Source organism: Gordonia sp. NPDC003585 (assembly GCF_040610755.1).
Lineage (GTDB): Bacteria > Actinomycetota > Actinomycetes > Mycobacteriales > Mycobacteriaceae > Gordonia.
The window spans coordinates 1-44835 of the sequence record NZ_JBEXMX010000044.1 but is presented as its reverse complement, the minus strand read 5'-3'; the positions used below and the strand labels follow the sequence as shown (position 1 = coordinate 44835).

General features: G+C 66.4%; 45 protein-coding genes and 2 tRNA genes. 18 read left to right on the top strand and 29 right to left on the bottom strand.

Annotated features, from left to right (window positions below; all coding sequences use genetic code 11):
• On the top strand, window positions 1–579 hold a 579-nt coding region (locus ABZW74_RS13985), incomplete at its 5' end, for an enoyl-CoA hydratase-related protein (protein ID WP_355276874.1).
• A gap of 6 nt (window positions 580–585) precedes the next feature.
• Here the strand turns inward: ABZW74_RS13985 and ABZW74_RS13980 are convergent.
• From ABZW74_RS13980 to ABZW74_RS13970, 3 genes are all read right to left on the bottom strand, one after another.
• Window positions 586–1275, bottom strand: a complete 690-nt coding sequence (locus ABZW74_RS13980) for a uracil-DNA glycosylase (RefSeq protein ID WP_355276872.1) — start codon at window positions 1273–1275, stop codon at window positions 586–588.
• A complete protein-coding gene (locus ABZW74_RS13975; RefSeq protein WP_240857550.1) occupies window positions 1275–1796 on the bottom strand; it encodes a gamma carbonic anhydrase family protein in 522 nt (173 codons plus the stop codon). The genes ABZW74_RS13980 and ABZW74_RS13975 overlap by 1 nt, the downstream gene beginning before the upstream one ends.
• 79 nt (window positions 1797–1875) lie before the next feature.
• Window positions 1876–2949 (bottom strand): thiamine-phosphate kinase, encoded by a 1074-nt coding sequence (locus ABZW74_RS13970; protein WP_355276870.1) that lies wholly within the window; start codon window positions 2947–2949, stop codon window positions 1876–1878.
• Between the two features lie 153 nt (window positions 2950–3102).
• Here ABZW74_RS13970 and ABZW74_RS13965 point away from each other — a divergent pair, with 153 nt between their 5' ends.
• On the top strand, window positions 3103–3348 hold the full coding sequence (locus ABZW74_RS13965; RefSeq protein WP_240857548.1) for an Lrp/AsnC ligand binding domain-containing protein: 246 nt from the start codon (window positions 3103–3105) through the stop codon (window positions 3346–3348).
• Window positions 3349–3370: 22 nt separating this feature from the next.
• A complete protein-coding gene (locus ABZW74_RS13960; protein WP_240857547.1) occupies window positions 3371–4084 on the top strand; it encodes a DUF3515 domain-containing protein in 714 nt (237 codons plus the stop codon).
• Between the two features lie 19 nt (window positions 4085–4103).
• Here the strand turns inward: ABZW74_RS13960 and ABZW74_RS13955 are convergent, their stop codons facing one another.
• A complete protein-coding gene (locus ABZW74_RS13955) occupies window positions 4104–5111 on the bottom strand; it encodes an NAD(P)H-dependent glycerol-3-phosphate dehydrogenase (RefSeq protein ID WP_240857546.1) in 1008 nt (335 codons plus the stop codon).
• A gap of 105 nt (window positions 5112–5216) precedes the next feature.
• Between ABZW74_RS13955 and cofC the strand changes: the two genes are divergently transcribed.
• From cofC to ABZW74_RS13940, 3 genes are all read left to right on the top strand, one after another.
• On the top strand, window positions 5217–5972 hold the full coding sequence (gene cofC, locus ABZW74_RS13950) for a 2-phospho-L-lactate guanylyltransferase (RefSeq protein ID WP_355276878.1): 756 nt from the start codon (window positions 5217–5219) through the stop codon (window positions 5970–5972).
• Between the two features lie 151 nt (window positions 5973–6123).
• A complete protein-coding gene (locus tag ABZW74_RS13945; RefSeq protein ID WP_240857610.1) occupies window positions 6124–8295 on the top strand; it encodes an RNA degradosome polyphosphate kinase in 2172 nt (723 codons plus the stop codon).
• 45 nt (window positions 8296–8340) lie between these two features.
• The gene (locus tag ABZW74_RS13940; protein WP_240857545.1) at window positions 8341–9243 is read left to right on the top strand and encodes an NUDIX hydrolase; all 903 of its coding nucleotides are present in this window, start codon (window positions 8341–8343) and stop codon (window positions 9241–9243) included.
• A gap of 94 nt (window positions 9244–9337) precedes the next feature.
• Here ABZW74_RS13940 and ABZW74_RS13935 read toward each other — a convergent pair whose 3' ends face one another.
• From ABZW74_RS13935 to leuC, 3 genes are all read right to left on the bottom strand, one after another.
• Window positions 9338–9928 (bottom strand): HU family DNA-binding protein, encoded by a 591-nt coding sequence (locus ABZW74_RS13935; RefSeq protein ID WP_240857544.1) that lies wholly within the window; start codon window positions 9926–9928, stop codon window positions 9338–9340.
• Between the two features lie 177 nt (window positions 9929–10105).
• A complete protein-coding gene (gene leuD, locus ABZW74_RS13930; RefSeq protein WP_355276866.1) occupies window positions 10106–10699 on the bottom strand; it encodes a 3-isopropylmalate dehydratase small subunit in 594 nt (197 codons plus the stop codon).
• 41 nt (window positions 10700–10740) lie between these two features.
• The gene (gene leuC, locus ABZW74_RS13925) at window positions 10741–12177 is read right to left on the bottom strand and encodes a 3-isopropylmalate dehydratase large subunit (protein ID WP_240857542.1); all 1437 of its coding nucleotides are present in this window, start codon (window positions 12175–12177) and stop codon (window positions 10741–10743) included.
• Window positions 12178–12295: 118 nt separating this feature from the next.
• On the opposite strand from leuC, the gene ABZW74_RS13920 reads away from it, so the two are divergent.
• Both ABZW74_RS13920 and ABZW74_RS13915 read left to right on the top strand, forming a co-directional pair.
• Window positions 12296–13030, top strand: coding sequence for an IclR family transcriptional regulator (locus tag ABZW74_RS13920; protein ID WP_355276864.1), 735 nt, complete (start codon window positions 12296–12298; stop codon window positions 13028–13030).
• A 39-nt stretch (window positions 13031–13069) separates the two neighbouring features.
• Entirely contained in the window at window positions 13070–13567 is a 498-nt protein-coding gene (locus tag ABZW74_RS13915; protein WP_240857540.1) for a PPOX class F420-dependent oxidoreductase, read from the top strand.
• 56 nt (window positions 13568–13623) lie between these two features.
• Here ABZW74_RS13915 and ABZW74_RS13910 read toward each other — a convergent pair.
• The 5 genes from ABZW74_RS13910 to ABZW74_RS13890 form a co-directional block, all read right to left on the bottom strand.
• A tRNA-Glu gene (locus ABZW74_RS13910) sits at window positions 13624–13696 on the bottom strand.
• Between the two features lie 68 nt (window positions 13697–13764).
• Window positions 13765–13836 (bottom strand) — tRNA-Gln (locus ABZW74_RS13905).
• Between the two features lie 85 nt (window positions 13837–13921).
• Window positions 13922–15397, bottom strand: a complete 1476-nt coding sequence (gene gltX, locus ABZW74_RS13900; protein WP_240857539.1) for a glutamate--tRNA ligase — start codon at window positions 15395–15397, stop codon at window positions 13922–13924.
• A gap of 36 nt (window positions 15398–15433) precedes the next feature.
• Complete coding sequence (locus ABZW74_RS13895) at window positions 15434–16246, bottom strand: alpha/beta hydrolase (protein ID WP_240857538.1); 813 nt, start codon at window positions 16244–16246, stop codon at window positions 15434–15436.
• Entirely contained in the window at window positions 16243–17031 is a 789-nt protein-coding gene (locus ABZW74_RS13890) for a fumarylacetoacetate hydrolase family protein (RefSeq protein ID WP_240857537.1), read from the bottom strand. Before ABZW74_RS13890 ends, ABZW74_RS13895 begins: the two co-directional genes overlap by 4 nt.
• A 114-nt stretch (window positions 17032–17145) precedes the next feature.
• Between ABZW74_RS13890 and ABZW74_RS13885 the strand changes: the two genes are divergently transcribed.
• Window positions 17146–18369 carry an MFS transporter gene (locus ABZW74_RS13885; protein ID WP_355276876.1) on the top strand — a complete coding sequence of 408 codons (1224 nt, stop codon included), beginning with the start codon at window positions 17146–17148 and terminating at the stop codon, window positions 18367–18369.
• A gap of 92 nt (window positions 18370–18461) precedes the next feature.
• Here the strand turns inward: ABZW74_RS13885 and ABZW74_RS13880 are convergent, their stop codons facing one another.
• Both ABZW74_RS13880 and serA read right to left on the bottom strand, forming a co-directional pair.
• A complete protein-coding gene (locus ABZW74_RS13880) occupies window positions 18462–19475 on the bottom strand; it encodes a 3-isopropylmalate dehydrogenase (RefSeq protein ID WP_240857536.1) in 1014 nt (337 codons plus the stop codon).
• A complete protein-coding gene (gene serA, locus ABZW74_RS13875; RefSeq protein WP_240857535.1) occupies window positions 19472–21067 on the bottom strand; it encodes a phosphoglycerate dehydrogenase in 1596 nt (531 codons plus the stop codon). The genes ABZW74_RS13880 and serA overlap by 4 nt, the downstream gene beginning before the upstream one ends.
• 307 nt (window positions 21068–21374) lie before the next feature.
• Between serA and ABZW74_RS13870 the strand changes: the two genes are divergently transcribed.
• Window positions 21375–22040, top strand: coding sequence for a S1 family peptidase (locus tag ABZW74_RS13870; protein WP_240857534.1), 666 nt, complete (start codon window positions 21375–21377; stop codon window positions 22038–22040).
• A gap of 72 nt (window positions 22041–22112) precedes the next feature.
• Here the strand turns inward: ABZW74_RS13870 and ilvC are convergent, their stop codons facing one another.
• The 3 genes from ilvC to ABZW74_RS13855 form a co-directional block, all read right to left on the bottom strand.
• Window positions 22113–23126, bottom strand: coding sequence for a ketol-acid reductoisomerase (gene ilvC, locus ABZW74_RS13865; protein WP_355276859.1), 1014 nt, complete (start codon window positions 23124–23126; stop codon window positions 22113–22115).
• A gap of 78 nt (window positions 23127–23204) precedes the next feature.
• A complete protein-coding gene (gene ilvN, locus ABZW74_RS13860) occupies window positions 23205–23708 on the bottom strand; it encodes an acetolactate synthase small subunit (RefSeq protein ID WP_240857532.1) in 504 nt (167 codons plus the stop codon).
• A complete protein-coding gene (locus tag ABZW74_RS13855) occupies window positions 23705–25651 on the bottom strand; it encodes an acetolactate synthase large subunit (RefSeq protein WP_240857531.1) in 1947 nt (648 codons plus the stop codon). The genes ilvN and ABZW74_RS13855 overlap by 4 nt, the downstream gene beginning before the upstream one ends.
• A gap of 296 nt (window positions 25652–25947) precedes the next feature.
• Here ABZW74_RS13855 and ABZW74_RS13850 point away from each other — a divergent pair, with 296 nt between their 5' ends.
• Together ABZW74_RS13850 and ilvD are read left to right on the top strand one after the other, a co-directional pair.
• Window positions 25948–26421 carry a PH domain-containing protein gene (locus tag ABZW74_RS13850; protein ID WP_240857530.1) on the top strand — a complete coding sequence of 158 codons (474 nt, stop codon included), beginning with the start codon at window positions 25948–25950 and terminating at the stop codon, window positions 26419–26421.
• Window positions 26422–26636: 215 nt separating this feature from the next.
• Window positions 26637–28481, top strand: coding sequence for a dihydroxy-acid dehydratase (gene ilvD, locus ABZW74_RS13845; protein ID WP_355276856.1), 1845 nt, complete (start codon window positions 26637–26639; stop codon window positions 28479–28481).
• A gap of 144 nt (window positions 28482–28625) precedes the next feature.
• On the opposite strand, the gene ABZW74_RS13840 is transcribed toward ilvD, so the two are convergent.
• Window positions 28626–29912 carry a DoxX family membrane protein gene (locus tag ABZW74_RS13840; protein ID WP_355276854.1) on the bottom strand — a complete coding sequence of 429 codons (1287 nt, stop codon included), beginning with the start codon at window positions 29910–29912 and terminating at the stop codon, window positions 28626–28628.
• A gap of 104 nt (window positions 29913–30016) precedes the next feature.
• Between ABZW74_RS13840 and ABZW74_RS13835 the strand changes: the two genes are divergently transcribed.
• The gene (locus ABZW74_RS13835; protein WP_240857527.1) at window positions 30017–31183 is read left to right on the top strand and encodes a PQQ-dependent sugar dehydrogenase; all 1167 of its coding nucleotides are present in this window, start codon (window positions 30017–30019) and stop codon (window positions 31181–31183) included.
• Window positions 31184–31303: 120 nt separating this feature from the next.
• Here the strand turns inward: ABZW74_RS13835 and gatB are convergent, their stop codons facing one another.
• Entirely contained in the window at window positions 31304–32809 is a 1506-nt protein-coding gene (gene gatB / locus ABZW74_RS13830) for an Asp-tRNA(Asn)/Glu-tRNA(Gln) amidotransferase subunit GatB (RefSeq protein WP_240857526.1), read from the bottom strand.
• A 122-nt stretch (window positions 32810–32931) separates the two neighbouring features.
• Between gatB and ABZW74_RS13825 the strand changes: the two genes are divergently transcribed.
• The gene (locus ABZW74_RS13825) at window positions 32932–33225 is read left to right on the top strand and encodes a PspC domain-containing protein (protein ID WP_240857525.1); all 294 of its coding nucleotides are present in this window, start codon (window positions 32932–32934) and stop codon (window positions 33223–33225) included.
• A 3-nt stretch (window positions 33226–33228) separates the two neighbouring features.
• On the opposite strand, the gene ABZW74_RS13820 is transcribed toward ABZW74_RS13825, so the two are convergent.
• From ABZW74_RS13820 to ABZW74_RS13800, 5 genes are all read right to left on the bottom strand, one after another.
• Window positions 33229–34263, bottom strand: coding sequence for a 6-phosphofructokinase (locus ABZW74_RS13820; RefSeq protein WP_240857524.1), 1035 nt, complete (start codon window positions 34261–34263; stop codon window positions 33229–33231).
• A gap of 126 nt (window positions 34264–34389) precedes the next feature.
• On the bottom strand, window positions 34390–35880 hold the full coding sequence (gene gatA / locus ABZW74_RS13815) for an Asp-tRNA(Asn)/Glu-tRNA(Gln) amidotransferase subunit GatA (RefSeq protein WP_355276851.1): 1491 nt from the start codon (window positions 35878–35880) through the stop codon (window positions 34390–34392).
• On the bottom strand, window positions 35877–36188 hold the full coding sequence (gene gatC, locus ABZW74_RS13810; RefSeq protein WP_240857522.1) for an Asp-tRNA(Asn)/Glu-tRNA(Gln) amidotransferase subunit GatC: 312 nt from the start codon (window positions 36186–36188) through the stop codon (window positions 35877–35879). The genes gatA and gatC overlap by 4 nt, the downstream gene beginning before the upstream one ends.
• A gap of 87 nt (window positions 36189–36275) precedes the next feature.
• The gene (locus ABZW74_RS13805; RefSeq protein WP_240857521.1) at window positions 36276–36863 is read right to left on the bottom strand and encodes an antibiotic biosynthesis monooxygenase; all 588 of its coding nucleotides are present in this window, start codon (window positions 36861–36863) and stop codon (window positions 36276–36278) included.
• Between the two features lie 64 nt (window positions 36864–36927).
• Window positions 36928–37329 (bottom strand): VOC family protein, encoded by a 402-nt coding sequence (locus ABZW74_RS13800; RefSeq protein ID WP_355276848.1) that lies wholly within the window; start codon window positions 37327–37329, stop codon window positions 36928–36930.
• Between the two features lie 72 nt (window positions 37330–37401).
• Here ABZW74_RS13800 and ABZW74_RS13795 point away from each other — a divergent pair, with 72 nt between their 5' ends.
• Entirely contained in the window at window positions 37402–38073 is a 672-nt protein-coding gene (locus tag ABZW74_RS13795; RefSeq protein WP_355276846.1) for an amino acid-binding protein, read from the top strand.
• Window positions 38074–38085: 12 nt separating this feature from the next.
• Here the strand turns inward: ABZW74_RS13795 and ABZW74_RS13790 are convergent, their stop codons facing one another.
• A complete protein-coding gene (locus ABZW74_RS13790) occupies window positions 38086–38409 on the bottom strand; it encodes a nuclear transport factor 2 family protein (RefSeq protein ID WP_240857518.1) in 324 nt (107 codons plus the stop codon).
• Between the two features lie 30 nt (window positions 38410–38439).
• A complete protein-coding gene (locus ABZW74_RS13785) occupies window positions 38440–39228 on the bottom strand; it encodes an SDR family oxidoreductase (protein WP_240857517.1) in 789 nt (262 codons plus the stop codon).
• A 103-nt stretch (window positions 39229–39331) separates the two neighbouring features.
• On the opposite strand from ABZW74_RS13785, the gene ABZW74_RS13780 reads away from it, so the two are divergent.
• Together ABZW74_RS13780 and ABZW74_RS13775 are read left to right on the top strand one after the other, a co-directional pair.
• Window positions 39332–40240: a LysR family transcriptional regulator gene (locus ABZW74_RS13780; RefSeq protein WP_240857516.1), complete on the top strand. Its 909-nt coding sequence runs from the start codon at window positions 39332–39334 to the stop codon at window positions 40238–40240.
• Window positions 40237–40746, top strand: coding sequence for an O-acetyl-ADP-ribose deacetylase (locus tag ABZW74_RS13775; protein ID WP_240857515.1), 510 nt, complete (start codon window positions 40237–40239; stop codon window positions 40744–40746). The genes ABZW74_RS13780 and ABZW74_RS13775 overlap by 4 nt, the downstream gene beginning before the upstream one ends.
• Before the next feature lie 90 nt (window positions 40747–40836).
• Here ABZW74_RS13775 and ligA read toward each other — a convergent pair whose 3' ends face one another.
• Window positions 40837–42912: an NAD-dependent DNA ligase LigA gene (gene ligA / locus ABZW74_RS13770; protein WP_240857514.1), complete on the bottom strand. Its 2076-nt coding sequence runs from the start codon at window positions 42910–42912 to the stop codon at window positions 40837–40839.
• Between the two features lie 58 nt (window positions 42913–42970).
• Here ligA and ABZW74_RS13765 point away from each other — a divergent pair, with 58 nt between their 5' ends.
• A complete protein-coding gene (locus ABZW74_RS13765; protein ID WP_240857513.1) occupies window positions 42971–43357 on the top strand; it encodes an MmcQ/YjbR family DNA-binding protein in 387 nt (128 codons plus the stop codon).
• A gap of 105 nt (window positions 43358–43462) precedes the next feature.
• On the opposite strand, the gene ABZW74_RS13760 is transcribed toward ABZW74_RS13765, so the two are convergent.
• Both ABZW74_RS13760 and ABZW74_RS13755 read right to left on the bottom strand, forming a co-directional pair.
• Window positions 43463–44494 carry a vitamin-B12 independent methionine synthase gene (locus ABZW74_RS13760; protein WP_355276843.1) on the bottom strand — a complete coding sequence of 344 codons (1032 nt, stop codon included), beginning with the start codon at window positions 44492–44494 and terminating at the stop codon, window positions 43463–43465.
• On the bottom strand, window positions 44491–44835 hold a 345-nt coding region (locus ABZW74_RS13755), incomplete at its 5' end, for an aminomethyltransferase beta-barrel domain-containing protein (protein ID WP_355276841.1). The genes ABZW74_RS13755 and ABZW74_RS13760, both read right to left, overlap by 4 nt.

Sequence of the window (44835 nt, the reverse complement as noted above, 5' to 3'; positions counted from 1 at the left end):
GCCGCGGCCGAGGACCGGCCCACCTACCTGCGTGGCCTCGCCGACAACTTCCACGCGATGGTCGCCGCGCTGTACGAGGCCGACCGGCCCGTGGTAGCCGCTGTCAAGGGCTGGGCAGCCGGCGCCGGGATGTCGCTGGTACTGCACGCCGACCTCGCGATCGGCGGCGAATCCACCCGCATGCGTCCCGCCTACCGCGGCATCGGCCTGACCCCCGACGGCGGGATGACCTGGACGTTGCCGCGCGCAGTCGGGGCCGCCCGAGCCCGCAACATCATCCTCACCGATCGGGTGATCTCGGCGTCGGAGGCCGCCGACTGGGGTCTGCTGTCCGAGATCGTCGCCGACGACGATGTCGACGCGCTCGCCCGGGCCGCAGCCGAGAAGATCGCTGCCGGGCCATGGCAGGCCGATCAGGGTGCCCGCCGACTGCTGTCCGCGGCCCCCGATCACAGCCTGGTCGAGCATCTGGCGCTGGAGGCGCAATCCATCGCGCTGCGGTCGGGCGCGCCGGAGGGACGCGAGGGCGTCGACGCCTTCATCGGCAAGCGCAAGCCCGACTGGGCAGCCTCCCGTTAGAGCCCGTCAGGGCAAACGCCAATCGACCGGGTCGGCGCCGAGATCGGCGAGTTCGGAGTTCGCGCGACTGAAGGGCCGCGAACCGAAGAACCCCCGCGACGCCGACAGCGGCGACGGGTGCGGCGACACGATGACCGGGACATCCGGCATCCACTTCTGCAATTCGGCCGCGTGTTTGCCCCACAGAATCGCGACGAGTGGTTCGTCGCGATTGGCGAGCGCCTTGATCGCGCACTCGGTGACCTGCTCCCAGCCCTTGTTGCGATGCGACGCGGGCTCACCCGGCGAGACCGTGAGCACACGATTCAGCAGCAGCACGCCGGCGTCGGCCCAGGGACTCAGATCGCCGTTCGACGGCATCGGGTAGCCGAGGTCGGCGCAGTACTCGGTGTAGATGTTGGCCAGTGACCGCGGAATCGGCGAGACGTCGGGCGCCACCGAGAAGCTCAGTCCCACCGCATGCCCCGGCGTCGGATACGGATCCTGTCCGACGATGAGTACCCGCACATCGTCGAAGGGCCGCGTAAACGCCCGCAGCACGTGCTGGCCGGCCGGGAAATAGCCGCGGCCCTCGGCGATCTCGGCGCGCAGGAACTGCCCCATCTCGGCGACCGCCGACTCGACCGGCGCCAACGCCTCCGCCCACCCGGGATCGACCAACTCCGACAGGGGTTTCGGATTCGGGGGTTTCGCCATCAGTCGAGCCTCCGCAGTGCGGAGCGGTAGTACTGGGCGTTGCGGAAGTACATCTCGCAGTTGAGATCGACGTGGCCGTCAGTCACCTCGAAACCCTCGCGGATCTTCGCCGGGACACCCAACGCCATTCGGCGGGCGGGTACGGCGAACTTGAACGGCACCACAGCGCCGGCGCCGACGATCGCACCGTCACCGACCGTCGAACCGTTGAGCACCACCGACCCGGACGCGATCAGGCAGTTGTCCCCGATCGTCGCACCCTCAATGTGCGCGTTGTGCCCGACCACGCAGCCCGCCCCGATCACCGTCGGATCGACAGGGGTGCAATGGATCACGGTGCCGTCCTGGATGTTGCTGCGCGCGCCGATGCTGATGGTCCCGTAGTCGCCGCGCAGCACCGCGCCAGGCCACACCGACACCCCGTCGCCGAGGGTGACCGCCCCGATGACGACCGCGTCGGGATGGACATAGGTGTCCGCGCCCAGTATCGGCGCGCGGTCGTCGAGTGCATATATCGCCATGCCCCGATCTAATCACCCGCTTACCGATGGTCGCCGCGCGACCGGAGGATCGACGAACCCAGCCGTCAACTGTCCAGTCTCAGGCCGAGAAGGACTCCCAGCCACGCAATCGCGGACCGTCAGCGGCATGGATCGACCTGCCGTCGACCAGGACATCAGCGGGGACGCGCTCCACTCCCGGCGCCGAACTCACGCGGCCCGCTCGCTCCGCTCCCGGCGCCGACACCTCTCCGATCACCGTCCAGCCGGCCGGTACCGCGTCCGCGTCGAAGGCGGCCAGCAATTCGTGGTCTTCGCCGCCGGCGAGTACCCAGTCGACGACATCGGTGCCCAGCTCTTCCGCGAGCGCGGTCACCCTCTCATGTCGGGGCACGCTGCCTGAGCGCACCGACAGCCGAGTGCCCGACGCCTGCGCCATGGTGATCAATTCTTCGACGAGACCGTCCGAGATGTCGGTCATCGCATGTGCCCCGGCAGCCGCAGCAATCGGACCCTGGGTCAGGTCCGGCGATGGAATCCGATACGCGGCAACAAGATCCTGCCACTGCGCGATCAGGTCGTCATCCCCCGACGACAGCACCGCCAGGCCTGCGGCGCAGGCTCCCACCGGGCCGCTCACCGCGAGCACGTCTCCTGGGTTCGCGCCGCCGAGCACCACCGGCTCGGTGCCGTCCATCGCCCCGACTGCGGTGACACTGACCACTACTTGCTGCGCCGCCACGAGATCCCCACCGAGTACCCGCGCCCCGAGGCGATGCGCGGCGTCGACCATCCCCATGTTCAGGTCGAGCAGCGTCCCGACGAGAGTCGACGGCGGAGCCGCGATCGACACCACCACGCCCGTGGTTCGTCCGCCCATCGCGGCGATGTCCGCGGCACTCTGCACGATGGCGCGCGCACCCACGTCCTGGGCCGATGACCAGTCGAATCGGAAGTGCCTGCCCTCGACCGCGGTGTCGGTGCTGATCACCGTGACGCCCCGGGTGTCGATCACCGCGGCGTCGTCGCCCGATCCGATCACGATGTCGTGGTGTGCCGCCGAACCGCGTGCCTGTGCGGTGAACGCGGCGATCATGGCCCGCTCACCGATCTCGCCGACGGTCGCCGTACGCACACCATCGGACTCGGGCTTTCCGGCACCGGCGGCCGTCATTTCTGTTCACCCGGTCTCTCTGAGTCGCGCGTGGAAGGGTTTGTCGGTGACAATGTGTGCCACAGTGTATTGGCTCGGCGGGCGGTTCCCGCCGAGCGCGACATTGCCGCCGGCGTCGACAGCCCGATCCGGCGATGTGGATAAACGGAGAGGATGGCCGTGGTTCAGGCATACATACTGATCCAGACCGAGGTCGGACGGGCCGCGCTGGCCGCGGCGACCATCGCGGAGATCTCGGGGGTCGCCTCGTCCGAGGAGGTCAGCGGTCCTTACGACGTGATCGTCCGGGTCGATGCCGCCAACGCTTCTCACCTGACCGACGACGTCGTCCCGCAGATCCAGAAGGTGGACGGGATCACGCGCACCCTCACCTGCCCGGTGGTGAGCAGCACCCGCTGAGGCGGGCACTACCCTGTACCGAGTGAACGCAGCAGGCCCCGACGACAGCGGTTCGGTAGATCCGGACATCGCGGATACGGACGCCACCGGCAAGTCAGGTGGCGGCGACGCGGCGGATGACCGGGCGACAGTCGAGGCCACGACGGACGAGGAACCCACCGACGGTCGTTCGTCCGAGGGCCGCCCGGCCGAGCGCTACGGTTCCGGCCCGCGACTGAGTCCCGCGCTGATCGCAACCCTGGTCACGATTCCGATCATGGTGCTGGTGGGGTTCATCACCTATGCCGCGCTGAATCAGGACGACGACCCGACACCTGTCGACAACTACACCGTCGACACCGCAGTCGCGCCCGCGTGCGAGAAGTTCCTGGCCGCCCTTCCCGAACACTTCGACGGGTTCGGCGCCAAGGAGGTTCGGGGACAGAACGCCACCTGGCCGGCCTCGGGCGACGGTGACGACCTCACGCTGCGGTGCGGTGTGACCCGCCCCGCGGACCTGGCGCCGAGCAGCAAACTCCAGGTCGTCGATGCACCCGGGTCCGAACCAGTTCAGTGGTTCATCGTCGACACCATCGAGGGGCAGGGCCAGTCATATGTCGCCGTCGACCACCGGCCGTATGTTGCGCTGTGGGTGCCCGCCAACGCAGGCAACGGCCCCATCACCGACATCACCGGCGTGATCGCCAAGACGCTGCCGCCCGGGCCCCTCGAGTTTGCGCCCGCACCGTCACGGTGAGCGCGGGTGATTCCCGGCGTCAGTCACGGTAGATCTCGGGCTTGATCTCCCGCCCGAGCAGCGAGCTCACCGCATCTCCGACGGACATTCCCGAGTGGCACACCTTGTGCACCGCAGCTGTCAGGGGCATGTCGACCTGATGCTTCTCGGCCAGCGCCCGCACCGAGGTACACGACTTGACGCCCTCGGCGACCTGGCCGTGGGTCGCCTCCTGCGCCTGTTCCATCGTCAACCCCTCGCCCAGTCGGGCGCCGAAGGTGCGGTTCCTCGACAGCGGCGACGAGCAGGTCGCCACCAGATCACCGATCCCGGCGAGACCCGCGAGAGTTTCGATCTTCGCGCCGACCGCCACCGCGAGCCGGATGGTCTCGGCCAGCCCACGGGTGATGATCGTCGCCAAGGTGTTCTGCCCGAATCCCACACCGCTGGCCATGCCGCAGGCGAGCGCGATGACATTCTTGGCGGCACCACCGATCTCGCAGCCGATCACATCGGTGTTGGTGTACGGCCGGAAGTAACCGGTCGCGAACGCCTTCTGGAGGCGGCCCGCCCGCTCTTCGTCGACGCACGCGATGACGGTGGCCGCGGGCTGTCCCTCTGCGATCTCACGCGCCAGATTGGGTCCGGTCAGGACCGCGATCTGCTCGTCGGGAAAGGCGGTGACCTCGGCGATGACCTCGCTCATCCGCAGCAAGGTACTCGTCTCCACCCCCTTGGCCAGGGACACCAGCGTGGCGTCCTTGCGCAGATGAGGGGTCCACGCAGCGAGGTTGTCGCGCAACGATTGTGACGGCACCGCGCACACCACCACGTCGGCTTCTGCCAGCAGTTCCGGGTAGGAGTTCGACGCCTCGAGGTCGGCGGGCAGGGTGATTCCCGCGAGGTAGTCGGAGTTGGTGTGGGTGGAATTGATCTCGTCGGCCAGTTCGGCCCGACGCGCCCAAATCGACGTCGGAGTCCCGGCGTCGACGAGAACCTTTGCCGTCGCGGTCCCCCAGGAACCCGCACCCATCACCACCGCACGCACTGTCGTCCTCTCGTCGAGCCTGTGTTGGTGATCACCCTAGCCCTCGCCATCGATGCTTCGGCACGGAACCGGCCCGGGAGGACCAGCCGTATCCTGAGGAATGTGATGGAGTCTCGGGCCGCCGGCGCATGCGGCGGCGTCGCCGCCGATGGCACGCGGCGATCGGGACGGGTTTCGGCGGTGCTGGCCGTCAAACACCTGCGCGACGCCAAAACCCGTCTCGCTGCGACGCTCTCTCCCACCGCGTCGGTGACCGACCATCGTTCCCTTGTCCTCGCGATGCTGCTCGACACCATCGGGGCTCTGACGTCGGCCGGTGTGGATCAGATTCTGGTGGTGAGCCCCGACAACGATGTCCTGACGCATGCCCGGGCCGCGGGCGTGCGCGGCGTGCGCGAACCGGCCCGAGGTGACCGGGAGACGCCGGTGGCTGGGCTCAACCGTGCATTCGCCGACGGAGCACACCGCGCGCAGGAGATCTGGCCCGAGTCGGATTGGGTGCTGCTCATCCAGGCGGACCTACCGGCCGCACGCGCGACCAGTCTCATCGAGGTGATCGACGCCGCCGAGCAGGTCGCACGCAATCGTCTCTGCGATGAGGTCCTGCTCGCCGATCGGGACGGTTCGGGCACCGTGCTGTTGCTCCGACGCCCGTCGTGCGTCGATCCGCCCCGTTTCGGTGCGGGTTCGGCGGCCGCGCACCGGGGTGCGGGCGCGCTCGAACTCGATCCTGACCGGCTGCGCTGGTCCGATCTGCGGACCGACGTCGACACGGCCGGCGACCTCGACGCCGCGGCCGCTCTGGGCTTGGGTCCGAAGACATCCGCTGTGTTGAGCGCATGGGGTGAATCCGCCGACTGACGGGTCGCCGCCGACCCGCCTCACGCCGACCCACCGCGTGATGCGCCCACCGGCGTCACAGATTCGGCCGATGAGTCATGATTGACCGGTGAGCCCTGCCGACGCCTTCGACGCCTCCCCCGACTCGGGCACCCAGACACCGGAATCGCATGTGACAGAACCGACGGTCACGACCTCGATACCAGGCGCGCCGCCCGCGGCCACCCTGATCCCCGACGAGTCGGCCGACCTGCCCGAAGACCGGTACCTGAACCGGGAACTGAGTTGGCTCGATTTCAACTCCCGGGTGCTGGCGCTGGCCGAGGACACCTCGATGCCGCTCCTGGAGCGTGCGAAGTTCCTCGCGATCTTCGCGTCGAATCTCGACGAGTTCTTCATGGTGCGCGTCGCAGGTCTCAAACGCCGCGACGAGACCGGGCTGTCGGTACGCTCCGCCGACGGACTCTCGCCCCGAGAGCAGTTGTTGCGCATCGCGGGCCGCACCCAGACCATTGCCGACCGGCACGCCCGCGTGTTCATGGACTCGGTGCGGCCGGCGTTGGCGGAGAACGACATTCACGTGGTCGGCTGGTCGGACCTGACCGACGAGCAGCAGCGCCGAATGGTGGAACACTTCCACGACGAGGTCTTTCCTGTCCTCACCCCGCTCGCCGTCGATCCCGCGCACCCGTTCCCTTACATCAGCGGTCTCTCACTCAATCTCGCGGTGACGGTCCGCGAAGATGCCGAGAGCGGCGAACACTTTGCGCGCGTCAAGGTGCCCGACAACGTGAATCGCTTTGTGCGCGTGGATCAACTCCTGCCGCGGCCGACCGGGGAAGGCAAGGAACAGAAGCGCACCGTGGTGTTCCTGCCCATGGAGAATCTGATCGCGGCGAACCTCGAACACCTCTTCCCTGGCATGGAAATCGTTGAGCACCATGCCTTCCGGATCACCCGCAATGCGGACTTCGAAGTCGAGGAGGATCGCGACGAGGATCTTCTCCAGGCCCTCGAGCGGGAACTCGCGCGCAGGCGCTTCGGCTCCCCGGTGCGCCTCGAGGTCGCCGACGACATGAGCGAGCACATGCTCGAGTTGCTGCTGCGCGAGCTCGACGTCAATCCCGCAGATGTCATCCAGGTACCCGGTCTCCTCGACCTGTCGTCGCTGTTCGAGGTCAACGCACTCGACCGGCCGCATCTCAAGGACCGTCCGTTCGTCCCGGCGACGCATCCCGCCTTCGGGGAGCGCGAAACCCCGAAGAGTGTCTTCTCCACCTTGCGCGAGGGTGACGTGCTGGTGCATCACCCCTACGACTCGTTCTCGACGAGCGTGCAGCGCTTCATCGAACAGGCCGCCGCCGACCCGCAGGTTCTTGCCATCAAACAGACCCTGTACCGCACGTCGGGCGACTCGCCCATCGTCAATGCGCTGATCGACGCGGCCGAGGCCGGTAAGCAGGTCGTGGCGCTCGTGGAGATCAAGGCGAGGTTCGACGAGCAGGCCAACATCAAGTGGGCACGTCAGCTCGAGCAGGCCGGAGTCCACGTGGTCTACGGCCTCGTCGGCCTCAAGACCCACTGCAAGACCTGTCTCGTGGTGCGTCGCGAGGGCTCGTCCATCAAGCGGTATTGCCACATCGGCACCGGCAACTACAACCCGAAAACCGCTCGCCTGTACGAGGATGTGGGTCTGCTGACGGCATCCCCGGACATCGGCGCGGATCTGACCGATCTCTTCAATACCCTCACCGGCTACTCCCGCAAGAAGGAGTACCGCAACATCTTGGTTGCGCCGCACGGGATTCGGGCAGGCATCATCGCCCGCATCAATCGGGAGATCGAACTGCACCGCGAGGGCAACCCGCAGGCGCGGGTGCAGGTGAAGGCCAATGCACTCGTCGATGAGCAAGTGATCGACGCCCTCTATCGGGCATCGCAGAATGGCGTTCCCGTCGAGATCGTGGTGCGCGGAATCTGCGCGCTGCGGCCGGGGATGGAGGGCATCAGCGACAACGTGGTCGTCCGATCCATCTTGGGCCAATTCCTCGAGCACTCGCGAATCCTGTATTTCGGTGCGCAGGACGAGTACTGGATCGGCAGCGCCGACATGATGCATCGCAACCTCGATCGTCGCGTCGAGGTCATGGCGCAGGTGCGTGATCATCGACTCACCGCCGAACTGGGTGAGATGTTCGCCTCCGCACTGGATCCACGCACGCGCTGCTGGATACTCAAGTCCGACGGAAGCTGGGTGGCATCACCCGCCGCCGGCGAAGACGTTCGCGACCATCAGCGAGAGATGATGCGCCGCAATCGCCGACGTCCGGACATCGGGTCATGACGGGCAGCACCTTTTCGTAACCTCGACGCTCTAGGATCGCTCCCGATGTCGAAGACAGTGAAATCCGTGTGGGCCGCCGGCGGCGTCGTGTGGCGCGCGACCTCCGACTCGGTAGAAGTCGCAATCGTGCACCGGCCCCGCTATGACGACTGGACCCTGCCGAAGGGCAAGGCCGAAACCGGCGAAACCCTTGTGGACACCGCGGTCCGGGAGATCGCCGAGGAGACGGGCTTCAACGTTCGACTCGGCCGACACCTCCGCGACGTCAGCTACGACCTCGATCACTCACGCAAACACGTCCGGTATTGGTCGGCACCGGTCATCGACGGCGAGTTCGCCGCCAACGGCGAGGTCGACAAACTGCGCTGGCTCGACGTCGACAAGGCGGAGAATCAACTCAGCTATGCACTCGATCGCAAGATCCTGCGCGAGTTCACCCGACTGCCGGCCGACCTGCACACTCTGCTGCTGGTACGACATGCCAAGGCGGGACGGCGATCGCGCTACCGCGGCGACGACCGGCTGCGTCCTCTCGACTCGGAGGGGCGCAAGCAGGCCGACGCACTGGTCGGATTGCTGAGCGCATTCGGCGCCACTCGGGTGCATGCCGCCGATCGGGTCCGCTGCCGACAAACCGTCGAACCGTTCGCGTCATTCCTCGACACCGCGATCGAAAACGAGCCGACGCTGTCGGAGGAGTCATACCGGTCGGAACCGAAACCCGCGCACCGCCGGATCCGGGAGATCGCCGCCGACCTCGACCATGTGCACGCGGTCTGCAGTCAGGGCAAGGTCATTCCGCCGTTGATGGCATGGTGGGCCGATCGCGACGGCATCCGGCTACCCGCGGCGCGGAACCGCAAGGGAAGCGTGTGGGTCGTGTCGGCGCACGACGGTCGGCTCGTCGCCGCCGACCACATCTCGAGTCCGCTGCCCATGCCGTTGTAGCGATGCCCTGACGGGGCGGTCTTGCTCGGCATACAGTTCAGCCCTCGACGGGGGAAGTACGTCGAGGGCTGAACGGGGTTGGGTGCGAAGCTACTCAGCGACGAGTGCGCTTGGCCGGGGCCTTCTTGGCCGGAGCCTTCTTGGCTGCGGTGGCCTTCTTTGCCGGAGCAGCCTTCTTGGCCGGCGCCTTCTTGGCGGGAGCCTTCTTGGCTGCGGTGGCCTTCTTGGCGGGCGCTGCCTTCTTGGCGGGAGCCTTCTTGGCTGCGGTGGCCTTCTTTGCCGGAGCAGCCTTCTTGGCCGGAGTGGCCTTCTTGGCTGCGGTGGCGCGCTTGGCCGGTGCGGCCTTCTTGGCCGGAGCGGTTGCGCCGCTACCGCGCTTGACGGCCGGGCCGGACGCAGCGAGCTTCTGCTTGCCGGCGACGACGGCCTTGAACTGAGCGCCCGGACGGAACGCCGGAACGGACGTCGCCCGCACCTTCACGGTCTCGCCGGTACGCGGGTTGCGGGCCACACGCGGTGCGCGCCGCCGCTTCTCGAAGACGCCGAACCCGGTGATGGTCACGCTCTCACCCTTGTTCACCGCCCGAACGATCGTGTCCACCACGAGCTCGACGGCTTCGGTCGCAGTCTTGCGATCCGCGTCGAGCTTCTTGGTCAGCTCATCGATGAGCTCTGCCTTGTTCATTGATTACCTCCGCAAGCTGTTCTGACCACGCTTTTTTGGCCAGCTACCACCACACGGTAAACAACGAATTCGAAAACGTCCATCTTCCACGCCAATTAGACGGGCATGTTGCGAAATCGATAGTGATGGCCGTCATCTCCCCGAACGGGGATATGGGGTTTGGGAAGCGGTCCGAAATCAGGCCGGAAGCGTGACCGGTTTGAAAGCGCGACGAGTCGCCTCGTAGTCGGAAATCGCTTCTACCTGGCGCAATGTCAGCCCGATGTCGTCGAGACCTTCCATCAGACGCCACCGCGTGTAGTCATCAATTGCCAACGGCACCACGAGGTCTGCAGCGGTGACGGTCTTATGGACAAGGCTCACCGTCACTTCCAGACCCGGCTGCTCGTCGAGACGCTTCCACAACAACTCGACGTCGGACTGCTCGACCTGCGCGGCAACCAATCCGGCCTTCCCGGCGTTGCCGCGGAAGATGTCGGCGAACCGCGACGAGATCACCACCCGAAACCCGAAGTCCGACAGTGCCCAGACGGCGTGCTCGCGCGACGACCCGGTGCCGAAGTCGGGCCCGGCGACGAGAACCGAACCGCGACTCCACGGCTCGTTGTTGAGGATGAAGTCGGGATCGGCACGCCATCCGGCGAAGAGTCCGTCCTCAAAGCCCGTGCGGGTCACCCGCTTCAGGTAGACGGCCGGGATGATCTGGTCGGTGTCGACGTTGCTGCGGCGCAGGGGAACGCCGATTCCTGTGTGTTCGGTGAAAGGTTGCATCGAGAGGCCTTTGGTGTGGTGAGGGACGTTGTGGGATCTGGTCAGGACAGGTCGGCGGGAGACGAGAGAGTTCCGCGGACCGCGGTGGCCGCTGCCACCGCAGGCGAAACGAGGTGCGTCCGGCCGCCTTTGCCCTGCCGTCCTTCGAAATTGCGGTTCGACGTCGAGGCGCAGCGTTCCCCCGGCGACAGCTGATCGGGGTTCATGCCAAGGCACATCGAGCATCCCGCCTGCCGCCACTCGGCGCCCGCGCCGACAAAGATCTCGCCGAGCCCTTCGTCTTCGGCCTGTGCCCGCACGCGCATCGATCCTGGCACGATCAGCATGCGCATCCCGTCGGCGATCTTGCGGCCCTTCAGGATGCCGGCCACCGCCCGCAGATCCTCGATCCGGCCATTGGTGCACGAACCGACGAACACGGTGTCGACCTTGATGTCGCGCAGCGGCATGCCGGGACGCAGATCCATGTACTCCAACGCCTTCGAGGCCGAGCTCGCCGCGGTCTCGTCACCCATGTCGGCCGGGTCCGGGACCACCGAACCGAGCGGAGCACCCTGGCCGGGGTTGGTCCCCCAGGTCACGAACGGGCTCAACGCGGACGCGTCGATGTGCACCTCGGCGTCGAACTCGGCACCTTCGTCGGTGCGCAGACTGTCCCAATACTCCACTGCGGCATCCCATTCCGCACCGGTCGGCGCATTTGGACGGTCCTTCAGGAAGTCATAGGTCACCTGGTCGGGTGCGATCATCCCGGCACGCGCGCCGGCCTCGATCGACATGTTGCATATGGTCATTCGGGCTTCCATCGACAGCTTCTCGATGGCTGCGCCGCGGTATTCCAAGACGTAGCCCTGCCCGCCACCGGTGCCGATCTTGGCAATGACGGCCAAGATCAGGTCCTTGCTCGTCACACCGTGGGGTAGTTCGCCGTCGACGGTGATCGCCATGGTGCGGAACGGCCGCAGCGACAGAGTCTGGGTTGCCAGAACGTGTTCCACCTCGGATGTGCCGATTCCCATCGCCAGCGCACCGAACGCACCGTGCGTCGAGGTATGGCTGTCACCGCACACGACCGTCATCCCCGGCTGGGTCAGACCGAGCTGCGGACCGACGACATGCACGATGCCCTGCTCGGCATCGCCCATGGGATGCAACCGGATACCGAACTCTTCGCAGTTGTGGCGGAGGGTCTCCACCTGTGTACGCGACACCTCGTCGGCGATCGGCTTGAAGATGTCGAGGGTCGGGACGTTGTGATCCTCGGTGGCGATCGTCAGATCGGGGCGGCGCACCGGACGCCCGGCAAGGCGGAGCCCCTCGAAGGCCTGCGGACTCGTCACCTCGTGCACGAGATGCAGGTCGATGTAGATGAGGTCGGGATTCTTCGCGCCGGATGCATCGGTGTCACCGGGCACCACAACGTGGTCTTGCCACACCTTCTCGGCGAGAGTACGCGGCTGGGCTGGGCTGTTACTCATGGCTGCACTCGTCTATCTCGTGAACTACTGGGGCTATCTGGAGTTCTCACCGGATGTCTCGTCAACGTGAACATCGCCAACGTGGACATCTCAGTATTTGGACGGATAGTATCGTCCTATGGGAAATGATAGCGCATCTCCGGTCAGCAGCGGAATCGGAGTACTCGACAAGTCGGTCGCGGTTCTGCACGCGATCGCCGAGGCGCCATGCAATCTCACCGAACTCTGTGCGCACACCGGACTCCCCCGCGCGACCGCGCACCGGCTGGCCGTCGGCCTCGAAGCGCACCGGTTCCTGGCCCGCGACAGTTCCGGACGGTGGCAACCGGGACCGGCGCTCGGAGAGCTCGCGGCGTCGGCCCACGATCCGGTGACCGAGGCCGCCCTCATGGTGCTCCCGCGACTGCGTGACATCACCGGCGAATCGGTCCAGGTCTATCGCCGCGAAGGTGCCGAACGCGTGTGTGTCGCGGCGATGGAACCGCCTACGGGACTTCGGGACACGGTCCCGGTGGGCACCCGGTTCCCGATGAGTGCCGGATCGGCGGCCAAGGTGCTGCTCGCCTGGGCCGACCCGGCGACCCAGCGAGCCCTGGTGCACGACAGCGTGTTCAGCGAACGGGCCCTGCACGAGATCCGTCGTCGGGGATGGGCACAGAGCGCAGGAGAACGTGCCGCAGGCGTCGCCAGCGTGTCGGCGCCGGTGCGCGACGCCGGCGGGGACGTCGTCGCCGCCATCTCGGTGTCGGGTCCGATCGACCGGATGGGCCGACGCCCGGGCGCCCGGTGGGCGGCAGACCTCCTCGCCGCGGCCGACGCGATCCACAAGAGACTCCAGTCATCTCGCGGGTGAGGTGTGCCGTCGATCTCAGGCGTCGGCTAGCGTCAGAGCATGGGAGTCAATCAGCGCACACAGATCGTCATGACCGACGACGAGATCACCGAGTTCATCGCCCGCAGCCGGACCGCCACCCTGGCGACCACCGGACCGGACGGCGGCATCCACCTCGTCGCGATGTGGTACGGCATCGTCGACGGCGAGATCTGGTTCGAGACCAAGGCCAAATCGCAGAAGGCCGTCAACCTCCGACGCAACAGTCGCTGCTCGGTCCTCGTCGAAGACGGTGACACCTACGGCACCCTGCGCGGCGTCGCGATCGAGGGCACCGCGGAGATCCTCGACGACCCCGACTCCTGCCTGAAGGTAGGGATCAGTGTGTGGGAGCGCTACACCGCGCCCTACACCGAGGAGTCCAAGCCCTTCGTCGAGCAGATGATGAACAAGCGTGTCGCGGTGCGCGTCATCCCGTCGCGGACGCGCTCGTGGGATCACCGCAAGCTCGGTCTGGGCGAGATGCCGGTGTCGGGCTCGACCGTGCCGTCGACATAACAGTCGCCAAAAGCGAAGGCGCCCCCTCCGACATCTCGGAGGGGGCGCCTTCGTTGTAGCCCCGACGGGATTCGAACCCGCGCTACCGCCTTGAGAGGGCGGCGTCCTAGGCCGCTAGACGACGGGGCCAAGGAACTTTCGTTCTTGAACTGCTACATCCGATGAGACCCTACTCGGTGCTCATCGTGTGTAGTTCGCTGGGGTACCAGGACTCGAACCTAGAATGGCTGAACCAGAATCAGCTGTGTTGCCAATTACACCATACCCCAAGGCTTTGACCATTCCCGCGAGGAAACGGCCGAGCGCTAGAGTATCAAAGCCTGACCAGAAGACCACAAACGTGCAGCTCAGGCCCTATTTTTCGCTCAGTTCCCGCGCGGCCGCCAAGCGGGCCAGCGTCTTGTCGCGGCCGAGGATCTCCATCGACTCGAACAGCGGCGGACTCACCTGCGAGCCGGTGACCGCCACCCGCACCGGGCCGAATGCCTTCCGCGGCTTGAGTTCCAGACCGTCGACCAGAGCACTGTTGAGCGCGTCGTGGATCGACGGAGTGGTCCAGGACGGCAACTCGGCTATCGCGTCGATGGTGGCAGTGAGGACCGGTACGGCGTCCGGGCCGAGGTTCTTGTTCGCCGACTTCTCGTCGATGACGAAGTCCTCGTCGGAGACGTAGGCGAAGCTGATCAGATCCCAGGCGTCACCGAGAACCTGTATGCGGGTCTGGACCAACTCGGCGAGCGCGGCGAAGGTCGCGTCGTCGATCCGCTCCGTCAGCTTGCCCTGACCGATGAGGAACGACTTGAGTCGGGCGGTGAAGTCACCGAGCTCGAGCATGCGGATGTGCTCGGCGTTGATCGCATCGGCCTTCTTCTGATCGAAACGGGCGGGATTGGAGTTCACGTCGTGCACGTCGAAGGCGGCGATCATCTGTTCGAGGGTGAACACATCCGTCTCGTGCGAGTACCCCCAACCGAGCAGTGCGAGGTAATTGAGCAGCCCCTCCGGGAGGAAACCGCGATCGCGGTGATGGAACAGATTCGACTCCGGATCGCGCTTGGAGAGTTTCTTGTTGCCCTCCCCCATCACGAACGGCAGATGCCCGAACGCCGGCACCGCGTCGGCGACACCGATCCGAATGAGCGCCTGGTACAGCGCGATCTGGCGGGGAGTCGAGGACAACAGATCTTCGCCGCGCAGGACGTGGGTGATCTTCATCAACGCGTCGTCGACCGGGTTGACCAACGTGTAGAGCGGATCGCCCGAGGCACGGGTCAGCGCGAAGTCGGGGACGGTGCCGGCCTTGATGGTCGTGGTACCGCGGACCAGATCGTCCCAGCTGATGTCGGCGTCCGGCATGCGTAGGCGCACAACAGGTTTGCGGCCCTCGGCGAGAAAGTCGGAGCGCTGTTCGGGGGTGAGGTCGCGGTCGAAGTTGTCGTAGCCGAGTTTCGGATCACGACCGGCCGCCCGGTGTCGCGCCTCAACCTCCTCGGGTGTGGAGAACGCGTGATACGCCTCGCCCGAGGCCAGCAACTTCTCGACGACCTCGGCATGGATCTCGCGTCGCTCCGACTGCCGGTAGGGCCCGTACGGCCCCCCGACCTCGGGCCCCTCATCCCAGTCGAGGCCGAGCCACCGCAACGCCTCCAGGATTGCGTCGTAGGACTCCTGACTGTCACGCGCGGCGTCGGTGTCCTCGATGCGGAACACGAAGGTGCCGTTGTCGTGCCGGGCCTGAGCGAAGTTGAACAGTGCGGTCCGCACCAGACCGACGTGCGGCGTCCCGGTCGGCGACGGACAGAAACGGACGCGCACACCCTCGTTGTTCATGTGGGCCAGCGTATCGAACGCCCGATGCCCCGATCGTCAGCGGTGACGGCCGAGGAACTCGACGAGAAGTCGATTCACCTCGGCGGGCTGCTCGAGGTAACCGAAGTGCCCGGCCTTGGCGACCTCGGCGTACTCGGCACCCGGAACCGCGTCGGCCACCTCGCGTGCGAGTTTCGGCGGCAGGGTGCGATCGTCGGCAAACCCGATCACGAGCATCGGACGCGTGATCGCTCGATACGCAGCCAGCCGGTTGGCCTCCTGGTTGTGCAACTCGAGTTGTGCACGCACGCCGGCCGTCACCGTCTGCGGCGAGAAACCGATCACGTCGAGCCAGTCACGGGCGGAACGATCGTCGTCGAGCGTGTGCGGCGACAGGTTCAGATGTGCGGTGATCGCCGCCTGATACTCCGGTGGCAGCTTGATCTTGTTGTCGTAGAGGTCGCGCTCGCCGGCCGAAATCGCTTCCTGCAGCGGCGTACCCCGACCGTAGGTGGCAACGGCGACAGCGGCTTTCACCACGTCGGGGCGTGCGAGCGCGAGCTCCTGGGTGATGCGCGCGCCGAGGGACGTTCCGACGACGAGGGCCGGCCCGCCGCCGACATGCTCGATGAGAGCTGCCGTGTCGGCGACCATGTCGTCGACGGTGAATCCCTCGGCGCACTCGGATGACGGTGCGATACCCCGGTTGTCGAAGGTCACCACCCGATAGCCCGCCTTCACCAGTGCGGGTTCCTGATTGGCCTTCCAGACCCGGCCCGGACTGCCGGTACCCATCACCATGACGACGAGCGGACCGTCGCCACTCACGTCGTAGGAGATGTCGATGCCGTTGACCCTCGCGACGGTCACGACCTCTCCCCAACCGGATTGGACAGCGTCCCCAGCCCCTCGACCGTGACCGAAACCCGTTGTCCGGCAACCATTGGGCCGATCCCTTCGGGCGTTCCGGTCAAGATCACGTCACCGGGCAGCAGCGTCATGACGCGCGAGATCCACTCCACGATCGCGCCGATGTCGTGCAGCATCAACGACGTTCGGCTGCGCTGGCGGACCTCACCGTCGAGTTCGGTGCGCAGTTCCACGTCGGACGGGTCGAAGTCGGTGTCGATCCATGGTCCGAGTGGGCAGAACGTGTCGTAGCCCTTGGCGCGGGTCCACTGCCCGTCGATCTGCTGCTGGTCGCGCGCGGTGACATCGTTGGCAACCGTGTAACCGAGGATCACGTCCTTGGCCCGTGCGGCCTTGACGTCCCTGCATGGTTGCCCGATGACCACCGCGAGTTCGCCCTCGTAGTCCACTCGTTCCGACGAGGGCGGACGCAGGATCGGGACGTCGGGACCGATGATCGAGGTGTTCGGCTTGATGAAGATCACCGGCGACGCCGGGGCCCGCCCACCCATCTCCTTGATGTGATCGGCGTAGTTCTTGCCGATGCAGATCACCTTGCTCGCCAGGATCGGTGCGAGCAGCCGTACGTCGGCGAGCTTCCACGACCGGCCGGTGAAGGTGGGTGTGCCGAACGGGTGCTCGGCGATCTCCTTGGCCACCGCATCCGGTGTCACTCCATCCGGACCGGCCCCCTCGATGGAGACGAATGCCACTCCGCCGGGACTCGCGATTCGACCTAAGCGCATGTCGATGACACTACCGCCGGGTCTCAGATGTCGAGAACCGGGTTGGAGTGGTTGCGTGGCTCGTTCTAATATGTGGGCATTGAGTTCCAAAATATGAGATTGGTGGTGAGCGACGTGACCGTGATCGACGCGGTGTCCGTGCAACGCAGGTGGTCGATGCTCGGATGTTCGCTGCTTGCCGCCCTCACCACCACCTGCGTGGTGAGCGGAGTCGCCTATCTGATTCCGGCGCTGCACGCCGACGCCGGGCTCACGCTGACCGAGGCGTCGACACTCGCCGCCATCCCGACCGTGGGGTTGATGGTCGCCATCATCGGCTGGGGCATGCTGCTCGACCGGTACGGCGAGCGACGCATCCTGACGATTTCGCTGTCGATCAGCCTGGCCGGTGCGAGTGCGGCCGCGGCGGCAGCGTTCGCCGGTGCCTCGTATCTCGTGCTCGGTGCTTGCCTGCTCATCGGCGGCGTCGGATCGGGTGCGGCCAACGGTGCGAGCGGTCGGATCGTTGTCGGGTGGTTCCCCGCCGACCAGCGTGGCACCGCGATGGGTATTCGCCAGATGGCCCAGCCGCTGGGCATCGCAGTATGTGCACTCACCATGCCGGCGACGGCGGCGGCGCACGGAATCGGTGCAGCACTTGCCATTCCGGCCGTCGTGACCGCGGCGGGACTTATCGCGGTACTGATCGGCGTCGTCGATCCGCCGCGGCACCCGACCCGCGTCGTGGACTCGCACGCACCAGCTCCGAAGCGAAATCCCTACCGGGAGAGCAGTTTCCTGGCCCGCGTACACACCGTCAGCGTTCTGCTGGTGGTACCGCAGTCGATGCTGTGGACCTTTGTGCCGACCTGGCTGATCGTCGCGCATCATTGGGCGCCGACGACAGCCGGTGTCTTGATCACCGTGACCCAGGTGATCGGTGCGCTCGGTCGGATCGTCGCCGGCCGGTGGTCGGACGCCTGGGCGTCCCGGATGCGCCCGGTCCGGCTCATCGCGATCGGCGCGGCCGCCGCGATGGCTGCGCTGGCCTTCGCCGACTGGATCGACAGCCCATGGGCGCCCGCCCTGATGGCGGTGGCCACGGTGATATCGGTCGCCGACAACGGACTCGCGTTCACCGCCATCGCGGAGTACGCGGGACCCGAATGGAGCGGTCGGGGTCTGGCCGTGCAGAACACGGGTCAGTATCTGGCGACGGCGGTGACCACACCGGTGTTCGGCGCATTGATCGCGGCCGTGGGCTTTCCGCTGACCTTCGCGATCACCGCGCTGACGCCATTACTGGCCGCTCCCCTGGTACCCGACGATCCGCCGGTCGTCGAAGAGCCGGTGGCATAGGCCGCCTCGACACACTCTGTGTCCACATGAGAACCTGCGTGCTCCAGCACACAGGTTCTCCTGCAGCACGCAGGGATGTTGTCTACAGCGACTCAGGCGAGCCGTTCGCGAATCCGCTTGCCGACCTCGCTGGTGCTCAGGACCGCACCGCCGCGATCGGCGAGGTCGTCGGCGACCGCCTTCTCGACGCGCTTGGCCGCATCGGCCTCACCGAGATGCTCGAGCAGCAGGGCGACCGAGAGGATCGCGGCCGTCGGATCGGCCTTGCCCTGTCCGGCGATGTCGGGGGCACTGCCGTGGACGGGCTCGAACATCGACGGGTTGGTTCGGGTCGCGTCGATGTTGCCGGACGCGGCGAGACCGATTCCACCACTCACCGCGGCCGCGATGTCGGTGATGATGTCGCCGAACAGGTTGTCGGTGACGATGACGTCGAATCGGCCCGGATCGGTCACCAGGTAGATGGTGGCGGCGTCGACGTGGCAGTAGTCGGTGGTCACATCGGGGAACTCGGCCCCGATCTCCTCGACCGCGCGCGCCCACAGCGACCCGGCAAAGGTGAGCACGTTGGTCTTGTGCACCAACGTCAGATGCTTGCGCCGCTGCTGAGCCCGGCCGAAGGCATTACGGACGACGCGTTCGACGCCGTAGCGCGTGTTGACGCTGACCTCGGTGGCCACCTCGTGCGGGGTTCCGGTCCGAATGGCCCCGCCATTGCCCGTGTACGGCCCTTCGGTGCCCTCGCGGACCACCACGAAGTCGATGTCGGGGTCGCCTGCGAGCGGCGTGGACACACCCGGGAACCGTCGCGACGGGCGCAGGTTCACGTGATGGTCGAGCGCGAAGCGCATCGTCAGCAGCAGGCCGCGCTCAAGGACACCCGACGGCACCGACGGGTCGCCGATCGCGCCGAGCAGGATGGCGTCGTGCTCACGCAGCGACTCGAGGTCAGCGTCAGTGAGCAGTTCGCCGTTGCGGTGGTAGCGGCGGGCACCGAGATCGAACTCGGTGGTGTCGACGTCGGGAACCACCGTCCGCAGCACGTCGAGTGCTTCGCCGATGACCTCCGGCCCGATGCCGTCGCCGGCGATGACGGCAAGTTTCATGACAGATCCACCTGTTCGATGAGAGTTGCGCCGACCGCATCGGAGATCGCGGAGACGAGGTCGTCGGCGATCTTGTCACCAACGCGGAGCATCATCGTCGCGCCCGGTCCCTCGGCGTCCTGGGACAGGCCGGCAGCGAGGATGTCGATACCGGCGTTGCCGAGCAGCGTGCCGATCTTGCCCAGCGAACCAGGCTGGTCGGCGTAGCTGACCAGCAGGTTGTGGCCCTCGGCACGCAGGTCGAAGTTGCGGCCGTTGATGTTGACGATCTTCTCCACCAGCTGCGGCTCGGTGAGCGAGCCGGCGACATTGAGCACCGAACCGTCGGCGAAGACGGCCTTCACATCGACGACGCTGCGGTGGTTGGGGCTTTCGGTGGCTGTGGTCACCTCGGAGGTGACACCACGCTCGGTGGCCACTGCGGGCGCGTTGACGAAGGTGACAGGCTCCTCGAGGACCGCCGAAAACAGTCCGCGCAGCGCCGAGAGACCGAGGACCTCGACGTTGCTCGACGCGAGTTCACCGCGCACGTCGACGACGATCGAGGTCGGCGGCTCCGGGCTGATCGCGCCGATGACGACGCCGAGCTTGCGGGCCATCTCGAGCCACGGCGCGACCTCTTCGTCGACCGCCCCACCCGTGATGTTGACCGCATCCGGCACAAAGTGGCCGGCCAGGGCAAGTCGGACGCTCTTGGCGACGTCGGTACCGGCTCGATCCTGCGCCTCGCTGGTGGAAGCGCCGAGGTGAGGTGTGACCACCACCTGCGGCAGTTCGAACAGAGGCGAATCGGTGCACGGCTCGGTCGCGTAGACGTCGAGACCCGCGCCCCGGACCTGTCCGGCGGTGATCGCGTCGGCGAGCGCCTGCTCGTCGATCAGCCCGCCACGCGCGGCGTTGACGATGACCACGCCCTTCTTGGTGCGGGCCAACTGCTCGGCGCCGATGAGACCCAGCGTCTCCGGCGTCTTGGGAAGGTGCACGGTGATGAAGTCGGCACGCTCGAGCAGCTCGTCGAGCGTGACCAGCTCGATGCCGAGCTGTGCGGCGCGGGCCGGCGACACATACGGGTCATAGGCGATGACATGGGTCTCGAAGGCCGCCAGACGCGCTGCGACGAGCTGGCCGATACGACCGAGCCCGACCACGCCGACCGTCTTGTCGAAGATCTCGACACCGTTGAAGGACGAGCGCTTCCAGGTGTGGTCACGCAGCGTCGCATCGGCCGCCGGGATCTGGCGGGCCGCCGACATCAGCAAGGCGATGGCGTGTTCGGCGGCGGTGTGGATGTTGGAGGTGGGCGCGTTGACCACCATCACGCCACGCGATGTCGCGGCCGGCACATCGACGTTGTCCAGGCCGACGCCGGCACGGGCGATGATCTTGAGCTTCTTGCCCGCCTCGAGCACATCGGCGTCGACGGTCGTCGCCGACCGGACGAGCAGGGCGTCGGCGTCGACGACGGCGTCGAGCAGCTTCGGACGATCCGGACCGTCGACCCACCGCACTTCGACTCCGTCGCCGAGCGCCTCCACCGTGGAGGGCGCCAACTTGTCGGCGATCAGGACAATCGGACGGCCAGCAGAGCTCACTTTATGTTTCTCCATGTCGGACGTGGGATCAGGTTCGCGACGATCTCGCGCGGTCACGCGCAGAGCAAAGTCTCCGACCACACAGCTTAGAGGTGTGCTAGGGGCCACAGAACAGGCGGTCCACCCCTTGCCTGGAGGAAGGCTGTGGACGCGGCTGGAATGTGACGGCTATTACGGATAGGTTGCAATGCAACCGCGGGACGATTCCGCGGCGGGCGCAGCGGCGCGCACGCCCGGTACCGTGTGCACAGACGCCTGCCGCGCTCTGACGGCAGGCGTTTCGACGCCTACTAACGATGGAGTGTGGATGATTAGGAAGCTGACAGCACTGCTGGCTGTTCTGGCTGCGACAGTGCTGGCCGGCTGGGGGGCGGGTTCTGCAATCGCCGCACCGGCAAAGGCGTACGTCGGCGGTGGCTCGGGAATTCTCGTCCTCAAGGGCGGCAACTCCGCGGCGGCCTGCACGCTCACCACGATCGGAAAGTCGAAGACCGGCAAGCTGATCGGCATCACCGCGGGTCACTGCGGTACGCCCGGCCAGAAGGTCTACTCTGAGACCTATCAGGACCGCGGCCAGATCGGCACCATCACCTACTCCAAGCCCGACCTGGACATGGCGATCATCGAGTTCAACCCCGCCAAGGTCGTGCCGCTGCGCACCGTGCGCAGCGTGACCATCCGCAGCGTCGACACGCGGCCGATCGGTTTCCCGACCATCGCCTGCAAGGAGGGCCGGACCACCGGGTCCACCTGCGGTATCGCCTGGTTCTCCGACGGAGACGTTCACCTGTCGCAGATGTGTGTGATCGAAGGTGACTCGGGCAGCCCGGTGGTCGTCGGTGATCGCCTCGTCGGCATGGTCAACGCGTACTACTTCGTCGGCTGCGTCGGACCGGAGACCGGCACCAACATCGGCCCGATCCTCAAGCGGGTCAACTCGTTGCCCGCCTACCAGGGCTTCCGCCCGATCTGATCGCGGCTCTCCCGCGCAAACAGAAAAGTTGCCCTTTGACTCGCGAGTCAAAGGGCAACTTTTTTGTTTCGATCAGGCGGTCTCGGTGATGGGGCGATCGACCCAGCTCATCAGGTCGCGCAGCTTCTTGCCGGTGACCTCGATGGGGTGCTCGGCGTTCTGCTTGCGCAGGCCCTCGAGTTCCTTGTTGCCGCCTTCGACGTTGGCGACGAGGCGCTTGACGAAGGTGCCGTCCTGGATGTCGCGCAGGATGCCGCGCATGCGCTCCTTGGTGTCGGCGTCGATGACCCGCGGGCCCGACAGGTAGCCGCCGAACTCCGCGGTGTCACTCACCGAGTAGTTCATGCGCGCGATGCCGCCCTCGTACATGAGGTCGACGATCAGCTTGAGCTCGTGGAGCACCTCGAAGTAGGCCATCTCCGGGGCGTACCCGGCCTCGACCATGACCTCGAAGCCGGTCTTGACCAGTTCCTCGGTGCCACCGCAGAGCACGGCCTGCTCGCCGAAGAGGTCGGTCTCGGTCTCTTCTTTGAACGTGGTCTTGATGATTCCGGCACGGCCGCCGCCGATGGCACTGGCGTAGGACAGCGCGAGCGCCTGGCCCTCGCCCTTGGGGTCTTGGTCGACCGCAATGAGGCACGGGACGCCCTTGCCGTCGACGAACTGACGGCGCACGAGGTGTCCGGGCCCCTTCGGGGCGACCATCGCGACGGTGATGTTGTCCGCCGGCTGGATCAGGTCGAAGTGGATGTTGAGGCCGTGCCCGAAGAAGATGGCGTCGCCGTCCTTCAGGTTGGGCTCGATGTCCTCGGTGAAGATCGTGGCCTGGCTGGTGTCCGGCGCGAGGATCATGATGACGTCTGCCCACGCCGCCGCCTCGGATGCGCTGAGGACCTTGAGCCCCTGCTCCTCGGCCTTCTCGCGCGACTTGCTGCCCTCGCGCAGGCCGATGACGACATCGACACCCGAGTCACGCAGCGACAGCGAATGCGCATGCCCCTGGCTGCCGTAGCCGATGACCGCGACCTTGCGACCCTGGATGATCGACAGATCGGCGTCGTCGTCGTAGAACAGTTCGATCGCCACAGTTGATTCCCTTCATATGTGGTGTCCCCGGAGACTCGTTGTCACCCAACGGGACTGTCTAAATTTCTGTGCAGTCGGTCAGCGGTGTGCCGACATACTCTTGGGTCCCCGACCCAGCGCGACCGCTCCCGATTGTGCGATCTCGCGGATTCCGTACGGATCCAGCATCCGCAGCAGTGCCTCGAGTTTCTCCGCGGTGCCGGTCGCCTCGATGGTGAGGGACTCGGGTGACACGTCGATCACCTTGGCGCGGAACAGGTTCACCACCTCGATGACCTCGGTGCGCACGGTCGCGTCCGACCGCACCTTGACCATCATCAGCTCACGCGACACCGACGCAGCCGGATCCTGCTCGACGATCTTGATGACGTTGATCAGCTTGTTGAGCTGCTTGGTCACCTGTTCGAGCGGGAAGTCCTCGACGCTGACCATGATGGTCATCCGCGAGATGCCCTTGAGTTCGGTGGGCCCGACGGCCAGGGACTCGATGTTGAACCCTCGCCGGGAGAACAGCGCCGACACGCGGGCCAGCACGCCTGGCCGGTCTTCGACCAGCACGCTCAGGGTGTGGGTGGTGCTCACTGCTCGTCCTTCTGGTTGGGAGCCGCCGCATCGGACTTCTCCATGGTTTCGTGGATGTCGACCGGGTCCGACGCGGATTCGTCGTCGTCGAACAGCGGCCGGATGTCGCGGGCAGCCATGATCTCGTCGTTGCCGGTGCCGGCGGCGACCATCGGCCACACCTGGGCGTCCTTGCCGACGATGAAGTCGATCACCACCGGGCGGTCGTTGATCTCGCGGGCCTTGGCGATGACCTCGTCGACGTCGGACTCACGTTCGACGCGGAATGACGCGCAGCCCAACGCTTCCGACAGCTTCACGAAGTCCGGGATCATCCGGGAGTGCGTGGCGAGGTCGGTGTTGGAGTAGCGCTCCTCGTAGAACAGGGTCTGCCACTGCCGGACCATGCCCAGGTTTCCGTTGTTGATCACGGCGACCTTGATGGGGATGCCCTCGATCGCACACGTCGCGAGTTCCTGATTGGTCATCTGGAAGCACCCGTCGCCGTCGATCGCCCAGACCTCGGCGTCGGGGTCGGCCATCTTGGCGCCCATCGCCGCCGGGACGGCGTAGCCCATGGTGCCCAGGCCACCCGAGTTCAGCCAGCTGCGCGGCTTCTCGTAGGAGATGAACTGCGCGGCCCACATCTGATGCTGGCCGACGCCGGCGCAGTACACCGCGTCGGGCCCGGCGATCTTCCCGATCTGGGAGATCACGAACTCCGGCGACATCGAACCGTCGGTCTGACGGTCGTAGCTCAGCGGATAGGTACGACGGATGTTGTCGAGGTAGCGCCACCAGGTGGAGATGTCCGCACCCTCGCCGCTGGTCGCCCGCTCGTTGCGCAGGGTCTCGGTCAGCTCGGTGATGACGGCCTTGCAGTCGCCGACGATCGGCACGTCGGCGTGCCGGTTCTTGCCGATCTCCGCGGGGTCGATGTCGGCATGGATGACCTTGGCGTTGGGTGCGAACGACGCCAACTGGCCGGTCACGCGGTCGTCGAATCGGGCACCCAGGGTGATGAGCAGGTCGCTGCGCTGCAAGGCGGCAACCGCGGCGACGGTGCCGTGCATGCCGGGCATGCCGAGGTGCTGCTGATGGCTGTCGGGGAAGGCACCGCGCGCCATCAGCGTCGTCACCACCGGGATGCCGGTGAACTCGGCGAGTTCCAGCAGTTCGGCCGAAGCGTTGGCCTTGATCACGCCGCCACCGACGTAGAGCACCGGCGAGGAGGCCGCGTTGATGAGGCGAGCGGCCTCACGAACCTGCTTGCCGTGCGGCTTGGTGACCGGCCGATAGCCCGGCAGATCGATCTGCGGCGGCCACGAGAAGGTGGTCTGCGCCTGCAGGATGTCCTTGGGGATGTCGACCAGAACCGCACCCGGGCGGCCGCTTTCGGCGATGTGGAACGCCTCGGCGATGACCTGCGGGATGTCGGCGGCATTGCTCACCAAGAAGTTGTGCTTGGTGACCGGCATCGTGATACCGGAGATGTCGGCCTCCTGGAAGGCGTCGGTGCCGATCAGCGCGCGTCCGACCTGACCGGTGATCGCGACCACCGGGACCGAGTCCATCTGGGCGTCGGCCAGCGGTGTCACCAGGTTGGTGGCACCGGGACCGGACGTGGCCATCATGACCCCGGCGCGTCCGGCAACCTGCGCGTAGCCGGTCGCAGCGTGACCGGCACCCTGCTCGTGGCGCACCAGGACGTGGCGGACCTTCTTGGAATCCAGCAGCGGGTCGTAGACGGGGAGCACGGCTCCACCGGGAATGCCGAAGACGATCTCGACGCCGAGTTCTTCGAGCGAGCGCACCACCGACTGCGCACCGCTGACCCGCTCGGGGGCGACGGTGTGCTGCCCTACCGCACGGAGATTTCCTCCCGCGGGCGACTGTTGCCGGGCTCCTGCATTGCGATCCGGCTCACTGCGGCCGGCGTCGGTGCGTGCTGTTGGTGCGCTCACTGCACGATCCTCATCTGGTTGTCGATCTTCATTTGCTGGTGACAAGAAAAAACCCCCGACAGCTTCGCTGTTCGAGGGTGGCGCGTCGATGCTGAGTGGGGTCTCGTCTGTGACCGGTCAGGCGACGCGCCAGCCGATTACTACTACGAGAGTCCCGTTCTTCATCACGCATTCACGGTATGACCGCGTGTAGTCGTGAGTCAAACTCCGGACCGTTGCGTCTCATATCGTGAGAACACACAGGTGGGGCCGCACCTGCCGGGATGGCACACAGCGCGGGTTGGCACAATGAAGGCGTGCCGACAGATTCACCGACCGATCCGGAGACCACCTCGCCCGCCGATTCTGACGCATCGGGGAGCGCCGAGGATCGCGTCGAATTGCCCGCAGTGTTTCGCCTGAACCGGGTCGCCTACTTCACGGTTCCCATGGTGGCGATCGTGTGCATCATCCTGGCCGGCACCTCCCTGGTCTGGCTCGGCTGGACGCTCGCCATCCCGGTCGTCCTTGCGGTGTGGATCCACCGGTTGCGCACCGTCGTCACCGAGGACGGGTTGACCGCGGTCGGTACCTTCGGCAGCGCAGCGGTCGCCTGGACCGATATCGCGGGCCTGCAATTCCCCCGGTGGAGCGCCGTGCGCGCGGTGACCTCCGACGGCGAGCGGGTGCGCCTTCCCGCGGTGGGATTCCACGATCTGCCCCGCCTGTCGGCAGCGAGCCGTGGCCGAATCCCGGACCCGTTCGCAGCGGCCGACGAAGCCGACAGCTGAGCCTTTTTTGAAGCCCCTAGCGGCAGCGGAGTACGCTGACCTGTAGCAACGCAGCAAGACTCGGCCACAACGCCACCTCGCCGCATTCACCACAACCGGGTCGGGCATGAAATAACACCGTCGGCTTTCGACGTTGTGGTGGCATCCGGTGTCATCGGCATCGGGTCGAATCACCAGCCAACTGCACCACCGCACGCCGATCAGATCGAGGAACCATGCCTGCCCTGAGATCACGCACCACCACCGTCGGCCGCGAAGCTGCCGGAGCGCGATCGCTCTGGCGAGCAGCCGGACTGACCGACGACGACTTCGGCAAGCCGATCGTCGCCATCGCGAACTCGTACACCCAGTTCGTGCCCGGCCACGTCCATCTCAAGGACGTCGGCGAGATCGTCGCCGACGCGGTGAAGGCGGCCGGTGGAGTGCCACGTGAATTCCACACCATCGCCGTCGACGACGGCATCGCCATGGGACACGGCGGGATGCTGTACTCGCTGCCGAGTCGCGAGATCATCGCCGACTCGGTGGAGTACATGGTCAACGCCCACACGGCGGACGCACTGGTCTGTATCTCCAACTGCGACAAGATCACTCCCGGAATGCTCAATGCCGCGATGCGGCTGAACATCCCCACCGTCTTCGTCTCCGGCGGCCCTATGGAGGCCGGCAAGGCGGTGGTGGTCGGGGACGTCGCCCACCCGTCGTCGGACCTCATCACCACCATTTCCGCGTCGGCCAACAGCGCCGTCGACGAGGAAGGGCTGTCCGAGGTCGAACGTTCCGCCTGCCCCACCTGCGGTTCGTGTTCGGGCATGTTCACCGCCAACTCGATGAACTGCCTGACCGAGGCACTGGGACTTGCGTTGCCCGGCAACGGTTCCACGCTGGCCACCCACGAAGCACGCCACGCACTCTTCGAGCGTGCGGGCCGCGTCGTGGTCGAGGCCGCGACACGCTGGTACCGCGACGACGATGCGTCGGTTCTGCCACGAAACATCGCGTCGGCCACCGCATTCCGCAACGCCATGGCACTCGACGTGGCGATGGGCGGCTCGACCAACACCGTCCTGCACATCCTTGCGGCAGCACAGGAGGGCGAGGTCGAGGACTTCGATCTCGCCGTCATCGACGAGATCAGCCGCAACGTGCCGTGCCTGTCCAAGGTGTCGCCCAACTCCGACTACCACATGGAAGACGTCCACCGGGCCGGTGGCATCCCGGCGATCCTGGGTGAATTGCGACGCGCCGGTCTCATCGACGACACCGCGTCGACCGTCCATTCGCCGACGATCGCGGACTTCCTCGACGACTGGGACATCCGCGGTGGCAAGGCCATCGACGCGGCGGTCGAGCTGTTCCATGCTGCTCCCGGCGGCGTGCGCACGACGACGCCGTTCTCCACCGCCAACCGATGGAGTTCGCTGGACACCGACGCCGCGGGCGGCTGCATCCGCGACCTCGAGCACGCGTACACCGTCGAAGGCGGCCTGTGCGTGCTGCGCGGCAACCTCGCCCCCGACGGCGCGGTCCTCAAGACTGCCGGCATCGACGAGGACCTGTGGCACTTCGAGGGCCCGGCCCGCGTGGTGGAGAGCCAGGAAGAAGCCGTCCAGGTCATCCTGTCCAAGAAGATCCAGGCCGGCGAGGTGCTGGTGGTCCGCTACGAGGGACCGTCCGGCGGTCCCGGCATGCAGGAGATGCTGCACCCGACCGCGTTCATGAAGGGCACCGGCATGGGCAAGAAGTGTGCCCTGATCACCGACGGCCGCTTCTCCGGCGGATCGTCGGGCCTGTCGGTGGGGCATATGTCCCCCGAGGCCGCATCCGGCGGCGCGATCGGACTCGTCGAAGACGGTGACCCGATCCTCATCGACGTCAAGACGCGGACGCTGGAAGTTCAGGTGCCCGACGACGTGCTCGCCGAGCGGCGGGCCAAGATGGAAGCCTCCGAGCACCCGTGGCAGCCGGTGGACCGCCAGCGCACGGTCACCACAGCGCTACGCGCCTACGCGAAGCTGGCGACCTCCGCGGACCGCGGTGCGGTTCGCCAGGTCGACTGAGCCGGCGAATACCGCGCCTGAGGCGAGCCGAGAGCCATCCCCTGCTCAGGAAGAGCCATCCCCCGATCCCTGAGGTGCGAGCTTGCGAGCCTCGAAGGGCTGCTGAGACGACAACGCGAATCTCACCAGCCGGGATTCCCGGCCTCAGCCGCCAGGGTTACCCGGTGACGACAGCGGGTTGGTGCCGTTGCACAAGATCCAGATGAGCGCTGCCGCACCGATTCCCACAATGAGCCACAGGAACGATCCGATGAACGGTCGTCTGGCCCATCCGTAGGGAAAGTCCAGTGAGTACAGGCCTGGGCCTGTGAGGATGATGACCGCGGCCGCCACGGCCAGGGTGAGCTCGTACTCGACGCCGCCGACGGCAGCGAAGAACGAGAAGCCTCCGGCCAAGGTGGTCTTGTAGGCGGCGGCGATCAGCATGGTGCCCAGGATCGCCGACGCACCCACCGGTGTGAGCAGCCCCAAGATCACCATCGCCCCACCGAGCGTCTCCGACAGCGCACCGAGGATGGCCAGCGGTTTCGCGAAGTCGGGATTGAACCCGATGCTGCTGTTGGCCGAGTTGACGAGCATGTCCTCGAACCCGCTCAGTCCCGGACCGCTCCACCAGCCGAAGAGCTTCTGCAGTCCGTGCGCGAGCGCGACCGCGCCAACCGCAACCCGCAGCAACAGCAGCCCGAGGTCGAGGGTGCCGCGACGGGCTTTCGCCTTGGCTTCGTCGAGATCGTCGGCCGTCGCGTCGGACGCAGGTGGCTCGGCGTCGGATTCCGACACCAGCGGCCGGGTCTCGTTCGCCGTCGCCTCGGCGTCGGCGGCGGGACGACGCGCCGCGAAAGCCTCCGTCGGACTGGTGTCGGGCTCGGGAGTCGAGTCGGGCGTGCGACGCCGAACCCCTACCGGATCGGTGATTCGCGACGCGTTTCGGTCGGGCCCGCCCGGTTCGTCGCCGGCGGTGACTCGTGTCGGTTCGGCACGCGCAGGCGCGGCGTCGGGACGCGCCACGACCGGTGGCCGTTCGATGACCGCCGTCTGCTCGTCCGGGACGCCGCGATCGACCGGCAGCGGATCGGTCTGTGGCGAACCGGTCTGTGGCGAACCGGTCTGTGGCGAACCGGTCTGTGGCGAACCGGTCTGCGGCGAACCGGTCTGAGGCGAACCGGTCTGAGGCGAACCGGTCTGCGGCGCGGTATTCGGAGCACTGGGCGTCGGGCGCGTTTCCACGTCGCCAGGGTCGAGGTCATCCAAGTCGTCGACCCGCGACACCTGCGCGGGTGACCGTCTCGCATGCCGCTCGTAGAAGTCGTCGCGGTTCGGTGGTGGTGCGACACGGCCCGGTTGCGGTGTCCTGGGAAGGTCGATCTGGCCCGTCGGCTCGTCGTACGGACTGGTCGGACCGTTTGTCGACTTGTCACGTTCGCTCACCATTCCGACTCTAAGGGGTTGGCGTCGCCGTGGTCGCCAGGCGCAGCCGGGTGAGTCGGACCAGCCGATCTCCGGTCCACCGCATCGGCACCACTACTGTGGACGGCATGCGTAAGGGGCGGCGGACGAGTCGGCACCGGCGGGGGTACGTCGGCGCGCCGGTCGGTCGATGGCGAGCGGTGGTGACCGGTCTTGTGGCGGTGACGATCGCGGTGAGTGGCTGCGCCGACTTCAGCGCCCAGGATCAGCAGAAGGCGGCGGGTCCGTTCAGTTCGAACAACCCGAATCCCCCACCTCCGACGCAGACGCCACCGCCGTCGCCACAACCTCAGCAACCGCCGACCGGTCCATGTATCGATCCCGATCCGTCGGTGATCGCGACGTGCCTGGAATCCACCGGCGGGATCGCGCCGGGCGACGAGAGCGGCCAGTCGGCGGTGATCGCCGAGCGCACCACCGGCAAGATCATCGCGCAGCAGAAGTACGGACCGCATCGTGAGTTGGGTTCGGTGCCGGTCGACGCATCGGGCGACGGCGGGCTGATCGACTTCGCGTTCTCACCCACCTACTCGCAGGACCGGCTGATCTACGCGTTCATCACCACGCCCTCGGACAACCGGATCGTCCGACTCGCCCCGGGCGACGTGGCCAAGCCGATCCTGGTCGGCATCCCGAAGGGCGCGACGGGCAACATGGGCTCGATGTACTTCCGGTCGCCCAACGAGTTGGTCGTCGCGACCGGTAACGCGGGAAGTCCGGCGTCGGCGAGCAATCCGTCGTCGCTGGCGGGCAAGATCCTGCTCGTCACCTCGCTCAGTTCAGGCGCCAACCCGCCGCCGAAGATCCTGGCCTCGGGATTCGGGTCGTCGGTCGCCCTCTGTCCGAACCCGGCTACCGGCGCGCTCTATGCCGCCGACCAGACCGCCACCGAGGATCGCCTGCAAGCCATCGAGGATTCCGGGCCCAAGGTGTTGTGGACGTGGACGGACAAGCCGAAGATCGCCGGATGTGCGGCCGCGGCCGGCAGCATCTACGTGTCGACCACCCGCACCCAGCGCATCGAGGCCGTCAACGAACCCACCCGGGAACGACCGACCATCACGGCGCCGGTGGTGGTCCTCGAACGCCGTTATGGCGCACTCGGCCGCATGGCCGCACTTCCGAACGGCCTGATCCAGTTCGCGACGGTCAACAAGGAGAACGGCCGGCCCGTGCCGACCGACGACCGGGTGGCCGTCATCCAGGGCGGCGCGGGAGCCGACAACCGCACGTGACTCCTGGCCACGTCCCGCGTCAAGCCGCGAGAACTCGAGTTGAGTTGGAGAACGCGAGTGCTGCAGCACTCGCGTTCTCCAACTCGGCACCTGTTCTCGCGCTCGGCGGGCGGGGGTTGCCTAGCTGCAGGCGGCGAGCACAAGCTCCTTGACGCGGGCGGGATCGGCTTGTCCCCGAGTCGCTTTCATGACGTCGCCGACGATCTTGCCGGCCGCCGCAACCTTGCCGCCGCGGATCTTCTCGGCGATGTCGGGATTGGCGGCCAGCGCGTCGTCGACCGCCTTCTGCAGCGCCGAGTCGTCGCGCACGACCTCGAGTCCGCGGTCGGCGACGATCTGCGCCGGTTCGCCCTCGCCGTCGAGCACGGCGGTCGCGACCTGCTGGGCCAGCTTGGTGGTGAGCTTGCCGTCGTCGACCAGGCCGATGATCTCGGCGACCTGGGCCGGGGTGATGGCCAGATCGGCGAGTTCCGTCTCACGCGCATTGGCCTGCTGCGCAAGGAAAGACACCCACCAGCCGCGGGCGGCCTCGGGAGCCGCGCCCGCGTCGACGGTGGCGATGATCAGATCCACCGCGCCGACGTTGACGAGGTCACGCATGACCTCGTCGGACACTCCCCACTCCTGCTGGATGCGGGCCCGACGCAGCCACGGCAGTTCCGGCAGCGTGGTGGCCAGCTCGGCGATCCACGCCGAATCCGGTTGCACCGGAGGAAGATCGGGCTCCGGGAAGTAGCGGTAGTCCTCGGCCGTCTCCTTGCGCCGACCCGGTGACGTGGTGCCGTCGGTCTCGTGGAAGTGCCGGGTCTCCTGGATCACCTCACCACCGGCGAGCAGCACCGCGGCCTGGCGACGCATCTCGTAACGCACCGCGATCTCCACACTCTTGAGGGAGTTCACGTTCTTGGTTTCGGTGCGGGTACCGAATTCCGTTGCGTCCTTGCGCATCAGCGAGACGTTGGCGTCGCAGCGCAACGAGCCCTGATCCATGCGGACATCCGAGACGTCGAGCGCCTTGAGCAGGTCGCGCAGCGCGGTGACGTAGGCCCGTGCCACCTCGGGTGCGCGTTCGCCGGCACCCTCGATGGGTCGGGTCACGATCTCCACCAACGGAACACCCGCGCGGTTGTAGTCGAGCAGCGAATGACTCGCTCCGTGGATACGCCCGGTCGACCCACCGATGTGCAGCGACTTGCCGGTGTCCTCTTCCATGTGCGCACGTTCGATCTCCACGCGCCATTCGGTGCCGTCGGGCAGAACGACGTCGAGGTACCCGTCGTAGGCGATCGGCTCGTCGTACTGCGAGATCTGGTAGTTCTTCGGCTGATCGGGATAGAAGTAGTTCTTCCGCGCGAATACACTCGACGGCCGGATCGAACAGTTCAATGCGAGCCCGATCCGGATGGCGGATTCGATGGCCTTCGCATTGGCCACCGGCAGCGACCCGGGCAGTCCGATGCACACCGGGCACACCTGGGTGTTCGGCTCGGCGCCGAAGGCCGTCGGGCACCCGCAGAACATCTTGGTGGCGGTACCCAGTTCGACGTGCACCTCGAGGCCCATCACGGGGTCGAACTCCGCGATGACCTCGTCGTAGTCCAGCAATTCGGCGGCGGCGGCAGTCATGGCTGACAGTTTATGCGGCGAATTCCCGGGTGGATGTTCAGGGTGATCACCGATGCGCCCCGAAGGCCTCCCTTCGTAGCGTCGGAGATGACGTACAAGCCACCGAACCAGGAGACCCGACCATGACCAGCACAATCGCGCCCGTCAACACTGCGCCCACTTCTGCGCCCGAGCGGCGCCTCACCCGTTCACGTACGGACGCGTGGTTCGGCGGGGTGTGCGGCGGCATCGCAGCACGATGGGACCTCGACCCCACACTCGTGCGCGCGCTCTTCGTCGTATCGATCCTGCTCCCGGGACCTCAGGTGCTGGTGTATTTGGCGCTGTGGCTCGTCATCCCGCGCGAACCCGTACGAACCAGCCCGGAGACGACAGTGATCGACGCGCCTACACCAGACGGATCCTTCAGCAGCTGACCCTCATCCGAAGATGACGCGGATCTCCTGGTATTGGTCCTGCGGGACCCGCTTCAGTTCGCCGAGCGCCTCGTCGAAGGTGATGCGCACGATGTCGGTGCCGCGCAGTGCGACCATCTGCCCCCAGCCGCCCTCCGCCACGAGATCGGCCACACCCATCCCCATGCGGGTGGCGAGGACACGGTCGAAAGCGGTTGGGACACCGCCGCGCTGGATGTGGCCGAGCACCGTGGCACGGGTCTCGATACCGGTGCGCTCCTCGATCAGCGGCGCGAGCACCTCGGCGATCCCGCCCAGCCGCGGCCGATTGAATCCGTCGAGACCCTTGACCGAGTACTCCTCTTTCATGTCCGGGAGTTTGAAACCCTCCGCAACCACGACCATCGGCGCACGACCGCGGTTCTTGACGCTGGTGACCCAGGCGCAGATCTGATTGAGGCTCTCCCCTTGCTCAGGGATGAGAATCGCATGCGCACCACCGGCGATCCCGGAATGCAGAGCGATCCAGCCCGCGTGGCGGCCCATGACCTCGAGCACCATGCAACGCTTGTGTGAATTGCCCGTGGTGCGCAACCGGTCGATCGCCTCGGTCGCGATCTCCACCGCCGTGTTGAAACCGAAGGTGTAGTCGGTGGCGTCGATGTCGTTGTCGATGGTCTTGGGCACGCCGACGATGTTGATGCCGTCTGCATAGAGCCGCTTGGCGGCCGACGCGGTGCCCTCGCCGCCGATCGCGATCACACCGTCGATCCCGAGGTTCTTGAGCACCTTCTTGATGTTGTCCGGACCGCCGTCGGGCTCCGAATACGGGCCGAAACGGCTGGTGCCGAGGATGGTGCCGCCCTGGTTGGAGAGACCGCGCACATGCGAACGGTCCAGCTCGATGATGTCGCCGTAGACCAGGCCGTACCAACCGTCCTTGAATCCCACGAACTCGTGGCCATAGACAGTCTCGCCCTTGAGCACTGCTCCGCGGATGACCGCGTTCAGACCGGGGCAATCGCCCCCGGACGTGAGAATGCCAAACCTCTTGGCCATTGTGGTGAGACCCTCCTGCCGACCGGATGGAACACACTCAATCTAGGGCATCTGTCTCGATCCGGCCCGACGTTGCGGCCTCCACCACACCCGCGTGAACGCCGGTTATCCGGCCGGCGACGGGCGTCAGCCGATCGGACCCCGCGCGGCCTCGTAGGAGGCGCCAATCCGATAAAGCCGATCGTCGGCGAGTGCGGGCGCCATGATCTGCAGGCCCACGGGCAGACCGTCGTCGGCGCTGAGTCCCGACGGCACCGACATGGCACCGATCCCGGCCAGGTTGACCGGCAGCGTGCACAGGTCGAACAGATACATCGCCAGCGGGTCGTCGACCTTCTCCCCCAACGGAAATGCGGTGGTCGGGGTGGTCGGCGACACCAGCACGTCGACCTTCTCGAACGCCGACGCGAAGTCGCGGGAGATCAGCGTGCGCACCTTCTGCGCCTGCCCGTAATAGGCGTCGTAGTAGCCCGACGACAACGCGTAGGTCCCGATCATGATGCGACGCTTGACCTCTGGACCAAATCCCTGGTCCCGGGTCATCGCCATGACCTCTTCGGCACTGTGTGACCCGTCGTCGCCGACGCGCAGTCCGTAACGCATCGCATCGAAACGCGCGAGGTTCGACGACACCTCCGACGGGAGGATCAGATAGTAGGCGCCGAGCGCATAGGTGAAGTGCGGGCAGCTGACCTCGACCACCTCGGCCCCGCGCTCGGTGAGCAGCGACACCGCAGCGCGGAACGACTCGAGGACGCCGGGCTGATAGCCCTCGCCCTGCAGTTCGGTGACCACGCCGATGCGGACGCCCGAGAGGTCCTGTTCGGCACCGGCCTTCGCCGCGGCGATCACATCGGGCACCGGAACATCGATCGACGTCGAATCGCGGGCATCGTGTCCGGCGATCACCGAGTGCAGCAGAGCGGTGTCGAGGACGGTCCGACCACATGGCCCGCCCTGATCCAACGACGACGCGCATGCGACCAGGCCGTAGCGCGACACCGTGCCGTAGGTGGGTTTGACGCCGACGGTCGCAGTGACCGCGGCCGGTTGGCGGATCGATCCGCCCGTGTCGGTGCCGATCGCCAGCGGCGCCTGGTAGGAGGCCAGCGCGGCGGCACTGCCGCCACCGGAGCCACCCGGGATGCGGGAGGTGTCCCACGGGTTGCGGGTCACCTGGTAGGCGGAGTTCTCGGTCGAGCTGCCCATGGCGAACTCGTCCATGTTGGTCTTGCCCAGGATCGGGATGCCCGCCGCGCGGAGACGCTCGGTCACGGCGGCGTCATAGGGCGGCACCCACCCTTCCAGGATCTTCGAACCGCACGTGGTCGGGGCGTCGAGGGTGGTGAAGACGTCCTTCAGCGCGATGGGCACCCCGGCCAGCGCCGACGGTGCGTCGCCGGACGCGATCGCGTCGTCGGCGGCCTTGGCCGCAACCAGCGCTTGCGCACCGCTGACGTGCAGGAACGCGCCAAGCTGATCGTCGATCTCGGCGATCCGGTCCAGATGCGCCTGCGTGACCTCCACCGACGACACCTCGCGCGAAGCGATCTTGCCGGCCAGTTCGGCTGCGGTGAGCCCGGTCAGTTCTCCGGCAGCGCGAGTGTCGGTGCTCACTGTTCTTCCCCCAGGATCTGCGGGACCGCGAACCGGTCCTGTTCGACGGCCGGCGCACCCGACAACGCCTGCTCGGTGGTGAGTCCGGGTACCACGACGTCCGGGCGGAGCACGTTGGCGAGTTCCGCGGGATGGGCGGTGCCCGGCACATCCTCGGCGGCCACCTCGGACACCTGCGCGACGTGGGTGAGGATCGAATCCAACTGCTCGGCGTACACATCGAGTTCGTCCGCGGTCAGATCCAGACGCGACAGCCGCGCAAGGTGCGCGACCTCCTCGCGGGAAATGGACTTCGGTTCACCGGCCACCAGTTCATCCTTTCGCGGGCGCGTCGTGATGCCCTCCAGCCTATGGGAGGCGACTCGACGCGCTCCCGCCACCCGAGGCGAGGGCTGTCACGTCAGCCATCTCTTGAGTCGCGCGGTCAGCCAGGGCAACACGAAGTAGACCATCAGCGGGGTGTTGATGACCGTCGCGACAAGCGTCTTCGCCGCGAGCGGCAGGTCACCGAGGTGCGCGACGACACCGTAGTTGATGGCCAGCGACATCGGGAAGAAGCCCAGCCAGATGGTGATCGCCTGTTTCCATCTCGCCGGCGGGTCACCCTGCACCCGAACGGCGTTCGTCAGATTGTGCTGGGGCTCGAACCACCCCTCGATGCCGGACAGCCGGTGGGTCGCGTATTCCGCCGCGACCCCCTCGCCACGCGACAACCAGGCCTTGCGTACCGGTGATCGCTGCCACTCATCCATGCTCAGTTCGTCGGCGAACCGGTAGACCACGTAGTACTCGTCGTCGATGCGGGAGTTGCGCAACCAGCCGCCGCCCAGGAACCCGGGAAATGTCCGGGCGAGCGCGATGCCCGCGTCGGTCCAGGTCACGAACTCGTGCTCGCGGCCGGGTGTGATCCGTCGCGCGACCGAGGTGGTGACGTGCGACGGCTCATCGTCGAGATTCTGTGGGGCTCGATCGTGGTCGGACATACCGCCATCCTCGCGTCGATCGGTCTCGGGAGCACGACGATCCGCACAACGTCACGCCGAGCACTCACTCCCGTGTGTAGAACTCCAGGGCGATGTTGTCGGGGTCGCGGAACGAGACCACCCATCCCCACAAACCGCGCACCGGCTCGTTGTGACCGATGCCGTGGGTGTCGAGGACCTCGATCCAGCGGTCGAGCTCGGCACGGTCTGCGACCGCGAACCCCAGATGATCGAGACCTGCCCGGTGCTCGTCGAACAGTCCGTCGACCGCAGAATCACCGTGTGCCACAAAGCTGATGGTGACGCAGTCATCGCGGGTCAGCACGGCCTTGCCGACGCCGTCCCGCTCGACGCGCAGCCCCTCCCGATATCCCAGCACTCGCGTGTACCACTCGATGGTGGTGTCGAGGTCGCTGACGGAAAGTGTGACGTGGTGCACACCATCGAGTTCCGGATGATCGGTCACCCCACCCACGGTAGCCCCGACGGACGGGGCCGCGGGATGCTCGCAACGCGCCCGTCACAGCCGGGTGCGAGAATGTCGCACGTGTCATACCTGCTTCGGGTGTATCTCCAGGACCGGCCGGGCAGCCTCGGGCTGCTCGCCGTGCAACTCGGTTCCGTCGGCGCCGACATCCTGTCGCTGGAGGTCGTCGAGCGCGGCGAGGGCTACGCCGTCGACGACCTCGTGGTCGAGGTCGCACGCGGCGCACTGCCGGACAGCCTGATCACCGCCGCCGAGAAGGTGAAGGGTGTGCGGGTGGATTCGATCCGGCCGTACTCGGGTGTGCTCGACACCCACCGCGAGCTCGAACTCGTCGATCAGGTGGCCACGACCGCAACCGACCGGCTGCAGGTTCTGGTCGATCAGGCGCCGCGCGTATTGCGCGTGTCGTGGGCGATGATCCTCACGCAGGGCGTCGGCGGCGGTGTCCTACAGTTGTTCGGCAGTTCGGGCGCGCCCGAGACTCCCCTGACCCGCGCCGACTGGCTGCCCCTGAATCGGGCAGAACAGTTGGATCCGGACGCCGATTGGGTGCCAGAAGCGTGGCAGGACATGGACACCCGCATGGCGGCCGCCCCGCTGGGTTCGAGCGGAAAGGCCATTCTGCTCGGACGGATCGGCGGACCCGATTTCCGGCCGTCGGAGATCGCCCGCCTCGGCTATCTCGCCGGAATCGTCAGCACGGTGCTGCGCGCCGAGAACTGAAGTCCGCGGCACTCATTCGCGAATGGTCATCCGAGCGACCATCGAGCCGACGACGCTATAGGTGAACGTCGACAGCCCGTTGAACCCATCACCGCCCACCTGTGCGATCACGATGGTCTCGGCGCCGTTCGTGGTCACGGACGTGACATCGAGCGTCACATTCTTGCCGACGTACTCGTTGTCGCTCCACCGGGTTATCGCCGAGTTTCCCACGAAGACCCGGCCCCAATCGTCGACTGCTCCGTCCGCATCGAAGGTCGCAAGAAACGCTTTGAGGTCACCGGCGTTGGTGGCGTCGATGGATGCCTGTACCACGGCTGGGAGTTTATCGGTCATGGTGTCTCAATCTCCTTGGCTGTCAGTCGATCAGCGTGTGGTGTAGCCGCCGTTGGCGAAGAGTGTCTGACCGGTGATCCAACTGCCGTCGGTGCACAGGAATGTGACGATCGGCGCGATGTCCTCGATGGTGGTGAGTCGATTTCCGATCGCCTGCGACTTATGGAACTCCACTCGCTCGGGCGTCTCCTGTGGGTAGAAGAATGGGGTGTCCATCGGACCCGGACCGATGTTGTTCACTCGAATACCACGCTCCGCAAACTCCTTTGAAGCTGCACGGGTGAAATGCTCGACGGGGCTCTTCCCACCGGCGTACGTGGAGTAGCCGTCGGTGTAGGCAGCGAGCAACGAGGTCACGATGGTGATGATGGATCCGTTGTCGTTCAGTCGCTTGCCTGCGTTCTGCAGGAAGAAGTACGCCGCCTTGGCGTTGACGTCAAACATCGTGTCGTACTCGGCCTCGGTGGTGTCGACGATCGGTTTGCGCAGAACCTTGCCGACGGTGTTGATCGCGATGTCCACTCCGCCGAAGGCCTCTGAGGCCGCGTCGAAGAGGGCGGTGTTGTTGGCCGGTACGGTCAGATCGCCCTGAACGAGGATCGCTTTCGACCCGACCTCGCTGATCGCCGCCTGCGTCTTCTCGGCGTCGACACGTGTGGCGTCGCTGTTGTAGTGGATCGCGACGTTGGCACCGAGCGCGGCGAGCCGAGTAGAGATCAGTCCGCCGAGGTTCTTCGCACCCGCCGCGACCACTGCGGCCTTCCCGGTGAGGGGTGCGTTGGTCCGATGCGCGTCAGCGCGCGTTCCTGCCTGTGTCATGTCGCTCCTTCGAATCGCATGGGTGTGTCCTCATCGAAAGTAGGAGCAGAACAAAACAAACACCAACGAACTCATTTGGTCTTTGATCAATTACAGTTTGTATGTGGCTGATGACCATCTCTCTCTGGGCGGAAATGACGCGCTCGACACCCGACGGCTGCGACAGTTCGTCGCCGTCGCCGAGGAGCCGACGCTCGCAGCAGCAGCGGCCAAGGTGTTTGTCACGCAGCAGGCGCTGTCGGCAGCGATACGCACACTCGAACGTGATCTCGGTGTCGAACTGTTCGATCGGTCACGGCGGCATCTCGAGTTGACCCCGGCCGGCCGCGCTCTGTATGTGGGCGCACGACCCCTTCTGTCTGGCACGTCAGCGCTGGCACGCGACGTAAAGCAGGTGGCGGCCGGCGCACGGCAGCCGTTTGTCATCGGACATTCACCGGCATTGTCCGGAGCCGAAGTGTATGCGCTCATCGAGTCCGCGCTCGACCACGGTGGCGACCGGTCCGTGACCGCCCGGCAGGTGTTTCCAGACGATTTCCGCGATGCACTGCTCTCCGGCAGTCTCGACCTCATCCTTCGTCGGGGCGTGTCGACGCCCCCCGAACTCGCATCGGCCATCATCACGTACCACCGCCTACGCATCGCGGTGTCGTCACGTCATCCGCTCGCTGGTCGCGCGCAGCTCACGATGACCGACCTCACACCACACCCGATCATGGTGTGGGCACCCGAGCATCAGTCGTTCTACACCGATTTCCTCATATCTCACTGCCGCAGAAGCGGTTTCGAGCCGCGAGTTCGCGTCAACCCCATCCAGGGGACACCACCGTCGACAGCAGTGCTCCGCGATGGTGATGCGTGCGCATTTGTCACCGACGAAGCCGGACCGGTCCACGGAGGACGCGCTGTGGTGGTGGACCTGACCCCGGCACCGCTCGTACCGGTTCAAGCCCTATGGATTCCGCACACCGAGTCCGATTTCCGGATGGCTCTGCTACAGATGGAGGCATGACCGAGATCGTTCTGGTCCAAGGTGACATCACCTCGGAGTCCACCGATGCCATCGTCAACGCCGCCAACTCGTCATTGCTCGGGGGCGGTGGAGTCGACGGCGCCATCCACCGTCGCGGCGGGCCGCAGATTCTTGCTGAGTGTAAGCAGTTGCGCGCCAACACTTATCCCGACGGCCTGGCGGCCGGGCACGCTGTTGCGACCACTGCGGGCGACCTCGAAGCCCGATGGGTGATCCACACCGTCGGGCCGGTGCATTCCACGACTGAGGACAGGTCCGCCACCCTGATCTCCTGCTATCGCGAATCCCTGCGTGTCGCAGACGAACTCGGCGCCACGACGGTTGCGTTCCCGGCGATCTCGACCGGTGTGTACGGCTGGCCCATCGACGACGGCGCACGCAAGGCCGTCCACACCGTGCGCGCCACCGATACCGACGTCACCGAAGTGCGGTTCGTGCTGTTCGACGGCCGGGCGTATCGCGCGTTCACCGACGCGCTCTCCTGACCTCGTTGACTGGGCGTCGAAAACCGTTGACTGTGCGTCGGAATCCGTTGACCGGGCGTCCCAAAGCGTTGACCGTGCACAGTCGGCCGGTCATTGTTCGACCGCCGGCGCCTCTCCCGTCTCGAGCAGTTGCTTGAACGCGTCCTCGTCGAGGACGGGAACGCCGAGTTGTTCGGCCTTGGCGGCCTTGCTGCCCGGTGAATCGCCGACAACCACGTAATCGGTCTTCTTCGACACCGAGCCCGACGCCTTCCCGCCACGTTGCAGGATCGCTTCTTTCGCCCCGTCACGGGAGAAGTCCTGTAGTGAGCCGGTCACGACGACGGTCTTGCCCTCGAGCGTCCGCGCGATCGACTCGTCGCGCTCGTCTTCCATGGATACCCCTGCGGCACGCCACTTTTCGACGATCTTCCGATGCCAGTCCACCTCGAACCAATCGTGGATGCTCTGTGCCAGCGTCGTTCCCAGCCCCTCGACACCGGCAAGCTGCTCGACGTCGGCATCCTCGATCGCGGTGAGCGAACCGAATTCGGTGGCCAGCGCCCGCGCCGCCGTCGGCCCCACGTGTCGAATCGACAATCCGACCAGCACCCGCCACAGTGGAACCTTTTTGGCGTTGTCGAGGTTGGCGAGCAGGCGCTTGCCGTTGGCCGAGAGCGCGCCGGCCTTGGTGGTGAACAGCTCTGTGCGGGAGAGATCGTCGGCGGTGAGGGAGAAGAGGTCGCCCTCGTTGGTGATCACCTCGGCGGTGAGCAATGCCGCGGCCGCCTCATAGCCGAGGGCCTCGATGTCGAAGGAACCGCGCCCCGCCAGGTGGAACAACCGCTCCCGCAACTGCGCCGGGCAGGTCTCCTGGTTGGGACACCGGATGTCGACGTCGCTGTCCTTCTCCGGCCGAAGCGGCGCACCGCATTCCGGACATTTGTCAGGCATGACGAACGCACGCTCCGACCCGTCACGGAGGTCGACGACGGGACCGAGCACCTCGGGGATGACGTCACCGGCCTTGCGGATGGTGACCGTGTCACCGATCAGGACACCCTTGCGCTTTACCTCGGACTGGTTGTGCAACGTGGCCCGCGACACCGTGGACCCGGCGACCAGTACAGGTTCGAGCACCGCGAACGGGGTGACCCGACCGGTGCGGCCGACACCCACCATGATGTCGAGCAGTTTCGTCGTCGCCTCCTCGGGCGGGTATTTGTAGGCGATCGCCCATCGTGGCGCGCGAGACGTCGAACCGAGGCGTCGTTGCACGGTGACGTCGTCGGCTTTCACCACGATGCCGTCGATCTCGTGCTCGACGTCGTGCCGGTGCTCACCCCAGTAGGCGATCTTGTCCAAGATCTCGCCTACCCCGCACGCCTTGGTGGTGTGTGTCGACACCGGGAGACCCCATGCGCCGAGCGCCAGGTACGCGTCGTGCAACGACTCGGGACGCCAGCCCTCGGTGTGCCCGATGCCGTGACAGATCATCCGCAGCCTGCGACGCGCCGTGATCTGCGGATTCTTCTGACGCAGCGACCCGGCAGCCGAGTTGCGCGGATTCGCGAACGGGGCCTTGCCGTCGGCAACCAGTGACGCATTCAGTGCCTCGAAGTCCTCGACCCGGAAGAAGACCTCGCCACGCACCTCCAGCACGTCGGGTATCGGGTACTCATCGGAGGCGGTGAGGCGCTGTGGGATGTCGTCGATGGTGCGTGCGTTGAGCGTGACGTCCTCACCGGTGCGTCCGTCGCCGCGGGTGACGCCGCGCACCAGCACGCCGTTCTCGTAGACGAGCGCGAGCGCGACCCCGTCGATCTTGAGCTCACACAGGAACTCCACCTGCGCACCCGCGTCGGCGTCGACCCGCTCGACCCACGCGCGCATCTCGTCGGCGTCGAAGACGTTGTCCAGCGACATCATTCGCTCGAGATGGTCCGACGGAGTGAATGCCGTGGAGAAACCACCACCGACCAGCTTGGTCGGCGAATCGGGGGTTGCGAGCTCGGGGTGATTGTCCTCGAGATCCTGGAGGCGACGCAGCAAGACGTCGAACTCACCGTCGGTGATGACCGGCGCGTCCTTCACGTAGTAGCGGAACTGATGCTCGCGGATCTCGTCGGCGAGCGTCGACCACTGCTCACGTAGGTCCGTGTCATCCAATGCCGGTTCGTCTGCCACAAAACCGAGCCTATCGGAGGGGCCTGACAGCCCGATCGAACCGATCTATCGTCGTGGCATGCCGCACCCGATCATGTTCGACGACAATGACCCGTGCCTCATCCGGGTTCGCGAGATAGCGCTTGCACTCCCCGACGCCACCGAAGTCGTCGCACACGGACGGCCGACATTCCGCTGCGGCAAGATGTTCGCGAACTACGGGGGCAGCGTCAGGGGCAGCAAGGAGCGCCACGACCAGAGCATCCTGTTCATCCCCGACGAGTCGGAACGTCAAGCACTGGAAGAAGATCCGCGGTTCTTCATGCCCGCGTACCTCGGTCCGTACGGGTGGTTGGGACTGCTCCTCAAACCCCGGATGGACTGGACCGAGGTGGCCGAACTACTCGATGCGAGCTATCGACAGATCGCACCCAAGCGCAGCGTCGCCAAGCTCGACGCCGACTGAAACGCCCAGTCAACGGTTCGAAACGCCCAGTCAACGGTTTTGGGACGCACTGTCAACGATTTCCGACGCCCAGCCAACGGGGTTTGGGACGCCCGGTCGACGAGGTCAGAGGGCGTCGGGGTCGGTGGCCAGGAGATGCCCGGCCTGTGCACTGACCGCCAGTGCTTGTTTCGACCACGACTCCGATGCACCCGCAAGGCCGCACGTGGGTGTCACGATCACGTTCTGCGCCAGTACTTTTCGATTAAGACCGACCCGATCGGTGAGCGCGGCGAGTGACGTGGCGACCGCGTCGGAGTGCACTCGTCGGTCCGACGAGACCGCGGGCACCACGCCCGCCAGCAGCGTGTCGCCACGGTCGATCAGGGCGCCGATACCGTCGAGGTCGCGGGCGGTGGGCGCACTCAGGTCGGCGGACAACGCCACACCGGGCAGTCGCTGCACCAGATCCCACCGCGGCGCGCTGCAGTTGTGGAAGATCGTCGGTCGGCCGACGACGTCTATGAGCTCACGCAGCGACTCCGCGACCTCGGCCACAGGAATCGCGTCCAGGACATCGAATCGGGTCAACGGCTTGACGGCACCGTCGATCACCGCGCCGATCATCGGCTCGTCGAGTTGCACGACGACATGCGCGCCGAGCCGGCGAGCCACCTCGCCGGCATGCTCGCGCAGCCCCTCGGCGCAGGAGGCCACCACGTCACGGACAGCACCGCGATCGGCCAGCACCTTGTGCCCACCCCGCAGTTCCACCGATGCGGCCGTGGTGAACGGTCCGGCCACCTGAACCTTGAACGGGCGACCGGAACCGACGAAACCCGCTGTCTCCCAAATCTCTTCGACCATGTCGAGATCTTCGTGCAGCAGGTCTGTCGCGCGCCTGGTGAGCCGCGACGGACGCTGCGCCAACCGGTAACCCCACGTGCCGGTGTCCATCGGAAGGTCGACGAGAATCGCCGCCATTCGCCCGATCATGTCGGCTCCCAGCCCACGACCGGGCAGTTCGACGAGGTGGGCGAAGTCGAGCTCACCGTTGACGATGGCGGCCGCAGAGCGGGCGTCGGTGCCGGGCATCGAGCCGATACCGGTACCGACACCGGCGGGCAGAGCGTCGGCCGAGTGGTCGGGTGTGCTCACCGAGCGCTCGACGCGACCGCAGGCGCTGCGCTGGTCGCGGAGATCCGCCCGCAACCGAGGACGAGGTCGCCGCGTTCGGCGTCGGGCAGATACAGCACGGCCGCCTGACCACGAGCGACGCCGGTCAGCGGTTCGCTCAGTGCGATCTCGATACCGGGCTCACCGTCGACGACGACAGGCGTGGCACGGGCGGGCGCGAGTCCGCCATGAGCGCGCACCTGCACGACGCAGTCGATGGGCCCCTCGGGTGTCGTACCGGACGTCCACACGGCGCGGCGCGCCGTGATCGTCCAGACCTCCAGGTCGGCGGCCGTCCCGACCGTGACCGTGCCCGATTCGGG

What these genes read in the sequence shown, in the direction of transcription:
- ABZW74_RS13980 (WP_355276872.1), bottom strand. Translation starts at nt 1,275, where the DNA reads ATGGCGAAACCCCCGAATCCGAAACCCCTGTCGGAGTTGGTCGATCCC.
- ABZW74_RS13975 (WP_240857550.1), bottom strand. Translation starts at nt 1,796, where the DNA reads ATGGCGATATATGCACTCGACGACCGCGCGCCGATACTGGGCGCGGAC.
- ABZW74_RS13970 (WP_355276870.1), bottom strand. Translation starts at nt 2,949, where the DNA reads ATGACGGCCGCCGGTGCCGGAAAGCCCGAGTCCGATGGTGTGCGTACG.
- ABZW74_RS13965 (WP_240857548.1), top strand. Translation starts at nt 3,103, where the DNA reads ATGGCCGTGGTTCAGGCATACATACTGATCCAGACCGAGGTCGGACGG.
- cofC (WP_355276878.1), top strand. Translation starts at nt 5,217, where the DNA reads ATGGAGTCTCGGGCCGCCGGCGCATGCGGCGGCGTCGCCGCCGATGGC.
- ABZW74_RS13940 (WP_240857545.1), top strand. Translation starts at nt 8,341, where the DNA reads ATGTCGAAGACAGTGAAATCCGTGTGGGCCGCCGGCGGCGTCGTGTGG.
- ABZW74_RS13935 (WP_240857544.1), bottom strand. Translation starts at nt 9,928, where the DNA reads ATGAACAAGGCAGAGCTCATCGATGAGCTGACCAAGAAGCTCGACGCG.
- leuD (WP_355276866.1), bottom strand. Translation starts at nt 10,699, where the DNA reads ATGCAACCTTTCACCGAACACACAGGAATCGGCGTTCCCCTGCGCCGC.
- leuC (WP_240857542.1), bottom strand. Translation starts at nt 12,177, where the DNA reads ATGAGTAACAGCCCAGCCCAGCCGCGTACTCTCGCCGAGAAGGTGTGG.
- ABZW74_RS13920 (WP_355276864.1), top strand. Translation starts at nt 12,296, where the DNA reads ATGGGAAATGATAGCGCATCTCCGGTCAGCAGCGGAATCGGAGTACTC.
- ABZW74_RS13915 (WP_240857540.1), top strand. Translation starts at nt 13,070, where the DNA reads ATGGGAGTCAATCAGCGCACACAGATCGTCATGACCGACGACGAGATC.
- gltX (WP_240857539.1), bottom strand. Translation starts at nt 15,397, where the DNA reads ATGAACAACGAGGGTGTGCGCGTCCGTTTCTGTCCGTCGCCGACCGGG.
- ABZW74_RS13890 (WP_240857537.1), bottom strand. Translation starts at nt 17,031, where the DNA reads ATGCGCTTAGGTCGAATCGCGAGTCCCGGCGGAGTGGCATTCGTCTCC.
- ABZW74_RS13880 (WP_240857536.1), bottom strand. Translation starts at nt 19,475, where the DNA reads ATGAAACTTGCCGTCATCGCCGGCGACGGCATCGGGCCGGAGGTCATC.
- ABZW74_RS13870 (WP_240857534.1), top strand. Translation starts at nt 21,375, where the DNA reads ATGATTAGGAAGCTGACAGCACTGCTGGCTGTTCTGGCTGCGACAGTG.
- ilvD (WP_355276856.1), top strand. Translation starts at nt 26,637, where the DNA reads ATGCCTGCCCTGAGATCACGCACCACCACCGTCGGCCGCGAAGCTGCC.
- ABZW74_RS13840 (WP_355276854.1), bottom strand. Translation starts at nt 29,912, where the DNA reads ATGGTGAGCGAACGTGACAAGTCGACAAACGGTCCGACCAGTCCGTAC.
- ABZW74_RS13835 (WP_240857527.1), top strand. Translation starts at nt 30,017, where the DNA reads ATGCGTAAGGGGCGGCGGACGAGTCGGCACCGGCGGGGGTACGTCGGC.
- gatB (WP_240857526.1), bottom strand. Translation starts at nt 32,809, where the DNA reads ATGACTGCCGCCGCCGCCGAATTGCTGGACTACGACGAGGTCATCGCG.
- ABZW74_RS13825 (WP_240857525.1), top strand. Translation starts at nt 32,932, where the DNA reads ATGACCAGCACAATCGCGCCCGTCAACACTGCGCCCACTTCTGCGCCC.
- ABZW74_RS13820 (WP_240857524.1), bottom strand. Translation starts at nt 34,263, where the DNA reads ATGGCCAAGAGGTTTGGCATTCTCACGTCCGGGGGCGATTGCCCCGGT.
- ABZW74_RS13805 (WP_240857521.1), bottom strand. Translation starts at nt 36,863, where the DNA reads ATGTCCGACCACGATCGAGCCCCACAGAATCTCGACGATGAGCCGTCG.
- ABZW74_RS13795 (WP_355276846.1), top strand. Translation starts at nt 37,402, where the DNA reads ATGTCGCACGTGTCATACCTGCTTCGGGTGTATCTCCAGGACCGGCCG.
- ABZW74_RS13790 (WP_240857518.1), bottom strand. Translation starts at nt 38,409, where the DNA reads ATGACCGATAAACTCCCAGCCGTGGTACAGGCATCCATCGACGCCACC.
- ABZW74_RS13785 (WP_240857517.1), bottom strand. Translation starts at nt 39,228, where the DNA reads ATGACACAGGCAGGAACGCGCGCTGACGCGCATCGGACCAACGCACCC.
- ABZW74_RS13775 (WP_240857515.1), top strand. Translation starts at nt 40,237, where the DNA reads ATGACCGAGATCGTTCTGGTCCAAGGTGACATCACCTCGGAGTCCACC.
- ABZW74_RS13765 (WP_240857513.1), top strand. Translation starts at nt 42,971, where the DNA reads ATGCCGCACCCGATCATGTTCGACGACAATGACCCGTGCCTCATCCGG.